Below are 56177 nucleotides of genomic sequence, written 5' to 3'. Positions count from 1 at the left end.
AACGCCAAGACGTTCGTCCCGACCCCGGGCGAGACCAACAACACCGACTTCGAAGGCCCCAAGGTCATGATCTCGCCGTTCGGCGAGGTGATGGTGCTGACCCACCGCTGCTGCGGCACGATCATGGGCCATTCCAACGGCGCCAACGTGCTCTACGTCTCCGACGACGGCGGCGAGACCTTCGACGCCGGCAACGCGATCGGCACGGTCCCGCCGGGCGAGCCGTCGGTGCCGACGCCCGCGGTCTTCGACGGCGCCGGGCGCCAGGTCCTCACGATGGCCGCGCCGACGCAGGGCCCGATCATCCAGGCGCAGCCGATCGCGCCCTTCGGCGGCGGCGCGACGCCGTTCACGCCCGACACGCAGAAGGCGCGGTTGGACACCGCCTACGGCTACGACCCGTCGATCGTCCAGATCGACGCCACGCACTTCGCCGCCGCGTGGTCGAACCTCGGCGGCACGAAGACGACGATCCGCACGCTCACCTGCCCGGCCAGCCCGTGCGCGGCGTCCTACATCAACACGGCCGCCAACTGGTCGGCGCCGTTGACGGTCCCCGACGCCGAGCTGCCGCGCCTGACGACCGGCCCGAGCGGCACCTACCTGCTCTACCGCTCGACCGCCGCCGGCGACTCGTACCGCAAGTACTTCATCCGCACCCTCGACGGCACCGCGCTGAGCGCGCCGCGCGTGGTCAGCGACGGCACGGCCGGCAACCTGCGCGACATCGTGCAGGACACCAACGGCGTCCTGCAGGCGTTGTTCACCGACTCGGTCAACGGCCTCGGGTTCCGCGCGTCGGCCGACGGCGGCACGACGTGGGGCGACCAGATCCAGCTCCTGGGCCAGGACTTCACGATCGCCCACCCGCGCGCGACCGCGCGCCAGCTCGCCGACGGCTTCGTCGGCAGCGCGCTGTGGGAGTCCCAGAACGGCGGCGAGCAGAACCCGCGGATCTTCCTGCAGGCCCTGCCGGACCCCAGCGTCTCGCTGCACGTCACGGTCCCGCCGATCCCCGGCGGCCCCACCCCGCCCGGCGGCGGGCAGACGCCGACGCCGCCGGTCCCGCCCGCGGCGTGCCGCCTGCTGACGTTCGCCGCCGTCGACGTGATCGCCGACGCGTGCCTGAAGAAGGAGGGCGACACGTACACCGCCACCGGCGGCGTGCGGATCAACGGCCTGCGGGTCGAGCTGGGCAGCGGCAAGCTCAAGTTCGACATCAAGAACCGGACGATCACCTCGTCGGGCGCGGCGGTGACCGTCAAGCTCGGCGACACGGTCCTGTTCAAGCGCGCGATCGACATCACGCTGCCGAAGGGGTCGACGGCGTCGATCGGGACGTTCGACGTCAGCGGCGGCGGCAACCTGCTCGGGTTCCCGCTGAAGGGCAGCGTGGACATCAAGTTCCGCGGCGGCGGCGTCGAGGTGCCGGTGCACCTCGCGCTGCCCGCGCTGTTCGGCGGCGTCACCGGCGACCTGACCGTGCGCGCCGACAACGTCGCGGGCGTCCACCTGCGCGAGCTGCACGTCAAGGTCGGCGACGCGCTGATCGGCCCGCTGGAGATCAAGGACCTGTTCTTCGACTACGACGCCGAGAAGGCGTCGTGGCAGGGCGGCGCGAACGTCATCCTGCCGCCCCAGCCGCCGGGCCCGTCGCTGAAGGCCGACGTCGGCTTCGTGCACGGCGACCTCGACCACCTCGGTGGCGAGCTGACGCTGCCCGAGCCAGGCGTGATCCTCGACCCGTTCGCGGTCACGCACCTCAAGAAGATCCGCTTCGCGCTGAGCACCCAGCCGTCGCTGCGGCTGACCGGCGGCGTGACGATCAACGCCGGGCCGACGATCGCGGGCGTCGCGGCGGTCGGCGTCGACGGCGACCTGACGTTCACGCTCGGCGACCCCGCGATCTTCCGCGTCGACGGCCGCGTCTCGCTGGTCAGCGTGCCGCTGGCCACCGCGTTCTTCGAGCTGCGCACCAACGGCTACGTCGGCTTCGGCGGCCACCTCGGCTACGAGGTCTCCGGCTTCAAGGCGGTCGCCGACCTCAACGGCTGGCTGTTCAAGTCCGCCTTCAACGTCGGCGCGAGCGCGAACATCTGCCTCGGCGACCTCGGCTGCGCGGGCGGCGACGTCGTCTTCAGCAGCGTCGGCTTCGCGGGCTGCGCGCATACGTTCATCGCGGACTTCGGCGCGGGCTACAAGTGGGGCGACGGCCTCGACCTGATGTTCTCCGGCTGCGACGTCGGGCCCTACAAGGCGACGGCCGCCGCGGCGCAGGCGGGCGCCGGCGCGCGCACGCTGTCGTTCGGCAAGGGCGTGCCCTCGGGCTTCGTCGCGGTCACCGGCCAGGGCGCGCCGCCGCACGTCGCGCTCGTCGGCCCGGGCGGCGCGCGGATCGAGGACACGCCGGGCACCAAGGCGCAGACCGCGACGTCGCTGGCCTTCCACAACCCGCAGACCAACACCACGTACTTCGTCGTCAAGGCGCCGGCGAGCGGGACCTGGACCGTCGAGCCGCAGGCCGACAGCGCGCCGATCGCGGGCGTCCAGGCCGCCGACGGCCTCCAGGACCCCAAGGTCACGGCCGGCGTCAAGCGCGCCGGGGCCGGCCGCACGCGGATCCTGTCCTACGACGTGGCCCCGCGCCCCGGCCAGAAGGTGACGTTCGCCGAGCAGGGCAAGGGCGCGGCCAGGCCGATCGGCGGCGTCGCGCGCGCGGGCCGTGGGACGATCCGCTTCGCCCCCGCCGACGGCCCGGGCGGCCCGCGCAAGATCATCGCCTTGGTCTCCTCCTACGGCAAGCCGCGCGCGCAGCTGACCGTCGCGTCCTACGTCGCCCCGCCGCCGCCCAAGCCCGCGACGCCCAAGCGCCTGAAGGCGCGACGCAGCGGGACCAAGCTGGCGGTGACGTGGTCCAAGGCCGCCAACGCCCGACGCTACGAGCTGCGCGCGACGCTCTCCGACGGCCGCCGCCTGCTCGCCCGCCAGACCGGCACGCGCTTCAGCATCCCGGCCGTGGCGAGCGCGACGCGCGCGACGATCACCGTGACCGGCCTCAAGGCCGACGGCACGCGCGGGAAGCGGGCCACCGTGAAGGTCGCGGCCAAGAAGCAGGCCAAGAGCAAGAAGAAGCGCAAGAGGTAACGGTGAACGCCGCCGTCTCCCGGGAGACGCGGATGTCCCGCGCCGGACGCCCTCCCCCGATCGGGCCATGAACCGGTACGTGCGAGGTCCGATCACCGGGACCTATGCACTCCCCCAAGGCGCGCCACGCAGCGCGTATCACCGCAGCTGCCGTCGGCGGCGTCCTGGCCGCGGCCCTGGCCCTCCCCACCGGCGCCTCGGCGACCCTCTACAAGGCCTACGACAACGGCGTCCTCGCCTTCTCGACCCAGGACGGCGCCGTCCACACGATCTACCCGGACGGCTCCAACGACCAGACCGTCTCGACGCTCACCGACCCGCTGGGCGTCAAGGGCGTCGCCGGCGAGTGGAGCGCGGACGGCAACCGCCTGCTCCTCGTCGACCAGGACAAGAACCTGCTCGACGTCAACCCGTGGGCCCAGAGGCAGGTCGCCAAGGTCGACCTGCCGTACGACATCTCCGGGCCCTCGATGTCCCCCGACGGGAGCGCCTACGCGTTCGCCACGCCCGCCGACGGCGTCAGGACCTACCGGATCGCCGACCAGAGCATCCACCTGGTCGTGGGCGCCACCACCGACACGACCGCGTGGTCCAACAGCGACAACCTGCTCTTCGGGTTCTCCGACGAGGGCGCCTACAACGTCCACCAGCCGCTGGCCTACGCGGACGGCAACGCCCCGGCCAACTGGGCCGAGTGGGCCCACCCGAACCCCCGGCACGTCACGGTCTCCCGCGACGGCCAGAAGATCGCCTACACCGCGCCCGGCAACGAGGGCGACGGCGAGGTCGCGTCCGACGACGTCTACGTCGCCAACGCCGACGGGACCTCCCCGTATCCGACCAACATCGAGAGCTCCACCGAGAGCTCCGACGAGCGCCTGCCCGCGATCTCGCCCGACGGCAAGAAGGTCGCGTTCATCTCCAACCGCGCCGGCGACGGCACCTGGTCGATCTACGTCCGCGACCTCACCGAGGACGAGACGGTCATGGTGCCGAACACCAAGCTCGCGCCCGGCGCCTCGTTCACCGGCCTCTCCTGGCAGCCGGCCCAGAAGCCGCACCTCGCCGAGAGCAAGATCATCATCTCGCCCGAGATCGGCAACACGCTGAAGCTCGACGACCAGTTCGACGACCCCACGCCGCCGTTCACCACGAAGTGGCAGTGGCAGCGTTGCACCGACGTCGTCAACGACTGGACGGGCACCTGCCAGGACATGCCCGGCGAGATCGACGCCGGCTACCGGCTCATCGCCGGCGACGTGGGCTACAGCTTCCGCGTGATCCGCACCGTGACCAACGCCGCGGGCACCGACACCAACACCTCGCTGATCACCGAGCCGGCCGAGGAGCCGGACACCACGCCGCCCGGCGTGCCGACGATCACGACCAAGCCCGCCGCCCGCTCCAACGCCGCCGCGCCGACGTTCGCGTGGACCGGCGCCGAGGCCGGCGGCACGTTCCAGTGCTCGATCGACAACGGCACGTTCGTCGCCTGCACCACGGGCTCGACGTTCCCCGTCTCCGGTGACGGCCCGCACAGCTTCCGCGTGCGGCAGACCGACTGGTCCAACAACGTCGGCGACCCCGCCGAGTACGCCTGGACGCTCGACACGAGCGCCCCGAACGCGCCGATCGTCACGTCGAAGCCCGACGCGGTGACCGCGTCCCAGAACGCGACGGTCGCCTTCGTGGGCGACGAGCCCGGCGGCCGCTTCGAGTGCCGCCTCGGCGCCGACGGCGCGACGTGGATCGCGTGCGCGTCGCCGGTCACCCTCGTCGGCCTGTCCGAGGGCGCCAAGCGCTTCTCGATCCGCCAGGTCGACGACGCCGGCAACGCCGGCGTGGAGAAGGTCCTCACGTGGAAGGTCGACCTGACCGCCCCGTTGGCGCCGTCGATCACGGAGGACAAGGACGTCGTCCACGCCTTCACGACGCAGTACGCGTTCACGGGCGAGGAGGACGCGACGTTCGAGTGCCGGCTCGACGACGCCGACTGGGCGACCTGCACCTCGCCGGTCACGCTCAGCGACTACGCGAGCGGCCCGCACACGTTCCGGGTCCGCCAGACCGACGCCGCCGGCCACGTGAGCCCGGAGGCCGAGGACGTGTTCACGGCGTTCCTCGACGGCCCGGCCCAGCCGGTGCTCGGCGACGGCGCCCCCGCGCCGCGCACCAACGACACCACCGCGACCTTCGCCTTCGGCGGCGAGGCCGCCCGCTACGAGTGCCGCCTGGACGACGGCACGTGGACGACCTGCTCGTCGCCCGCGACGTTCGAGAGCCTCGCCGACGGCGAGCACACCTTCCGGGTGCGCGGCGTCGACGACTACGACATCCCGGGCGCGGCGACCACCCGCACGTGGACGGTCGACACGAGCCGCCCGGCGCTGCCGACGTTCGCCAACGCCCCGGCCGCGCAGACCACCTCGCACGCGATCGACGTCCAGGTCGGCGGCCTCGAGGACGGCGCGACCGTCGAGTGCGACGTCGACGGCCAGGGCTGGACGGAGTGCGCCTCGCCGCTGAAGCTCGACGGCTTCGGGCTGGGCCGGCACACGCTGAAGGTCCGCCAGACCGACGCGGCCGGCAACGTCAGCGACGTCGCGGCCTTCGCGTGGACGGTCGTCGCCGAGACGGTCCCGACGACGCCGACCCCGGACACGACCACGACGACGCCGGCCACGCCCAGCACGCCGGGCACGCCGGACGCCGCCCCCACGCCCGCCCCGCGGACGCAGGACGGCACGCCGGCCACCACCAACACCAACACCAACAACGGCGCCGCGGGCGGCAAGCCGAAGCTGAGCGCCGTCCTCGGCACCGGCTCGGGCACGCGCTCCACCGCGACGATCACCGTCCGCAAGGACGGCGTGGGCGTCGGCTGCTCGATCACCGGCACGGTCCTGACGTCCTGCAAGGTCGACCTGTACGCCTTGGACACGACCGCCCACGGCACGGCGGCCGCGGCCGCGGCCAAGCGGGTCCTCGTCGGCACCGGCACCTACCACCAGGCCGACGGCTCCAAGCGGATGCGGGTCGACGTGGCCCTCAACGCCACCGGCCGCGCGCTGATGCGCAAGTCGCCGCACGGCCTGAAGGTCTCGGTCAAGATCACCGGCACGCCGGTCAAGGGCGAGAAGCTCCAGGCCGCGGGCGTCGCGACGCTGGTCCGCCGGCACGAGCGCGTCACGGTCGGCGGCTTCGCCGTCAACAGCGCGAAGCTGACGCCCGCCGCCCAGCGGCAGCTCGGCCGGCTGGCCGAGCGGGTCAAGGGCAACGCCGTCGCGATCCGCGTCGTCGGCCACACCGACGCCTCGTCGGACGACGCCCGGTACCTGGACGACCTCGGCCTGCGCCGCGCCAAGGCGGTCGCCGCCTACCTGCACGCCCACGGCGTCAAGGCCCAGGCGACGCTGGTCACGCGCGGCTCGCGTCAGCCGAAGGCGACCAACGCCACCGAGTCCGGCCGCGCGCAGAACCGCCGCGTCGAGCTGCGGATCGACCGCTAGGTCGTCCGCCCCCGGTCAGCCGATGAGGGCGGCCACCGCGAGCGTGCCGGCGTGCACGGTCTCGCGGTGGTCGCGCTCCGGCTCGGCCAGGATCCGCAGCGCGAGGCCGTCGCCGAGGCCGAAGAGGATCTCGGCGATCGCCTCGGGATCCGCGCGCAGCTCCAGGACGCCCTCGTCCTGCTTGGCGGCCAGCACGCCCGCGACGTGCTCGCGCGTGCGGCGGACCAGCTCGGAGAACTCCGCGGCGATGTCCGGGTTGCGGCGCGACAGCGTGAAGGCCTCGAACGACAGCGTCAGGAACTCGGTGTCCTCGCGCAGCATCTGGTCGAGCGTCCGGCGCAGCATCTCGATGAAGTCGGCCGCCGAGGACGCGGTGGCCAGCTGCTCGTCCAGGGCCGCCATCCGCAGGTCGGTGTCCCGCTTGACGACCTCGGCCAGCAGGCGCTCCTTGGAGCCGAAGTAGTAGTGCAACAACCCGCGCGAGACGCCGGCCTCGCGCGCGACGTGGTCGAACGTCGACCCGGCGACCCCGCGCAGCGCGACCGACGCCCGCATCGCGTCGACGATGCGCTGCGCCTTCTCCCCGCTGAGGGAGCGCTGGGTCGCGGCCTCCATGACCGACGATCCTAGCTGGCCGGCCGGCCCGCCGTGGCCGCGGCGCCCGACGAGCGGTCCGAGAAGCGCGAAGGGCGCCCCGGTCGGAGCGCCCTTCGCGGCAGACCCGATGTCCCGGCGCGGGCTAGGCGCCCGGCGCCGACGACGGCGCGGTCGTCGAGGTGTAGTCGAACTCCTCCTCGGCGCCGAACAGCGCGTCGAGCACCTTGGAGCGCAGGTCCGCGCTGAGCGCGAGCGCCAGGCCGGCGCCGACGCCCAGAAGCAGGAGCTTGCGGCCGAGGCCGCCCTTGCGCTTCTTCTTCTGAGGCTTGCTCAGCGAAGCCCCGGCGTCCTTGAGCGCCTCGGCCGCCGTGTGAAGGTCCTTGTGGAACTTCTTGTCGTCGGTCAGCGTCTTGGACACCGTCTTGCCGTTGGCAAGCCGGTCGTAGGCGTCCCGCGCGGCCTCGAAGGCGACGCGCACGTTGTCGCGGATCTCATCGTCCTCGACGACGCGCTGGACATAGGGGTTGGAGCGGGCCGCCGTGACGGCTCCGGCGGCAGCGGCCGCCTTCTTCTTCTTGGCCATGAAGGTCCCTCTTGTGGGTCGGGGTCGAAGCTCTTCGGCGAGCATACCCGGCCCCACCCGGATGTCACGCAGGCGATTGCAGGGCGGTGTCGAGCACGTCGCCGATCTGGTCGACCCACACGAACGTCAGCCGCTTGCGCAGATGCTCGGGGATGTCCTCGGCGTCGGCCTCGTTGAGCGCGGGCGCGACGACGGTCTTGACGTCGTTGCGCTGGGCGGCCAGGGCCTTCTCCTTGAGGCCGCCGATCGGCAGGACCTGCCCGGTCAGCGTCATCTCCCCCGTCATCGCGACGTCCTCGCGCACGCAGCGCCGCGAGATCAGCGACGCCAGCGCGGTGGCCATCGTGATGCCGGCGCTCGGGCCGTCCTTCGGCGTCGCGCCCGCGGGCACGTGGACGTGCACGTCGTGCTCGGCGAACCAGGCGTCCTCGAGCTCGGGCGCGACCCGGTGCGCGTTGGCCTTGACCCAGGTCAGCGCGGCCTGGGCGGACTCCTTCATGACGTCGCCGAGCTGGCCGGTGAGCAGCAGCTTGCCGCTGCCGGGCGTCGCCGAGGCCTCGATGAACAGCACGTCGCCGCCGACCGGCGTCCAGGCCAGGCCGGTCGCCACGCCCGGCGCGGCCGTGCGTCGCTGGGTCTCGTTGTGGACGCGCGGGCGGCCGAGCAGGTCGCGGACGTCCTCGGGCGCGATCGAGCGCTTCTTCGGCTTGGCGGGTGGATCCGTCTCCTCCGCCACCTCGCGCGCGACCTTGCGGCAGATCGTCCCGATCTCGCGCTCCAGCCCGCGCACGCCCGCCTCGCGGGTGTAGTCGGCGACGACGCGCCGCAGCGCCTTGTCGCCGAACGCGATCCACGACTTCTTGAGGCCGTTGCGCTCGATCTGACGCGGGACGAGGTAGCGCTTGGCGATCTGGAGCTTCTCGTCCTCGGTGTAGCCGGCGAGCTGGATGATCTCCATGCGGTCGCGCAGCGGACCCGGGACCCGGTCCAGGTCGTTGGCCGTGCAGATGAACATGACCTTGGACAGGTCGAACGGCACGTCGAGGTAATGGTCTCGGAACGTCGCGTTCTGCTCGGGGTCCAAGACCTCCAACATCGCGCTCGACGGGTCGCCGCGGAAGTCCGCGCCCATCTTGTCGATCTCGTCGATCATGAACAACGGGTTGTCGGACCCGGCGTCGCGCAGCGCGCGGATGATCGTGCCAGGCATCGCGCCGATGTAGGTGCGCCGGTGGCCGCGGATCTCGGCCTCGTCGCGCACGCCGCCGACGCTGATGCGCTCGAAGGTGCGGCCCAGCGCGCGGGCGACCGACCGGCCCAGCGAGGTCTTGCCGACGCCGGGCGGGCCGGCGAAGCAGAGGATCGACCCGCGCGCGTCCGGCTTCAGCTTCCGGACGGCCAGGAACTCCAAGATCCTGTCCTTGACCTGCTCGATGTCGTAGTGGTCGGCGTCGAGCACCTCGCGCGCGTGGGCGAGGTCGAGGTCGTCCTCGGTGCTCTTGCCCCACGGCAGCGACGCGATCCACTCCAGGTAGTTGCGGATGACGCCGTGCTCGGCGGCCTGGGTCGGCAGCTGCTCCAGGCGGTGCAGCTCGCGGTCGACCTGCTTGCGGACGTCGTCGGGCAAGGCGATGTCCTCGAGCTGCTCGCGGAGGTCGCGCGCCTCCTCCAAGGACTCGTCGAACTCGCCCAGCTCCTCCTGGATCGCCTTGAGCTGCTGGCGCAGGACGTACTCGCGCTGGCCCTTGTCGATCTCGGACTGGACCTGGTTCTGGATCTCCGAGCCGATCGAGATGACGTTCAGCTCGCGGGCGAGGACCTCGGCCAGGCGGCGCAGGCGGCGGGCGACGTCGACCTCCTCCAGCAGCTCCTGGCGCTCCTGCGTCGGCAGGCGCAGCGAGCCCGCGATGAGGTGGCTGAGCGTCGACGGGTCGTCGATGTTGGCGACCGCCAGCTGCAGCTCCTCGGGCAGGTAGGGCACGTGCTCGACGATCCGCGTGAACGTCTCCTGGACGTTGCGCGTCAGCGCGGTCAGCTCGGGCGTCTCGTCGACGACGTCGGGCAGCTCCTCGATCGACGCGACGAGGTAGGGCGCCTCGCGGTCCCAGTTGGTGATCCGCACGCGCTGCGCGCCCTGGACGAGGATGCGCAGCGTCCCGTCGGGGACCTTCATCATGCGCGCGACCGCGCCGACGACGCCGACGTCGTAGAGGTCCGGCGGCCCGGGCGCCTCCAGCTCGGGGTTCCGGGCGGCGACCATCACGAGCAGGCGGTCGCCGGCCAGCACGTCGTTGACCAGCTCGATCGAGCGCTCCTGGCCGATCGCCAGCGGCGTCAGCGTGTCCGGCAGCGGGACGGTGTCGCGCAGCGGCAGGACCGGGAGCGTGGCGGGCACGCGGCCGCGCTGCCCCACCTCGACCGGGCGGCCCCCACCCTCGGCGCTGATCTCGATCACGGCGTCCCCCGCCCGTCGCTAGCTCTCGTCGACGACGTCGATCGGCACGCGCCGCGTGCGCGGCTCGGGCGTCAGCAGCGGCAGCTCGACGCGCAGGATCCCGTCGCGGTAGGTCGCGCGGGCCTCGTCGGCGGCGACGTCGGCGCCGAGCGGGATGACGCGGCGGAACGGACCGAAGTCGATCTCGAGCTGCTGGTAGACGCGGCCCTCGGAGTCCGCGGGACGACGGTGGCCGGCGATCACCAGCTCGCGGCCCTCGATCTCCAGGCCGATCTCGTCGGGGTCGATCCCCGCCAGCTCGGCGTGGACCACCGCCCGCGGCGGCTCGCCCTCGTAGAAGACGTCGACCGCTGGGGAGAACCCACCGCGATGCCGCGGGCCCAGGACGCCCCCGCCGAAGACGTCGCCGAACAGCTCGTCCATCTCGCGGCGCATGCGCTCGAAGTTGGCGAAGAGGTCGCGCTCGGGAGGCACGCGACGAATGTACCGCTTGGGCGCCTCGCGCTCAGACCACGTAGACCGCGCCCTCGCGGGCGACCGAGACCGGGCCCTCGAACGCGCGCTCGGCCTCGCGGCGGGCCCACAGCTCGTCCATCTCGTCGGAGAAGTGCGTGATGACCAGGCGGCCGACCTTCGCGCGGCTGCCGTGGTCGCCCGCCTCGCCGGGCGTGAGGTGGCCGCGGACGCCGTCGCGCTCGGGGCGCGGCAGCGTGGCCTCGATCATCAGCAGGTCGGTGCCGGCCGCGAACTTCACGAGCTCCTCGGTGGGCGCGGTGTCGGCGCCGTAGGTGAAGCGGCCGGCGCCGTCGGTGCCCGAGCGGACGTCGACCGCGCAGGTCGGCAGCCAGTGCGGGACCTCGTGGAAGGCGAGCCGCAGCGGCCCGACGTCGATCCGCTCGCCGGGCGCGTACTCATAGATGTCGAACGCGTTGTCGATGAGGTCCTCGGCGCCCCAGGCGCCGACGATCCGGCGGAACGTCTGGCGCGCGCCGCGCGGGGCGTACAACTTGGGCTTGGCGGGCGTCTCGGTGCCCGGCCAGCGGTCGACGGCCACCGGCTGCTGGCGCGGCGCGTAGGTCAAGGCGTAGGCGTACGGGACGAGGTCGAGGAAGTGGTCGGCGTGCAGGTGCGAGATCACGACCGCGTCGACCGCGACGTAGTCGCGATACCGCCGCAGCTTGCTGAAGACCCCGTTGCCGCAGTCGAGCAGCAGGAACGTCCCGGCCTCCTCGACCAGGTACCCGCTGCATGCCCCGCCCGCGTCCTGCCAGGAGGGCGATTTGCCCAGCACGGTGATGCGCACCCTCGTGACCCCTCTCTCCTGTGCGCGGAAGCGTAACCCCGCGCGGGATGTCGCGCGTTCGTGAAGCGATCGCGCGGGTTCGGCGGCAATGGACCGGATCCGCCGGCGCGGGAGCCATCGGACGCTGAGGGCACCGGGTCGACCACCGGGTACCTCGCCGAGCGTGAGACCGCGGAGCGCGCCACGGTGGGGCGACGACGACCGCTGCCGCGTCCGCGTCCGCGGCGGCGAAGGCCTAGGCCACCGCGGTCAACGCCCGGCCGGTCGGCAGCGCGCGGCCCGCGGCGCGCAGCGCCTCGATGACGTGGTCGACGGTCGGCGAGGTCTCGCCGACGCGGACCGCAGCGCCGATGCGGCGCGCGGGCGGCTGGCCGCGCAGCGGGATGACCGCCACGTCGGAGCGGAGGTTGGCGGTCGCCAGCGAGGGGATCAGCGCGACGCCGACGCCGGCGGCGGCCATGCCCTGCAGGGCCGGGTAGTCGTCGAAGGCCAGGCGCACGTCGGGCTCGAAGCCGGCCTCGCGGCAGGCGCGCAGGATGATGTTGGAGTCGGCGCACGTGCCGCCGACGTCGGGCATCAGCCAGCCCTCCTCGGCCAGCTCCTCCAGCCCGATCGAGGCGCGGCCCGCCATCGGGTGGTCGTTGCCCATGACCACGAACAACGGGTCGTCGCAGAGGTGGAGGTGCTCGACGCCGGGCCGGACGGCCATCGGCTGCAGCTCGGAGTCGATGATCGTCGCGATGTCGAGCCGGTCGGTCAGCAGCTGGTCGATCGCGTCGTCGGGCTCGAGCACCTTGACCTCCAGCCGCAGCTCGGGCCGGCGCGCGCGCAGGTCCCGCGTCGCGCCCGGCAGCAGGCCGCCCGCCAGCGTCGCGAACGCCCCGATCCGCACGCACGGCCGCCCGGCGCCGGCCGCCTCGCGCACGTCGTCCTCCGCGCGCCGCGCCGCGTCCAGCAGCGCCGCCGCGCGCGTGAGCAGCAGCTCGCCGGCGGGCGTCGCGTGGACCCCGCGCGCGTCGCGCACCAGCAACCGCACGCCCAGCGCCGACTCCAGCCGCGACACGTGCTGGGAGACCGCCGGCTGCGTGTAGCCGAGGACGGTCGCCGCCTCGCTGAACGACCGGCGCAGCGCCACCTCGCGGAACGTCGTCAACAGCTTCAGATCGAGCATCACAGAACATGATGCCAGCTACGTCAAGTCATCATTGGACATGATGGCGGGCGTCGCGCACCATGTTCTGGCATGACCCCCGACATCTCCCCCATCACCATCCGCCGCGCGACCGAGGACGACGACAAGGCCCTCGACCGCCTCGCCCGGCTCGACAGCCGGCGCCTGCCCGCCGGCCCGCACCTGCTCGCGCTCGCCGACGACGTGCCGGTCGCCGCGATCTCGCTCAGCTCCGGCCTGACCGTCGCCAACCCGTTCGCGACGACGGACTCCGTCGTCGCCCTCCTGCACGAGCGCGCCGAGCACCTCCTCGGCCGGCCCCCGGCCGCGCCGCCGGCGCGCCACCGCGGCCTGCGCCCGCTCCAGGCGATGCGCGGCCTGTTCCCGGTGGCGCCGCGCGCCCGGCCCTCGCGCTCGTCCTAGCCCTACCCCTAGTCCTAGAAGGACGTGATGACGGTCCGCACGCCTTCGTGGCGATCCATCGCCGCGAAGGCGTCGTTGACCTCGTCCAAGGCAATGCGGTTGGTCACGAAGGACTCCAGGTCGAGGTCGCCCTTCAGGTACAGCTCGACCAGCTCGGGCACGCGGTCGCGCCCCTTGGCGCCGCCGAACGACGCGCCCGCGATCCGCCGGCCGGTGATGAGGAAGCGCGGCACGACCTCCAGGACCTCGCCCTTGCCGGCCACGCCCGCGACCGTCGCCAGGCCCCAGCCCATGCGCGCGGACTCGACCGCCTGGCGCATGACCTTCACGTTGCCGGTCGCCTCGAAGGTGTAGTCGGCACCGAAGCCGCCGGTCATCTCCAGGATCCGCGCGACGCTGTCGTCGCCGCCGATGAACGTGTCGGTCGCGCCGTGGGCCCGGGCGGAGGCCAGGCGGCCCTCGTCCAGGTCGACGCAGATGATCCGCTCGGCGCCGGCCAGCCGCGCGCCGGCCACGGCGCCCAGGCCGACCAGGCCCGCGCCGAAGACCGCGACCGTCGAGCCCGGCTCGACCTTGGCGACGTACAACGCCGCGCCGATCCCGGTCGTCGCGCCGCACGCGAGCGACGCGACGACGTCCAGCGGCGCCTCCGGGTTGACCTTGGCCAACGCGATCGACGGCATGACCGTCGCCTCGGCGAACGTCGAGGTCCCCATGAAATGGCGGACGCGCTCCTCGCCGCGGTGCAGGCGCGTGGTGCCGTCGGGCAGGTAGCCGAGGTTCTGCTGCTCGCGGATCGCCAGGCAGAGGTTCGTCTTGTCGCTGCGGCAGTGCAGGCACTCGCGGCACTGCGGGGAGAAGAGCGTGACGACGTGATCGCCGACGGCGAGGTCGGTCACGCCCTCGCCCAGCGCCTCGACGACGCCCGCGCCCTCGTGGCCGAGCACCGTCGGCGCGTACCCGGACGGGTCCGCGCCCGAGGCGGTGTACATGTCGGTGTGGCAGACGCCGCAGGCGTGGAGGCGGACCAGCACCTCACCCGGTCCGGGACCGTCCAGGTCGACCTCCTGGACGACGAGCGGCTTCGCGAACTCCTCGAGGACGGCGGCGCGGATCTTCATGCGATCGACCCTAACGCGGGCGGTTCGCTCAGGCGTGCAGAGCGGCCTGCTCGCGGGCGTCCGGGAACGCCCACGCGGTCGTCGTGCGCCCCGGCTGGCGGAAGTGGAAGCGCAGCTGGCGCGGCGGGCGCAGGCCCTCCGGCGAGTCGGGCCGGAACGTCGCGCACGGCTCGTCGAGCTCCAGCGCGCAGAGCAAGTTGCAGCGGAAGTAGCACCCCTCGCAGCTCGGCTTCTTGCTCCTTGCGCGCGCCTTCGACATCCGGGGTGCGATCTCCTTCTTCTCGACCAGCTCGTTCACGACGGCGGCCATCGAAGCACGTCCGAGCCGAGCGCCGCAACGCCGGAACCCGCAAATCGCATACATCGGGCTCCGGACGGAATCGGGCCATTCCGCAAATGCCGACAAATCGCCCGAAATACCTGCACAGAGCGGGAATCGAGCGCCGTTTCGCGGTGTTTGCGGGGAGGTTGGCGGGAACGCCGTCGTGCCCCGCTCCGACCTGATAGGGCAACACCTACATGTCGGTCTTCGGCGCGGATCGGGCACGATCCGCGAACCCGATGGCGCGCATCCTCGTCACCGGCGCCAGCGGCTACGTCGGCGCCGCCCTCATCCCCCGCCTGGTCTCCGACGGCCACGCCGTCCGCGCCTTCGCGCGGTCGCCGCGGCGCCTGGCCGCCGCCGGCGTGGACGTCGCCGACGTCGCGCTCGGCGACGCGGTCACCGGCGCCGGCCTGGACGCGGCGCTGGACGGCATCGACGTCGCCTACTTCCTGATCCACTCGATGGAGACCCCGGCCGGCGCGGGCGCCGGCGACGACTTCGCCGGCCGCGACCGCCGCGCCGCCGAGCGCTTCGCGCGGGCCGCCGCGCGCGCCGGCGTCCGGCGCATCATCTACCTCGGCGGCCTCGTGCCGCCCGGGCGCGCCGCCTCGCCGCACCTGGCCAGCCGCCTGGAGGTCGAGCGCACGCTGCTGGACGGCGCGCCCGAGGGGCTCGCGCTGCGCGCCTCGATCGTCGTCGGCGCCCGTTCGCGCTCGTTCCGGTTCCTGGTGCGGTTGGTCGAGCGCGTCCCGGTGATGCCGCTGCCGTCCTGGCGCGACCACCGCACGCGCCCGATCGACGGCCGCGACGTCCTGGCCTACCTCGTCCGCGGCGCGACGGCGGAGGCCGTCGACGGCCCGGTGTCGCTCGACATCGCCGGCCCGGACGAGGTCAGCTACGGCGAGCTGATCGAGCGGATCCGCGACGCGCTGCTCGTGCGCCGCCCCGCGATCCGGCTGGGCTTCAGCCTCACGCCGGTCGCCGGCCGCGTCGCCGCCGCGATCGCCGGCGAGGACCACGCGCTCATCGGCCCGCTGATGGAGGGCCTGGACGGCGACCTGCTGCCGCGCGACGACCGCGCGCCCGAGCTGCTCGGCGTGCGCCTGCACCGCCTCGACGCGGCGATCGAGCGCGCGCTGCGCGAATGGGAGTCGACCGAGCAGCTGCGCGCCCGATGAGCCCCCGATCGCGCGAAGTTCGCATCAACCATCTAGGGTCTGCGCGACGGTGAGCGAGGTGGCCACGAGCATCGAGATCGACGCGCCGGTCGAAGAGGTCTGGCGCACGGTCATGGACGCGACGCGCCTGCAGGAGTGGGTGACGATCCACCGCAAGCTCGTCTCCCACTCCGACGACGAGATGGAGCAGGTGCTGCACCTGCGCGGGGCCAACTTCAAGGTGAAGTGGCATCTCGCCCAGTCCAAGCCGCCGCATCACGCGATGTGGCGGGGCCGCGGGCCCGCGCGCTCGCACGCCGAGACCGAGTACCGCCTGACCGACAACGGCCGCGGCGGCACGCGCTTCGACTACCGCAACGACTTCAAGGCGCCGCTGGGACCCTTGGGCCAGTTCGCCAGCCACGCGCTGGTCGGCGGGCTGCCGGCCAAGGAGGCCGACGCGTCGCTGCGGCGGCTGAAGGCGCTGGTCGAGAACGCGCGCGCCTGAGCGCGCGTTCTCCACCGACCCCTACAAGATCGCCTGGATCCCGCCCGCGCCGATGCGCGCGTCGCGGACCACCACGTCGGCGGCGCCGTCGTCCTCGGCGAGGACCTGCACCGCGGCGACGATCGTGCGCCGGCGGTCGCGCAGGATCGCGTCGGCGATCTCGGTCGCCCGCGCGGCGGCGGTGATCGGCCCGGCGCCGTCGACGGCCGCGCCGACGATCCGCGCGCGCGGCAGGCGCGTCTCGGCCAGCAGGCGGTCGACGTCGGCCACCGGCGTCGGCGTCGCCACCACGACGACGGCGCCCGCGCAGCGTGCGGCGATCTCGGCGCCGGCGTCGTCGTCGACGGCGTCCAACACCACCAGGTCGCTGCCCGCGGCGTCGGCCCATGTCCCGCCGCGGACGCGCGGCTCGTAGCCCTGCGCGGGCGCCGCGCCGGCGACGTCGTCGGCCAGCCCCTCGGGTCCGTTCAGGAGCACCAGAGCGGTGAGGTCGAGCTGGGCGATGAGCAACGCCGCGACCTGTCCCGTGCGGGTGGCCGCCGTGCAGGTCACCTTGCGGCGCATTGACGCGGACCTCGTGTGCTATGAAACTTCACTGTCAGTAACAGTAATGCGGAAGAGGGTGTTGTCATCGATGGCTGACTTCCTAGACGAAAAACGGCGTGAGCTCAAGCAACGCCTAGACGAGCTGCGACCGCTGGTGGAGGAGTATCACCGGTTGGAGGCCGCGGTCGCGGCGCTGGACGGGGTGAACGCCGGCGGGGCCCCCGCGCGGCGGCGCGGTGGCGGCGGCTCGGGCGGCGCCAACGGCAACGGCGGCGAGGGCTCGGGGCGGCGCGGGCGCCCGCGCGGATCGGGCACGCGCGGCAAGCAGGCGCTGGAGCTCGTGCGCGCCACGCCCGGCATCACGATCCCGGAGATCGCCGAGCAGATGGGCATCCAGCAGAACTACCTGTACCGGGTGCTGCCGGGCCTGCAGAAGGAGGGGCTCATCCGCAAGGAGGGCCGGGGCTGGCACGCGATGGACGCGGCCTAGGAAGCGCACGGGTTCGGCCTCGTTTCCCGTTCGAGGCCGAACCCGACACGCCTTCGCGTCTGGCGCGCCTTCTAGATCAGGCCCAGCTCACGCACCGCGTCGCGCTCGCCCTTGAGCTCGTTGACGGTGATGTCGATCTTGGACTGGGCGAACTCGCCGACCTCCAGGCCCTCGACGACCTTGTAGGACCCGTCGCCGGAGACCTCGACCGGGAACGAGGAGATGATGCCCTCCTCGACGCCGTACTGGCCCTGCGACGGCACGGCCATCGACACGCGGCCAGGCGCGCCGAGCACCCAGTCGTGGACGTGGTCGATCGCCGCGTTGGCCGCCGACGCCGCCGAGGACGCCCCGCGCGCCTCGATGATCGCCGCGCCGCGCTTGCCGACGTTGGGCAGGTACTCGTTCTCGTACCAGGCCATGTCGTCGACGACCTCGACGGCGGGCTTGCCGTTGACGGTGGCGTTGAAGAGGTCGGGGAACATCGTCGGCGAGTGGTTGCCCCACACGACGAGGTTCTCGATCTCGGTGATCGCGATCCCGAGCTTGGAGGCCAGCTGCGCGTAGGCGCGGTTCTGGTCCAGACGGGTCATCGCGGTGAAGCGGTCGTTCGGGACGTCCGGCGCGTTGGACATCGCGATCAAGGCGTTGGTGTTGGCCGGGTTGCCGACGACGAGGACCTTGATGTCGTCCGCGGCGTGGTTGTTGATGGCCTGGCCCTGCGGCTTGAAGATCGCGCCGTTGGCCTCCAGGAGGTCCGCGCGCTCCATGCCGGCGGTGCGCGGGCGGGCGCCGATCAGCAGGCCGACGCTGGTGCCGTCGAACGCCTCGTTGGGGTCGGAGGTGATGTCGATGGACTCCAGCAGCGGGAAGGCGCAGTCGACCAGCTCCATGGCGGTGCCCTCGGCAGCCTTCAGGGCGGGCTCGATCTCCAGGAGGCGCAGGCGCACCTTCTCGTCCGGACCCAGCAGCTGGCCGGAGGCGATGCGGAACAGGATGGCGTATCCGATGGCGCCGGCCGCGCCGGTCACCGTGACTGTCTTGGGCATGGCCCGAAAGCTATCGGTGCCGAACGGTCGGCGCGGCGCGGCGGGACGGCCGGAGCCGCCCCGCCGGGGCCGACCGGCCTAGGACGCGACCGAGGTCAGCGTCGCGAGCGCGTCGTTGAGCGTGGCGCTCGGGCGCATCGCGTCGGACGCGCGGGCCGCGTCCGGGTGGAAGTAGCCGCCGACGTCGACCGGCTCGCCCTGGACGCCGTTCAGCTCGGCGACGATCGCCTCCTCGTCGCCGGCCAGACGCTCGGCCAGCGGCGCGAAGACCGCGGCCAGCTCGGCGTCGTCGGACTGCGACGCCAGCTCCTGGGCCCAGTAGAGCGCCAGGTAGAAGTGCGAGCCGCGGTTGTCCAGCTCGCCCGCCTTGCGCGACGGCGACTTGCGCTCCTCCAGCACCCTGCCGGTCGCCCGGTCCAGCGTGTCGGCCAGCAGCTGGGCGCGCGCGTTGCCGGTCTTCTCGGCCAGCATCTCCAGCGAGACCGCCAAGGCCAGGAACTCGCCCAGCGAGTCCCAGCGCAGGTGGTTCTCCTTCAGGAACTGCTGGACGTGCTTGGGCGCCGAGCCGCCGGCGCCGGTCTCGAACAGCCCGCCGCCGTTCATGAGCGGGACGATCGAGAGCATCTTCGCGCTGGTGCCCAGCTCGAGGATCGGGAACAGGTCGGTCAGGTAGTCGCGCAGGACGTTGCCGGTGACCGAGATGGTGTCCTCGTTGCGGCGCGCCCGCTCCAGCGTGAAGCGCGCGGCCTCGGCGACCGGCAGGATCTCGATCTGGAGGCCGTCGGTGTCGAGCTGCTCCAGCGCCGGGCGGACCTTCTTGAGGATCTCGGCGTCGTGGGCGCGGGTCTCGTCCAGCCAGAACACCGCGGGCGCGCCGGTGGCGCGGGCGCGGCGGACGGCCAGCTCGATCCAGTCCTGGATCGGCGCGGCCTTGGTCTGGCACGCGCGCCAGATGTCGCCGGCCTGCACGTCGTGCTCCAAGAGCACGTTGTCGTCCTTGTCGACCACCCGCACCGCGCCGGGCGCGGCGATCTCGAACGTCTTGTCGTGCGACCCGTACTCCTCGGCCTTCTGCGCCATCAGGCCGACGTTCGGCGTCGTGCCCATGGTGGTGGGGTCGAACGCGCCGTGGCGCTTGCAGTGCTCGATCGTCTCGGCGTAGAGCGCCGCGTAGGACGAGTCCGGGATCACGCACTTGGCGTCGCGCTGCTCGCCCTTGGCGTCCCAGCCCTGGCCGGAGGAGCGGATCAGCGCGGGCATCGACGCGTCGATGATGACGTCGGACGGCACGTGCAGGTTGGTGACGCCGCGGTCGGAGTCCACCATGTACAGGTCGGGTCCGGCGGCCAGCGCGGCGTCGACCGAGTCCTTCACCTCGGGGTGCGCGGACAGCAGCGAGCCGAGGCCGTCGTTGGGGCTGACGTCGTCGAGCGTCGAGTACACCTCGTCGCCGACGAACGCGCGGACGGCGTGGCCGAAGATGATGGGGTCGCTGACCTTCATCATGGTGGCCTTGAGGTGCACGGAGAACAGGACGCCCTGGGCCTCGGCCTCGGCGATCTGCTCCTTGAAGAACCGATCCAGCGCGGCGCGGCGCATGACGGCGGCGTCGAGGACCTCGCCGGCCTGGAGGCCGAAGGCGCCCTTCAGCTCGGTGACCGTGCCGTTCTCGCCGACGTGCTCGATGCGCACCGTCGTGGCCTCGGCGACGGTGGTGGACTTCTCGGTGGAGCGGAAGTCGCCCTCGCCCATCGTCGAGACGTGGGTCTTGGAGTCGCCCGACCACGCGCCCATCGAGTGCGGGTGCTTGCGCGCGTACTCCTTGACCGACTGCGGCGCGCGGCGGTCGGAGTTGCCCTCGCGCAGGACGGGGTTGACCGCGCTGCCCTTGACCGCGTCGTAGCGGGCGCGGATCTCGCGCTCCTCGTCGGTGGACGGCTCCTCGGGGTAGTCCGGGACCGCGAAGCCCTGGTCCTGAAGCTCGGAGATCGCCGCCTTCAGCTGCGGGACCGAGGCCGAGATGTTCGGCAGCTTGATGATGTTGGCCTCGGGCGTCTTGGCCAGCTCGCCGAGCTCGGCGAGCGCGTCCGCGATCCGCTGATCGTCGTTCAGGCGGTCCGGGAACTGGGCGAGGATGCGGCCGGAGAGGGAGATGTCGCGCAGCTCCAGCTCGACGCCGGCGGTCCCGGCGAACGCCTCGACGATCGGCAGCAGCGACTTGGTCGCCAGCGCGGGCGCCTCGTCGGTGTGGGTGTAGATGATCTTCATGAGGAGGCGGCGAACGGTATCGCCCGCGCCTTCGCCGCCGTTGTCACGCCAGGGCGCGGATGTCCGCCCCGGCCGCCGCCTGGGACACCAGCCGCGCGATCGTCGTGCCGCGCAGGCGGTCCTCGACGGCGCGGGCCGCGTCGCGGTCGATCGCGGCGAGCAGGCCCTGGATCGACTGGCCGACCGGGCAGTCCGGGTGCGCCGAGCGCAGGCCGAGGACGTCGCCCTCGCCGTGGACGATCCGCCAGACGTCGGCCAGCGTGATCGCGTCCGGCGCGACCGCCAGCCGCCAGCCGCCGCCGACGCCGGGACGCGAGGCGACCAGGCCCGCCTCGCGGAAGAGCGCGAGCACACGACGGACGTGGACGGGGTTGGAGTTCGCCGAGCCCGCCATCTCGTCGGAGGAGAGCGTCGCGGGCGCGCTGCCCGCCAGCAGCGTGAGCATGTGCACGCCGAGGGCGAACTGGGTGTTGGTCGGGCCGGCCATCGCGGTTCTCCGCGCAGTCTATCCCGGAATTCGTAACTGCTCTTGCTACGGTTAGCGACATGAGCCTGATCATCACCGGCGCCTCGGGTCACCTCGGGCGCCGCACCGCCGAGCTGCTGCTGGACACCGAGGGCGTCGACGCCGCCGACGTCGTCCTGATCACCCGCGACCCGTCCAAGCTCGACGACCTCGCCGCGCGCGGCGCGCGGGTCCGCCGTGGCGACTTCTCCGAGCCGTCGTCGCTGGGCGCCGCGTTCGCGGGCGCGACGCGCGTGCTGATCGTCAGCACCGACGTCGTCGGCGCGCGGATGGCCGGCCACCAGGCCGCGATCGACGCGGCGACGGCGGCGGGCGCGCGGCTGATCGCCTACACCTCGCTCCCCAACCCCGTGGCCGAGAACCCCGCGGGCGCGGCCGCCGACCACCGCGCGACCGAGGAGGCGCTGGTCGCGTCGGGCGTGGCCCACACCTTCCTGCGCAACGCGCTCTACAACGAGTTCCGGATCCCGGAGGCCCAGGCCGCCGCGGCGTCCGGCACGTTCCACCACAACATGGGCGACGGCGTGACCGCGTACGTCAGCCGCGAGGACTGCGCGGCCGCCGCGGCCGCCGTCCTGGCCGGCGGCGACGAGCACGCAGGCAAGGCCTATGACATCACCGGGCCGGAGCTGCTGAGCGGCGCGGACCTGGCGAAGCTGTACGGCGCGCGGGAGTCCCGCGTGGACGACGACGCCTTCGCGGCCGGGCTGGTCGCCGCCGGGCTGCCGGAAGCGGTCGCGCCGCTGCTGGTCTCCTTCGGCCGGGCGATCCGCGAGGGGTACCTCGACCAGGTCAGCGGCGACGTCGAGGCGCTGACCGGCCGCGCGCCGCGCTCGGTCGCCGAGGTGCTGGCCGCCGCGGGCGTGGGCGCCGGCGCCGCGTAGCTCCCGGACGCGGGTCGCCTCGTGCGCGCACGGCGTGCGCGAGGCGACCCGGATCGCGGCGGGGCGTCGCGCCGTAGGATCCCGCGCCATGTCGCAACGCCCCGCTCCCAGCGCGCTCGTCGTCTCCGGCCTGGCCGAGGTCGCGCTCGGCGCGCTGGCCGGCTGGCCGTACACGCTCATCCGCCAGGACCCCGAGGCGGCGCGGCGGCTGCTCGGGCTGAAGTCCGCCGCTCGGGTCCGCCAATGGCACCTCGACCTCGCGATGCTCGGCGGGCTGACCGTCGCGATCGGGACGGCGGTCCCGGACGCGCCGAAGTGGGCGTCGATTCCGCTCGGCGTGGGCGCGTGGACCAACGCCATGGCCTTCCTGCCGCTGGCCTTCAACCCGGAGGCCGACAGGTCCCCGGTCTACAAGGCGGCCGCGGGCGCGTCGTTCGTCGCAACCTCGGCGGGCTTCGTCGGGATGGCGATCGAGGGCGCCCGGCGGCGCCGTCGCGCGCGGCGCGCGGCTTAGGCGGCGGCGCGCGTCAGCGCTGCCACCAGCGCAGCGCGGACACCAGCGAGCCCGCCCGCTGCGTCAGGCTCGGCCCGACGTCCCAGCGCGTCGGGTCCAGGTCGGCACCGCAGATCGCGCAGCCGGCCGCGAACGGCGTCACGCGCTCCCGGCACTTCGGACAGCGGCTGGGATCCGGCTTGGGCGTCAGCGTCGGCATGCGACCGCGCAGGAAACCAGAGTGAGCCGAGGCGCGCCACTGGACGATCGTCCGGAGGCACGCCGCGGGCCGCCGTGGTGCGCCGCGCCGGGCCGCGCCGGGCCGGGCCGCGCCGCGCCGCGATGCGGGTCACTGCGGACGTCACCCTGACGTTCGCAGTGACCCGGATCGCCCCGGTGGGCCGCCGCCGCTTGCCTCAAGCTGTGAACCGTGGTTCACTTCTTGGTGACCGTGGCCTACCGCCCGACCGAGAAGACCGAGGCACGCCGCACGCGGACGCGGGCGACGATCGTGCGCGCCGCGACCGAGCTGGTGGCGCACGGCGGCTACCGCGAGGCGCAGGTGGCGGCGGTCGCCAGGCGCGCGGGCGTCGCGACCGGCACGGTCTACCGGCACTTCCCGTCCAAGGCCGAGCTGCTGACCGAGGTCTTCCGGGTCGCGTCGCAGCGCGAGGTCGACGCGGTCGCCGAGGCGGTCGCCGACGCGGCGGCGGCGCGGGCGCCCGAGCGGCTGGTCGCGGCGGTCGAGACGTTCGCGCGGCGCGCGCTGCGGGGCCGCAGGCTGGCCTGGGCGCTGCTGGCCGAGCCCGTGGACCCGGCGGTCGAGGCCGAGCGGCTCCAGTTCCGCCGCGCCTACGCCCAGGTCTTCGAGCGCGCGATCGCCGACGGCGTGGCCGCCGGCGAGCTGCCCGACCAGGACGCCGCGTTCACCGCGACGGCGCTGGTGGGCGCGATCGGCGAGGCGCTCGTCGGCCCCCTCTCCCCCGGCGCGCATCCCGATCCGGACGCGCTCGTCGGCGCCCTCATCACCTTCTGCCTCCGTTCCACCACCGACCAGGAGCTGTCCCTCCATGTCCACCGTCGCACGGCCTGACGCCACGTCGCAGTACGCCACCCACGAGGTCCGCAACCAGGTCCCGCCGTTGGAGGGACGCAACCTGTTCCTGGACAACACGCCGCTGGTCGAGGGCCTTGCGCGCGAGGGCGGCGGCTGGGCCCACGACCGCGCGGTCGAGGTCGGCGCGTTCTGGGCCGGCGACCCGATGACCTGGGGCTTCGAGGCCAACGAGAACCCGCCGGTCCTGCACACGCACGACCGCTACGGCAACCGCAGCGACAGCGTCGCCTTCCACCCCGCGTGGCACGCGCTGATGGCGCGCGGCGTCCACGACGAGATGCACGCGCTGCCGTGGAACGACCCGCGGCCCGGCGCCCACGTCGCGCGTGCCGCGCTCTACATCTCCGGCACGCAGGCCGAGGCCGGCTTCGGCTGCCCGATCACCATGACCTTCGCGGCGGTCCCCGCGCTGCGCACCACGCCGGAGCTGGCCGACGAGTGGATCCCGCGCCTGACCGCGCGCGGCTACGACGGCGCGCTGAAGCCCGCCACCGAGAAGCCGGGCGCGATCTGCGGCATGGCGATGACCGAGAAGCAGGGCGGCTCCGACGTGCGCGCCAACAGCACGGTCGCGATCCCGGTCAACGGCGGCGGCGAGGGCGCCGAGTACACGCTCGTCGGCCACAAGTGGTTCTGCAGCGCGCCGATGAGCGACGTCTTCCTCGTGCTCGCCCAGACCGACGAGGGCCTCTCGTGCTTCGTCGTCCCGCGCTTCCTGCCCGACGGCACCAAGAACGCCGGCTTCCAGCTGCAGCGCTTGAAGGACAAGTTGGGCAACAAGTCCAACGCCTCCTCGGAGATCGAGCTCAAGGGCGCGTGGGGCCGCATGCTCGGGCAGCCCGGCCGCGGCGTCCCGACGATCATCGAGATGGTCGGCCACACGCGGCTGGACTGCGTGATGGGCGGCGCCGGCGGCATGCGCGCCGCGGTCGCGCTGGCGTCCTGGCACGTCGCGCACCGCGCGGCGTTCGGCAAGACGCTGATCGATCAGCCCTTGATGCGCAACGTGATCGCCGACCTGGCGGTCGAGTCCGAGGCCGCCACCGCGCTGACGCTGCGCCTCTGCCGCGCCTACGACGAGGCGATGGCGGGCGACGAGCGCGCCGACCACTTCAAGCGCCTCGCCACCGCGGTGGCCAAGTATCACGTCTGCAAGCGCCTCCCCAACCACGCCTTCGAGGCGCTGGAGTGCTTCGGCGGCAACGGCTACGTCGAGGCGTCCGGCATGCCGCGCCTCTACCGCGAGGCGCCGTTGTGCTCGATCTGGGAGGGCTCGGGCAACGTGATGGCCTTGGACGTCCTGCGCGCGCTGGCGCGCACGCCCGAGGCGCTCGACGTGTTCTTGGAGGAGTTGGACGCGGCGTCGGGCGCCGACACGCGCTACGACGCCTACATCCAGACCGTGCGCTCCGAGTTCGCCAGGCCCGCCGAGCTGGAGCACCGCGCGCGGCTGGTCGTCGAGCGGATGGCGCTGGCCCTGCAGGCCTCGCAGCTGCTGCGCCACGCGCCGGCCGAGGTGGCCGACGCGTTCGTGGCCACGCGGTTGAGCGGCGACGGCGGCGTGCACTACGGGACGCTGCCGGCCGGGACGGACGTCGGCAAGATCATCGAGCGGCACATGCCGCAGGTCGCGGCGTAGGCGCGTAGGGTGCCCGCCATGAGCGCCCCTCAGCACTTCCGCGCGGCCGTCGAGGCCCAGGACATGGACGCCGCGCTGGCCACGCTGTCGCCGGACGTCGTCTTCCACTCGCCCGCGGTCTTCCACGAGTACCGCGGGATCGAGGCGGTCGGCGGCCTGCTGCGGATCGTCGCGCAGACCTTCGAGGACTTCCGCTACACCGACGCGCTGTCGGGCGACGGCGACGCGCCCGTCCACGCGCTGATCTTCCGCGCGCGGGTGGGCGACCGCGAGCTGGAGGGCATGGACCTCGTCCGCGTCGGCCGCGACGGGCTGATCGACGACTTCACCGTGATGATCCGTCCGGCGTCGGGCCTGATGGCGCTGGCTCAGGCGCTCGGGCCGAAGGTGGAAGCGGCCGGGATCCATCACGCGGGCTGACCGCGACCATCGACGACAACAACGCCAGGGCGCGGGCCGAGGCCGTGTCCGGCTGGGCGTGGTAGACGATCAGCATCTGGCCGTCGGCGCCGTTGACGGTGAACGACTCGTAGTCCAACTCCAGCTCGCCGACGATCGGGTGCACCAGGTGCTTGGTCCCGTGCGTCTTGGCGTGGACGTCGTGGCGGGCCCAGAGCTTCCTGAACAACTCGCTCTTCAGCGACAGCTCGCCGACCAGCTCGTGCAGCAGCGGATCGTCGAGGTCGGGACCGACCTGCGCGCGCAGTGACGCGACGGTCCCGGCCGCGGCCCGCTCGAAGTTGGGGTGGACGGCCTGGAACTCGGGGTCCAGGAACATCGACCGCACCACGTTGGTCCCGACGCGCTGCGCCGGGTTGAGGACCAAGGCCATGGGGTTGGCCGCCAGCACGTCCATGCGGCAGCCCAGGACGTGCGCGGGCGACTGCGCCCATGCGTCCATCAGGCGCTGCAGGCTCGGGCGGACGCGCTCGACGCGCGCGGGCGCGCGGTGGCGCCGCCGGGGCGCGGGACGCGCCAGCTCGTGGAGGTGGGCGGTCGCGTCGTCGTCCAGGCGCAGCGCGCCGGCCAGCGCGTCCAGCACCTGCTCGGACGGATGGTGGTCGCGTCCCTGCTCCAGGCGGACGTAGTAGTCGGCGCTGACGCCCGCGAGCATCGCCAGCTCCTCGCGGCGCAGGCCGGGGACGCGGCGGCGCCCGAGGTCGGCGATCCCCACCTCCTCCGGCCGGACCAGCTCGCGGCGGGCCCGCAGGAAGCGGCCGATGCGGTTCTCGGCGTCGTCCATGGCCCACAGGATAGGCGGAGGCCACCTCCGGAAGGTGGCCCTGCGACTCCCAGGGATGGCGCGGCTCTGGCTAACCCTTCCCGCGCGGCGCAGGATGTCGTCCATGACCCTGCTCGACTCCCTCCCCATGACCCGGACCATCGAGCGTCCCCCCGCCGGGCGCGTCGCGGTCGTCACCGGCGCGACCGCGGGCCTCGGCGCCGCGACCGCGGTGCGGCTCGTCGACGACGGCGCCGCGGTCGCGCTCGTCGGCCGCGACGTCGAGATGCTCGACGAGCTGTCGGTGCTCCTCGACGACGACGGCGTCGTGCCGATCGCCGCCGACGTCTCCGAGCCGGCCGACATGGCGCACGTCCTCGAGGTCGTGCGCGCGAAGCTCGGCCGGATCGACCTCGTCGTCGCCGCGCCCGAGGGCCGCCTGGCGGTGTCGCGCGCGTTCGCCGGCGACCTGGCCGCCTCGGCCGCCGACGGCCTGCCCGCCGACCTCGTCCACGTCGGCGCGATCGCCGTGCACGCCACCGGCGCGCTGCGCGCCGAGCTCGCGCCGCTGGGCGTGCGCGTCAAGGCGATCGAGGCGGTCGGCGCGTCCGCCGACGACGTCGCCGACGCGCTGGCCTACGCGGTCGCGGCGCCGCCGGCGGTCAACGTGGCGGCGATGACGATCGTGCCGACGGCGTCGGCGCTGTAGCGCCGACGCCGGCGGCCGAGCCGCTCGAGGGTGGCCCGCGAGCCCGGCGAAACGCGGCGTGCGCGGCGGCCGCGGCTCAGCCGAGCTGCTCGAGGCCAGCCCGCGAGCCCGGCGAAACGCGGCGTGCGCGGCGGCCGCGGCTCAGCCGAGCTGCTCGAGGTCGGCCCGCGAGCCCGGCGAACCGCGGCGATCGCGGCTCAGCCGAGCTGTTCCAGATCGCCCCGGAAGGCGACCAGCTCGCGCTCGACGGCGACGTCGTCGCCGCGCATCTGGCGCAGCTTGGCGACCGTCTCGGCCAGCGCGCGTGCGCGGGACTCGATGGCGCGCAGCGCGGCCGGGTCGTCGAGGTCGGACGGTCGGACGGCGGCGAGCGCGCGCAGGTGGTCGTCGAGCCAGAGCTCGCGCTCCAGCTCGCGGCGCTGCGTCCACGTGAGGCGGTGGCCGGTGTCGTCCATTGCCCTTACAAGGATAGGGCCTCGCGGAGGCGCCGTTCGTAGTCCTCGCGCGGGATCTGGACGGCGCCGAGCCGCAGCGTGTGCGGCGTCGCGGTCTGGATGTCGCACAGCTCGACGCCGTTGGCGGCCAGCGCGTCGAGCGTCCGCGACACCAGGACGTTGCCCGCGTGCGGGACGCGATGCCACATCGACTCCAGCATCGCGGCGCGGCCCACGGACACGGCGACCAGGCCTGCGGCCAGGCCGTCCTCCTGCGTCCAGATCTCGAACGTGTGCGCATGCCCGGCCGCGGACAGGACGCGGTAGAGGCGGTGCATGCGCGGCGTCAGCCAGACCCCGTCCTCCGGCGTGCGCGGCCGCGCGCAGTGGGCGATGACCTCGTCGAAGGCGTTGGAGATCCGCAGCTGCCAGTCGTCGCGCGCCCTGAGCGAGCGGCGCACGCGGCGCCGGACGGCCGCCCGCGACGCGTCGTCCAGCTCGAAGACCGTGCGCGGGTCGGCGACCCACCACGGCAGCTCGCGCGGCAGGTCGCCGTCGGCGCCCGGGTCGTCCATCGGGAAGAGGCCTTGGGCGTAGAGCCCGAGGATGGTGCTGACGTCCACGGGCCACAGGGTGCCGCAGCGCGGCATGCCGTGCCGTACGCGTCACAATGTGGGTGAATGTTCGGCGCAGGAGGCTCCAAGCAACTCGCCCGCGTGCTCGGGATCCGGATCGGCGCCAGCCCCGGCTGGTTCCTGTTCCTGTTCCTGATGATCTGGTACCTGTCGGTGCAGTTCCGCGATTCGCTGCCCGACGCGAGCGACGCCACCACCTACGCGGTCGCGGTCGCGGGCGCCGCGCTGTTCTTCCTGTCGATCGCGCTGCACGAGCTGGGACACGCCGTGGTCGCCCGGCGCAACGGCGTCGAGGTGCTGGGGATCGACCTCTGGGTGTTCGGCGGGCTGGCGAAGCTGTCGCGCGACTCGCAGTCGCCGGGCGAGGAGTTCCGGATCGCGGCGGCCGGGCCGGCGGTGACGCTCGCGCTGGCGGTGCTGGCCGGGGTCGGCGTGGCGCTGCTGTCGCATCCGGACTGGCACGTCGGCGTGTTCTCCGACGGCAACGACACGTCGCCGCTGCTGGCGCTGCTGGCGTGGATGGCGCTGGTCAACGCGGGGCTGCTGGTCTTCAACCTCGTGCCGGCCTTCCCGCTGGACGGCGGGCGGATCGCGCGGGCCATCGCCTGGAAGGTCACCGGCGACCGGCATCGCGCGACGCGCGTGGCGGGTCGGATGGGCCAGGCGTTCTCCTACGTGTTGATCGGCTTCGGCCTGTTCCTGGCCGCCGACGGCGACTTCGCCGACGGCCTCTGGCTGATGATCCTCGGCTGGTTCCTCTCGCAGGGCGCGCGCAGCGCGGTCGTCTCCTCGCAGTTCGCCGAGCGGATCGAGGGCGTGACCGCGGGCGACCTGATGGACAACGAGCCGGTCTGGATCCCGCGCGGCGTGACGACGCTGACCGCGCACGACGAGTTCTTCCTGCGCTACCAGCTGCCGTGGATCCCGGTCGTCGACGAGCACGACGGGGCCTGGGTGGGCGTGCTGCGCGCCGAGATGGTCGACGCCGCGCTGGCCGACGGCCGCCCGACGCTGACCATCGACGAGCTGATCAAGACCGACGACGACGCCGCTTCGATCGCGCGCGACACGCCGCTGGAGCTGCTGCTGGGGTCGGAGCCGCTGCGACGCTTCGGGGCGCTGGCGGTCATCGACGGCGACGGCCGCCTGTGCGGCGTGGTGACGATCGACCGCGTGCGGCGGGCGTTGGCGGCGAACGTCTAGTGTCGTGATTCATTGATTCGGTCGCAGCATTCCGGGATGCTCGGCCCCGTCAGGCGGTCGTCGATGACCGCAGGCGACCCCTTGGGTCGTTGAGGATCAGCGACGAGCGCATGGCGGCGGCGAGCGCCCGGAGGCGGCCAGCGAATCAATGAATCACGACACTAGCCGCCCCACGCCGCCAGCGACGGCGACGGCGTGATCCCCTCGCGCAGGCGCGCGTCGGGCTGGGGCGTGCCGGGTGCGAGCGTGAGCGGGACGACGCCGGCCCAGACGTCCAAGTTGTAGTCCTCGTCATCGTCGACCGGATCGCCGGTGCGCAGCTTGGCGGAGGACTCGGTCAGCGGCAGCGCGAGGACGCGCGTGCCCTTCAGCTCCTGGCGGGTGGGCGGGCGGACCTCGTCCCAGCGACCGGGGAGGAGCTTCTCGGTGAAGGCCTCCAACGCGCGCTCGCGCGCCTCGGGGCCCTCGACGAAGCGCGCCGTGCCGAGGACGACGACCGACCGGTAGTTCATGGAGTGGTGGAACGCGGAGCGGGCGAGGACGAGCCCGTCGATCAGCGTCACGGTCAGGCACGCGGGGACGCCGGCGCCCAGCAGCGTGACCATCCGCGACGCCGCCGAGCCGTGGATCAGGACCTCGTCGCCGACGCGCGCGTGGAGTGTCGGGATGACGTAGGGCTGCCCGTCGGCGACGAAGCCCAGGTGCGCGACGAGCGCCTCGTCGAGGATCGCGTCGATCGTCTCGCGGTCGTAGTCGGCGCGCTTGGGCGCCCGGCGGACACGGCTGCGCTCGGAGGGTGCGGTGGCCATGGCGTCGAACCGTACGAGCAACTTGGCCCGCGTTCCAGGACCAGTTCACCATCAGATTTCAGGGCCAACCATCGGTCGCCGGGACGCGGGAAGCGCCCCGGCGCAGGTGGACTACCCGTGGACGGTCAACGTCTTGGTGATGGTCTTGGCCTTCTTGGAGCCCTTGGCCGAGAACGACACCTTGGCCCGGACCCGCACGTCGCGATGGCGGGCGAGCGCCGCCTTGGCCTTGGCCGTGAAGGGCACGGAGACCGTCGCGACCGTGGCGGTGACGATCGTCCGGCGGGTGGTCCTCAACCCGGTGCCGGAGACCGTGACCTTGCCCGCGCCGAGGCCACCGACCTTCAGCTTCAGCGAGGCGGCCGTGTGGCTCGAGGACGCGATCCGCAGGCTGCACGGCGTGGCCATGCCGACGACGATGTCCGACTCCTTGTTGTTCTGCCCGGTCAGCTCCACGTCGGCTTCCTGGTTGCCTTTGCAGATGTCGGTGCCCGACACGGCCAGGATCCCGTGCCTGCCGCCGTCGATCGTGAGGTCGAACGAGCGCAGCGGAGCGTCCGGCAGGTTGTCGAACGTGGTCACGAGACGGTCGTCCACGACCTCCGAGCTCGCGTTGAGGTCGATCCTCACGCCCTCGCCGGCGAGCGGGATGTACAGCTTGGGCAGCGTCGCGACCTGCCGCTTGGACTTGGGGTCGATCCGGAACCCGTGGACGAAGTAGACCGGCGCCGACAGCGGCACGTGGAGGATCGAGGTGGCCTTCGCCGTGCCGACGATCGACTTCGCCGGGCACTTGTCCACGGCCGCCTCGGCGGGCTCGCAGAGCCCGTTGGCGTTCAGCGGGTCGAGCGCGAGCGCGAGCGGCAGCTTGGCCGTGACCTTGCGGCTGTTGGCGTCGTTGGCGCGCGGGGCGAGATGGGCGGTCAGCGCCGGGTGCTTGCCGTCCGTCGTCTGCCCCCTGCCCGAGAGCGCCATCGTGAGGCCCGGCTTGTAGCCGAGCGACGCGCAGTTGGCGGCCTGGAAGCGCGAGGCGACCGCCACCGTGGCGCCGCTCGTCGAGCCGATCGTCCCCGTGACCCGCGACGGCGCGCAGTTGGTGGGGTTGAACATGAACCCGGGCCGGTCGATCGTCACGTTGACGTCGCGCAGCCGCAGCGGGATGCCCTGCAGGATCGTCGGCAGCGGATCCGCGACCACCGTGATCGCCGCGGTGCTCGGATCGACCGACAGCGCGGCACGCACGACCACGGTGCCGAGGTCGAACGGCCCGGCGAGCGCCGGCACCACGATCGACAGGCCGAACGGCGCGCCCTTGTACGGGCCCGTCAGGTACACGCCGCCGCCCAGGTGGAACGGGTTGACGCCCGGACCGGAGCCGACGGTCGTCGTCCCGATCCGGCTCTCCGTGCCACAGGTGCCGGCGTTCGCCGCGCCGTCGGCGCAGAGCGTGACGTCCTTCAGGTTGCCGAGCAGCCCGGGCGGCATGGTCATGGCCACCGTGCTCAGCTCGTCGTCGGCGTCGGTACGAGCCAAGTTCATCGTGAAGCTCGTCGTCGCGCCGCCGGCGGGGTTGACCGTGCCCGCGTCGAACGACGGCGCGAACCCGTGTGCGCAGCTCGAGTCGATGGTGAAGGAGTCGGTCGACGTGACCGTCGGACCATCGCCCCACGGCGTCAGCTCGGCGGTCGTCGTGTAGGTCCCGCACGTCTCGGGGTTGGCGAGCGCGGCGCGCGGGCCGTTGCTGAACGTGAGGGTGAAGTCGCTGAACGGCAGCTGCGGGTTGTTGTCGAACGTGGCCTTCAGCTGTCCCGTGACCGGGTCCGGCTCGACATGGCCGGCGAGCTTGACCACGACGCCGTCGCCGCTGGCCACCAGGTAGATCGCGAGCAGGCTGTTGAAGGGGTTGCTGCCCTGCTGGGCCAGGTAGATCGATCCGGACAGAGGATCGTTCAGCAACGGCGTGTCGATGTCGACCGTCCCGATCTTCGAGCTGTCGGGGCAGTCGGGCAGCGTGCCGTCGTTCAGGCGGATCTGCGCGGGCGAGCAGGCACCGAGGCCGTCCGCGGACGACGGCGAGACCGAGACGCCGGCGGGAAGCGTGACGACGGCCTTCTTCAGCGTCGCCTCGGCGAGCCCGTCGGGGTTGTCGGTCTGGGGGACGTGGAGGCCGACGGCGAAGCCGGCGGGGCTGCCGGCCGCGTAGCCGGTGGGATGGGCGGTGAGCGTCGGCTTGAAGGGCAGACGCTCACAGCCGATGATGCCGACCGGGCCCGCGGCGTCATGGTTGACGGCCTGCGCGGTGTCGAAGACACCGGTAGCCTGCCACGAATCCGCATGCCCAACCGCATTGGCGACCGGCGAGCAGGCGGAAGGATTGGTCAGAAACGGAGCGCGCGGGGCCTGACTCGGGCAGTCGCCGCCTTGGTAGAGACACAGCCCGCGAGAGCTGTTATGGCTCGAATCGGCTGGTACGCCCCAGATCGTCACGACGCTACCGGTCCAGGGAAGGGTTTGCGGAAGATCCTTGACCGTGATGTTGACGCCGTAGTCACCCCCCGTTCGCACCGACGCCTGAAGGTGGACCGCAACGGCAGCCGCGGCCAGGAATCCGAACTCGGCGGGCATGCCGGGTGGAGGCTTCATGTTGTAGAGCTGGAACGGGATGGTGATACCAGACGTGATCAGGCCGACGACCCCGATCTGAGAGTTCACCGGACAGGTTCCCGTCTCTAGTTGCGGCTCGGAACAGGTAGGGACAGAGGTCGGATCTCCGACAAAGCCAGCCGGGAGCTCGACTGTGAGATTGCGCGGGCTCTCATCCGGCAGGATCCGGTTACGCCCGTCTCGATGAGAGGGGAACTGGAACATGGTCGCGACTTGGTATGGATGTGCTCCGGCCTGAACGGACGGCGTGCCATCCGCATTCGTCGAGGCGAAGTCAAAGGCGTCGATATGGACCGCCGCCCGCGCGGGGGCCGGCCCAGCAACAAGCGTCGCCATAGGGGCCGTCAGCGCGACCGCCAGACACGCCTTGACCAGAGTCCCGCGCATTGTCATGTTGAGGCTCTTGCTCGTTCGCCTGGTCATCGCCGGAGCTCCAGCGTCATGGTCTTTGCGCTGCGCACGTGGGAGAAGCTCACCCGTACGGACAACCTCACCTTCGCCTTGTGCGCCAACGCGCTCCTCACTGACATCGCGAGATGCACACGCACGCGGACGGTCCCAGCGCGCGGCGCGTTCACGTTGGCGGTTCCGACCGTCGTGGCCCGACCGCGCACGGTCCGCGAGACCCGGGCCTTGACGGTCCCGCCCTCCGAGACGCGGACCGCGAGCGTCACGTAGCCCGTGCGAGCAGCCTGACGTTGTGCGGACTTCGACGGCACGGTGACACGGAAGCTCGGCGTCGAGGGCGTACGCGCCGACGCGTTGCCATCGCCAGCGACGACCCGGCTGGCTGGCGACGGGTCCGCTGGCGCGAGCGCCGGCGGACCCTGGCAGGCATCACCCGAGCACGGCTGAGCGCGCGCCGGTTGGGGGAATCCGCCATCAACCCGCGCATCGTACATGTCAAGGTTGTCATCCACGTCGGCCGGAACGAGCTGCTCACTGGTCATGAAGAAGACGTCGTCTCCGTTCGCGCTGGCGCTCGCGAAGTAGGAGTCTCCCTCGCTCGAGCCGGTAGAGATCAGGTGAACCGCGCCGTCCTCGTACTCGTAGACATCGATCTTCCCGTTGACGTCGGCCGGGACGAGATCATCACCACTCTCAAAGAAGACACGCCGCCCGTCGTCCGTCACGCCGCGCTGCAGGTTGCCCTGCGGCCGGACCGGTGGCTCGGGCAACGTCGACGGTCCGACCGGCCTCCTGCCGCGGGGGTTGCAAGAGACACAGGTCAACTTGTTCGAGGAGGCGTCGTAGAGGAACACCTCATTGTCCGGCTGCCCCGTCACGGCATCCGTGTTGTCATAGCCCGTAAGCGACCGCGAGGACATATAGAGCAGGTGCTGGCCGTCAGGCGTGAGCCGCGCCGTCTTATGTGCGGCCTCAAACACGCTCAAGATGTTGGTCGCATCGTCGGTCAGCACCAAAGAGATCGCGCCCTCATGCCACCGGTATAGGTTCCACTCACCAAACGACCCCTTGCCAGGCAGGTACTGTCGGGTACTCTGGAAGTACACGTCGGACCCGTTCTTGGAAAGCCCCAGCACCCCCACCACGCCCCCTCCCGGAGGCGCGCTCGGGTCTGCCTCGACGGTCAGGTTGGAGAGGGTCCCGAGTTCGACGTTGTAGCGGTACAGGCTTGTGACGCCGAGTGTCGCATCGTCGGTTAGAGCCTCGGTGCTCGTGAAGTAGATGTCCGAGCCGTCCGCCGACGCGCCCCAGAAGCGAGGCGGCTGGTGCCCCCCCGGGTCGGATGTGGCACGGCGAGAGCCCGAGACCAGGACGGTCAGGCTCCCATTCTCGCGCAGGTAGATCTGACCACCGTCCTGCGGGTTGCCATCCGGCGTTCCAAAGATGACACGCGATCCATCTTCGGAGATCGCCGTGGGCGTTGGCGCGCCGGTCCCCCCCCCTGGAAGCCCACCCGTCGACGACGGGGTCCCGTCCGGAAGGATCGTCACGAGTCGCAACTGGCCGCCGACCCACTCATACAGGTTGGTGAGCCCATTGGCCGGTGGAGGAGGGGGAACGGGCGCGTCCGGCGTGAGCGCATCGTCAGACGTAAACAGCACATGCCTCATGTCAGCGCTAGCCCCGGCAAACGTGTACACGATCTGATCTGGAACCCGGGTTACTGGTGGATGCACGCTCAGCGTCGTATACGTCCCGTGATCGTTGTCGCGCAGATACAAGTTGTTTGCGTCTGCGGTGTCGTTGTCCGCCAGATGAGCGTTGACCGGTGTACGAACGACCGCCTTGTCAAGGTTTGGGGTGAAAAACATGAACGAGGCAAAGCTCGGGAAGGGCACCGGCAACTGCGCAGGCGCCAACACCTGCGTCTGCCAACCGGTCGCGCCGCGGCGACTCAGGGTTGCATTGGTGAGCAGAGCAGAATTTGCCCCGGGGAAGACTCCTTGGGTCTCGTAGACGACGCCACCTCCATCTGCCGCCGCAACATAGGTCTGGATCATCTTGTCACCGCCCTGCCGAAGTCCGACGTCATTGCCATTCTTGTCAGGCGGCGAGACCTGCTCGTAGGCCCGACAGTCGGGAAGTTGACGCGCGACGTCGCCACGCACCGCCGCGTTTGGGCACCCGGACGCCGACGCCTCGGCGGCCCACGGCCCGGCAACGAGCGACACCAACACCGCGATCACGGCGCCCGACGACCCAGCCACGTTCTTCATCCTCGCACGCCTTTCATAAATCACGACCCAGCAGCCGCGGCCGCGGCCGCAGCCACGAACCCAGGCGGGTTACCGTAAACAGAAGCGGCTATAGCTGTCAAAGGCCAGCCCACCCTAGGCCCCAATTTCACACATCAGGGGTCGCTCCGAACCATTGTCGAAGCGACCCCTGTCTGAGTGTCAGCTAGGTCGATGCCCCCGGCTCCCCGAGGACATCGACCTCCAACCTAAGTGATGCTCGCACTCGGAACCGTGACCGAGCCGGACATCACGCCAGACGTGTCGCCCGGGCACAGAGACCCGGACTCCGAGATCGTGAAGGACGTCGAGCTCGGCGTGATCGTGGCGCTCGAGTTGTTCCACGTGGCGGGGATCGCGACGTTCGCGGCCGTGATGGTGCACACGGTGAGACCGAACGCAGTCATCGTGATCACGGCGTTGCCGTTCGTCACGTCGAGGGCCGTAGTGCTAGTAGCAGTGATGTTCCACGCGCTGGAGGAGTTGACGTCAACAGCGCTAACGCCCGGGACGCTCGTCGAGCAGGAGGAGAACGTCGGCCCCGCGGCCACGCCCGCCGCGTTCGTCGTCTGGGCGAGATCGTTGCCCGTCGACCGCACGCTCGAGTGATAAGTGCACGACACGGTCGAACCGCCATTCGCGGTCAGCGTCAGGTTCCCGTGTGCAGTCAACGTGGTGTTAGCCGGATCCCAGTTCGCCGCCGACGCCGATCCTGCGCCAACCAACGCCATCGCCGCCGAGGCGGCCACAACGACCGACCCGAGCTTCTTCATGCTTCGCATGTTGCTCTCCTTTGTGCCGGTGATCTGCACCGACATTGGTGAATGAGTAGATGGTCCTAGCAGTAGGACGTGCCGTGTTAAATCGGCATGCCCCACCAGGCCGTGGACGCATAGGGAAGTCGACCCGCTGCGCACGAGCCCAGGTACACCGGCCCTAGCCACTAAGGACTTTCAACCGGCTGCGTGACCGTCGCACGCCATCGGGCAAACTGTCCAGAGCCAAATGGCGAGATGGACATTTGAGTCAGCAATCCACATCGCTGTCCATCACCTGTCGGCGGCCGAGGTTGATAGGACCGCGCAACGAGTGATGACGCCCCTCTGCTACTCGGAGGCCCAGCCGTAACCACGTCGATCGAATTGCGCATGCACCGACCAAGCGCAGCCTTTCGGCGCCGGCTCGGCTCTTTCAGGTATTGCCTGTAACTGAACAACTGCTGAGACGGTGAGCCCAACAACGCGCCGCTTCGGCAGATCACGCCGGGTTGGTCCGCCTTCCAAGGCCACGTGACTCTGTAACGATGAGGCCAAGTGGACCTGCACCCTCGACCTCGACGCCTCCGCCGGCCGCACGCTGCGCGAGGCGGTGCGCTCGGGTCGGCTTCCCCGGAGATGTCCCGCTCCCGCGGAAGCTGAGAGGTGCGAGACAGGTCCCCTCCAAGGAGACCGGACACAAGACAGACCGTAGGTGTCGGTTCGGGCTGGCGGCAAGGATCGAGATGGTCCGGCGTCGTCAGGCCGGTGAGTCGTTGCGTTCGATGGTGTTACTCGCCGACGACGGCGCAGACGGCGGGGTGCCGCTGGCTTGAGGCCGATGATCAAGGATCTTGAGATCGGGCTGCGCCGCAACAGGCACGAGAAACCTCACGCGCTTGTCGTGATCGCCGTTCCGCCGTCCAGGAGGGCCACATCCGGCTGGTCTCCGCCAAGCTGCATAGCGCGGAGAACGCGGCCAACGTCTCGACGACGCTCATGCGCGCCGCGGCCTGGATGCACGAGCAGGGCTGCGGGCCGATCGAGGCGGTGACGAGCGACAACGCCATGTGCTAGACCGGCCATCGGTTCGCCGCCACGTTGACCGAGCTCGGCGCTCGCCGCTTTCGCATCCCCCTTACATGCCGCGCTGAACGGCAAGCTCGAGCGCTTCTTCGGCATCGTCGAAGGCGAATGGGATCACGGTCGCGGGTGGCCCACCTCGGCTACCGCGACCGCAAGCTGTCACGTTCCTGCGCTGCTACAACCGCTTTGGCCCCACAGCGCCGCAGGCGGCCGAGGCCACGCATCACCCGCATCCAGGAAGCCCGAAGGCAGGACAACCAGCCGCGGCCCGCGTCGCCGGCGCGTTACTGCTCGTCGCTCACCGGCGGGATCTCCCGCCGGAGCCGCTCGCGGGCGGCGTCGAGCTTCGAGGCGAAGGGGTTGGGCTCCGGCGGGTCGGCCGGGAGCCAGGAGGGGCGCGAGTCGTCCTCGATCAGCGGGAGGATGGTGCGCGGGCCGTCGGGGCGTGGCGCGCGCCGGCGGCGGCGGGGCGGTTGGGCCCCGTCCGCCGCCGAGGGCGCGTCGCGCTTGGCGCGGAAGAGCTTCACCAGCCGCTGCCGCCGTCGCCGGCGCCCACGCCCGCGACGACCGACGTCGTCCAGTCGATGACCGACGTCGGCTTGACGACGTGCTTGCTCAGGCCCAGGTCCTTCGGCTCCAGGCCGAGGGCGAGGCCGACGAGCTGCGGGAGGTGCAGCACCGGCATGTCCAGCTGACGGCCCGCGAGGCGCTCGGCCAGCGGCTGCTGGAGATCCAGGTTGAGGTGGCACAGCGGGCACGGCGTCACCAGGCAGTCGGCGTCCGCGTCCTTCGCGTCGCCCAGGTGGCGTCCGGCCTGCTTGAGCGACGCCTCCTTGTTCATGGTGATGATCGGGAACCCGCAGCACTTGTGCGAGCCGGCGTAGTCGATGACCGTGCCGCCGAGCGCCTCGATGACCAGCCCGAGGTACGTGTCGCGCGGGTTGGCGTCGTCGATGCCCAGGCGGTCGGTCGGGCGGACGATGTAGCACCCGTAGAAGGGGCCGACCTTCAGGTCGGTCAGCGGCCGCTTGACGCGCTCGCGCAGGTTGTCGAGCCCGAGCTCCTCCACCAGCACCCAGAGGAAGTTCTTGTTGGGCAGCTGCTGGCGGTACTCGAGGTTGTACTTCGAGAGCGTCCCGTTGATGTGCGAGCGGTACTCGCGCGACGCGTCCAGGCGCTCCTGCGACTCGCCCTGCGCGCCCTGGCAGGTCGAGCAGATGTTCATCATCAGGTCGGCACCCTCGACCTGCTCGGCCAGGGCGAACGTGCGCGCGTTGAGCGTGTCCGCCAGCTCCTGGTTGTGCTCGGCGATGACGCCCGCGCCGGTGCAGCACGCGCGGTCGAGCTCGACCAGCTCGATGTCCAGCAGCGGAGCCACCTTGGCCATCGAGCCGTGCAGCTCAGGCGTGAAGCCGCGGCTCACGCAGCCCGGCCAGTACGCAACCTTCATCAGGCCTTCTCCTCCGCCGTACCCTCGTTGGCCTCGTCGGTGCCCGAGATGTACAGGTTGAACTCGAGGCGCTGGTCGCGCTCCTCGATCGTCTTGTAGATGTCCTGGACCTGCTTGAGGGACTCGCTCGGGATCTTGTGGGCCTTGAGCGCGCCCATCGGCGTCACCTTGCGCCGCAGGACGGCCTTGGTGATCACCGGCAGCGAGGACAGCAGCTCCTTGCCGGCCTCCGGATGGAACTTGCCGAACCAGCTCGGGCCGCCATAGGACTGCGGCAGCAGCTCGGCCTCCCAGAGCAGGCCGTGGTTCCTGATCAACTTGACGAACGACGCCTCGTGGCGCTCGCCGTTGTTGCGGTCCACGATGTGGTGGTCGCCGCCGGCGCGACGGCGCAGGCGCATGATCTGGTTCATCGGGGCGACGCCCTTCGGGCAGGCCTCGATGCACTTGAAGCAGTGCGTGCAGTCGTAGATGCCGTGCGGGTCCTCGGCGAGGTCCTTCAGGCGCTCGTACTGCTGGGCGTCGCGCGGGTCGCCGACGAAGCGGTAGGACTTGGCCAGCGCGGCCGGGCCGACGAACAGCGGGTCGACCTCCATCGCCAGGCAGTCCGAGACGCAGGCGCCGCACTGGATGCAGGCCATCGTCTGCGTGATGTCCACCATCGACTCGCGGTCGACGATGTACTCGCGCTCGGGGATCGGCTCCTTGTTGATGAGCCACGGCGTGACGCGCTGGACCTTCTTCCAGTGGACGGCGTCCATGTCCACGATCAGGTCCTTGATGACGGGCATGTTGCCCATCGGCTCGATCTCGATGACGCCGTCCTTGGAGGACTGCTTGGCGCGGTCGAGGTGCGTGTGGCACGCGAGGCCGGGCTGGCCGTTGATCCGCACGCCGCACGAGCCGCAGATCGCGGCCTTGCACGAACAACGGATGCCGATCGAGCCGTCGAAGCGGCCCTTGGCCTGCAGGATGCCCTCGAGCACCGAGCGATGCGGCTCCAGCTCGATCGTGTGCTCGACCCAGTACGGCGCCTCGCCGGACTCCGGGTCGTAGCGGCGGATGCGGAGCGTGAAGCTCTCCGACGTGTCGCCCTGCGGGTTGGCGATGACGTCTTCGGTCGTGTCGGCGGCCATGGCTAGTACTTCCTCTCTTCCGGCTGCCACTGGGTGATGGTGACGGGGGCGTACTCGATCTGCGGCTGATCGCTCCCGTTGCGCGACAAGGTGATGTGCTTCTGCCACTCCTCGTCGTTGCGCTCGGGGTAGTCGACGCGGAACTGCGCGCCGCGCGACTCCTTGCGCTCGATCGCGCCGACGACGGTGCACTCCGCGCAGTCGAGCATGTAGCCCAGCTCGAGGGCGCCGAGGACGTCCTGGTTGAAGACCGTGCCCTTGTCGTCGACGTAGGCGGTCTTGGCCTCCTCCTTGAGCCGGCGGACGACGTCGAGCGCGTGCTCGAGGCCGGCCTGCTCGCGGAAGACGGCGACGTTCTTGTTCATCTCGGTCCCGAGCTCGTCCTTGATCTCGGAGATCCGGCGGCCGGTCTTGGGACGGGCGATGATCGCGTCGAGCATCGCCTGCTCGTCGTTTAGGCGCGACTGCGGAGCGGCCTCGGGCATCGACATGCCCGCGGCGCGGCGCGCGGCGTGCTCGCCGGCGCGACGGCCGAAGATCAGCGTGTCGAGCAGCGAGTTGGCCCCGAGGCGGTTGCCGCCGTGGACCGAGACGCAGGCGACCTCGCCCGCGGCGTAGAGGCCGTCGATCGAGGTGGCGCCGTCGACGTCGGTCTTGACGCCGCCCATGATGTAGTGCTGGCCCGGGCGGATCAGGATCGGCTCGCGCGTGATGTCGACGCCGGCGAAGTCCTTGCCGATGTTGACGATCTCGCGCAGCGCCTCCAGCGTGCGCTTGCGCGGCACGACGGTGACGTCGAGGTAGATGCCGACCCCGCCGGGGCCGACGCCGCGGCCTTCGTTGATCTCGGTCTGCTCGGCGCGGGAGACGACGTCGCGCGACGCCAGCTCCATCTTGTTGGGCGCGTACTTCTCCATGAAGCGCTCGCCCTTGCTGTTGAGCAGGTGCGCGCCCTCGCCGCGGGCGCCCTCGGTGATGAGGAAGCCGTTCTCCACCAGGCAGGTCGGGTGGTACTGGACCATCTCCATGTCCATCAGCGGCGCGCCGAGGCGGTAGGCCTGGGCGATGCCGTCGCCGGTGCAGATGAGGCCGTTGGTCGTCGGCTTGAAGGCCTGGCCGACGCCGCCGGTGGCGAGGATGACGTTCTTGGCGGTGAACGTCTCCAGCACGCCGGTGCGGATGTCGCGGGCGATGCAGCCCGAGACGGCGCCGTTCTCGTCCTGGAGCAGGTGGGTGGTGAACCACTCCTCGTAGCGATCCACGCGCTCGTGGTACTTCATGAGCTGCTCGTAGAGCACGTGCAGGATCGCCTGGCCGGTGATGTCCGCGACGTAGGCGGTGCGCTTCATCGAAGCGCCGCCGAACGCCCGGAGGTCCATCTGGCCGGTCTCGTTGCGGTGGAAGGTGACGCCGATGTGCTCGAGGTGCATGACCTCGTGCGGCGCCTCGCGGCACATCACCTCGATCGCGTCCTGGTCACCGATGAAGTCGGAGCCCTTGACGGTGTCGTAGGCGTGCGAGCGCCAGTCGTCGGCGGGGTTGATGGCGGCGTTGATGCCGCCCGCGGCCGCGACGGAATGAGACCGGACCGGATGGACCTTGCTCATGATCGCGACCGACGCTCCGGCATCCGCGGCAGCCAGTGCGGCCCGCTGGCCGGCGAGGCCAGCGCCGAGGATGAGGACGTCGTGTGCAGGCATATTTTTGCGACTCTTGGTCTCGTAGTTCGGGGGGACGGACTCTATAGGTCGAACCCTGTTCGGCAGCCCTACGTGGGGACGTCGGTCGTGGGCCGAACCACTTGAGCGACGGCCTGCCGCAGCGCTTTGACGGCCGCGGGGGCGCCGGCCTCGGGCAGGTTCGCGTAGCCGGCGACCAGGCCGGAGCGTCCGGCGGCGCGCAGGGGCTCCAGCGCGACGCCCCGCGAGGCGGCCTGCGCGACGACCGCCTCCTCGTCGGCGTCGGGCGGCAGCAGCAGCACGGCGAAGAGCCCGGCGGCGGCCCCGCGCACCTCGACCTGGGGCAGGTGCTCGGCGATCGCGTCCAGCAGCGCGTCGCGGCGCTTGCGGTAGCGGATGCGCTGGCGGCGGAGATGGCGGTCGACCTCGCCGCGGTCGAAGAGGTCCGCGAGCGCGAGCTGGTCGATCGTCGGCGGGGTGCCCGCGGGCGAGGACGCATCGTCGGCGTGCAATTCCGCGACCAGGCTGGACGGAAGGACGAGCCAGCCGAGCCGCAGCGCGGGCGCCAGCGTCTTGGAGCACGAGCCGCCGTAGACGACGAGGTCGGGCGCGAGGCCCTGCAGCGAGCCGATCGGCTGGCGGTCGTAGCGGAACTCCGCGTCGTAGTCGTCCTCGAGGATGATCGCGCCGCGGCGTCGCGCCCACGCGACCAGCGCGGCCCGGCGGGTGGGCGAGAGCACCGCGCCGGTCGGGAACTGGTGGGCCGGGGTGACCGCGACCGCGTCGAGCTTGAGGCTCGCGAGCTTGGACGGGTCGAGGCCCTCGTCGTCGGTCGGGATCGGCACCGGCGTCAGCCCGGCCTCGGCGACCGAGCTGGAGATCCGCCACCAGCCCGGCTCCTCGACGCCGACGCGCTTGGCGCCGCGGGCCTTCAGCAGCCGCCACAGCAGCGGGAGCGAGTCGCGCAGGCCGCCGGTGACGATCACCTCCTCCGGCGTCGTCCGTACCCCGCGCGTGCGCGCGAGGGAGCCGGCCAGCGCCGCGCGCAGCTCGGGCTCGCCGTTGCGGTCGCCGTAGCCCAGGCGCTGGTCGGGGATCGTCCGCAGGATGCGGGTGATCGCGCCCAGCCAGGCCTGGCGCGGGAAGCCGTCGACGGCGGGCAGCGAAGGACGGAGGTCGTGGCGCGGGGCCGAGCCGTCGTCGTCGTCCGGGGCCGCGTCGCTCGGCGCGGCCTCGGCGGGCGCCGCCGCCGGGACCGGATGGTCGGCCACGCGCGTCCCGCCGCCGCGCCGCGTGTCCAGGTAGCCCTCGGCGGCCAGCTGCGCGTACGCCTCGACGACCACGCCGCGCGACACCCCGAGCTGCTGGGCCAGCGCGCGCGTGGCCGGCAGCCGCGAGCCCGGGGGCAGCCGACCCGAGCGCACCGCCTCGCGCAGCGCGTGCTCGGCGCGGGCGCGCAGCGTGCGGCCGGCGGAGGCGTCGAGGTCGAGGTGCAGGTCCATTCCGGCCCTCGCGACCCGCGGCGCGGCGCGAGCGCGCCGCGGCTAGGCCGCGGCGCGCGAGGGAGGCTCGGGGGCAGGCGAGCGGGACAGGATCCCGCGGGTGTGGAGCAGCTCGGCGATCTGCACGGTGTTCAGCGCGGCGCCCTTGAGCAGGTTGTCGCCGACGACGAACAGGTTCAGGGACTTGGGGTCGCCCAGGTCGGCGCGCACGCGGCCGACCGCGACCGGGTCCTTGCCGGCCCACTCCAGCGGCGTCGGGACGTCGTCCAGCTCGACGCCGTCGTGGGCGCCCATGACCTCGAGGGCGCGCTCCACGGAGGGCTCGCGCTCGAAGGTCGCCTTGACCTCGATCGCGTGGCCGACCATCACCGGGACGCGGACGCACGTCGGCGAGACGGCCAGGCCCGGGATGTCCAGGATCTTGCGCGACTCGTTCTGGAGCTTCATCTCCTCGTCGGTGTAGCCGTTGCCGGTGTCCTTGCCCAGCAGCGGCACGACGTTGAAGGCCAGCGGCTTGCCGAAGACCGGGGTCTCCCCCACCGTCGCGGCGGCCTCGGCGCCGCGGTCGGCCAGCGCCTCGGGATCGCCGAGCAGGCCCGGGAGCTGGTCCAGCAGCTCGTCCATGCCCTTCTGGCCGGCGCCGCCGGCGGCCTGGAACGAGGTGGCGACCATCGACGTCAACCCCCACTCCTCGTGGAGCGCGTGCAACGGCGGCATGATCGCCATCGTCGTGCAGTTCGGGTTGGCGACGATGCCCTTGCCGATGTGGTCCAGGGCCTCCGGGTTGACCTCGCTGACCACCAGCGGGACCTCGGGGTCCATGCGCCAGGCCGACGAGTTGTCCACCACGATCGCGCCGCGCGCGGCGAACTTCGGCGCCCACTCCTTCGAGGGGCCGCCCCCGGCGGAGAAGATGACGACGTCGAAGCCGTCCAGGCGCTCGTCGTCGGCCAGGCCGACGACGGTCAGGCCGTCCTCCAGCGTCTTGCCGGCGCTGCGCTCGGACGCGAACGGGACGATCTCGGCGAACGGGAACGCGCGCTCGCGCAGCAGGTTGCGCATGCGGGTCCCGACGGCGCCGGTGGCGCCGACGACGGCGACGCGGTACTCGCTCATGAGGCGAACTCCCCGAACGGCTGCTCGGGGCGGATCGTGTCCGCGCCCTGCAGGTCGAAGGCCGTGTGGAGGGCCTTGACGGCCGGCTCGACCTCGTCGGCCGGGATCACGCAGGAGATGCGGATCGGCGACGTCGAGATCATCTCGATGTTGATGTCGTTGGCCCCGAGCACGGAGAAGACCTTGGCCGCGACGCCCGGGTGCGACTTCATCCCCGCGCCGACGATCGACACCTTGCCCATCGAGTCGTTGGTCTCGACCTGGATCCCCAGCTCGTCGGCCAGCGGCCGCAGGGCGGCGTCCGCGGTCGCGACGTCCTCCTTGGGGATCGTGAACGACAGCTCGGCCTGCCCGCCCTCGGAGCGGGGGTCGTTCTGGATGATCATGTCGATGTTGACGTTGGCGTCGGCGAGCGCCGTCGTCACGCGGCCGGCGATGCCGGGCGAGTCGGGAAGGCCGATGAGCGTCACGCGCGCCTCGCCACGCGAGTGGGTGACGGCGGTGATGAGGGGGTTCTCCATGTCCTTGTCCTTGGCCTCGTCCTCGGAGACGACGAAGGTTCCATCTGAGTCGTCGAAGCTGGAGCGGCAGTGGATGCGCACGCCGTGGTTGCGCGCGTACTCGACGCTGCGCAGCTGCAGGACGCCGGCGCCGCTGGCCGCCATCTCGAGCATCTCGTCGAACGTGACGACGTCGAGCTTGCGGGCGTCGGCGACGATCCGCGGATCGGCGCTGAAGACGCCCGGCACGTCGGTGTAGATCTCGCACTCGTCGGCGCCGATCGCGGCGGCCAGCGCCACCGCGGTCGTGTCGGAGCCGCCGCGGCCGAGCGTCGTGACATCCTTCGACGTACTGACGCCCTGGAAGCCGGCGACCAACACGATGTTGTCCTGGTCGAGCGCTTCGCGGATGCGGTCGGCGCGCACCTCGAGGATGCGGGCCTTGGTGTGGCTCGTATCTGTGACGATGCCCGCCTGGGATCCGGTCAGCGAGATGGCCCGATGACCGAGATCGTTGATGGCCATGGCACACAGCGCACACGAGACCCGCTCGCCCGTCGACAGGAGCATGTCCATCTCGCGGGGATCGGGCGTCGTGGAGACCTCGAAGGCGTCGGCGATCAGCCGGTCGGTCTCCTTGCCGCGGGCGCTGAGCACGGCGACCACGCGTGTGCCCTGCTCGCGCTTGGCGACGATGCGCTGCGCGGCGCGCTTGAGGCGCTGCGCGTCGGCGACGGAGGTGCCTCCGAACTTCATGACGACGGTGCCCGGCATTGGACCGGTCATGCTAGAGGGTGAATGGGCTTGAACATGACCCGGCGACGGTGGATTGGCCTGGCCGGGTCCTTGACGGTCGTCATGGTCGCGACGATCGTCGCGATCGCCGGCGGCGGTTCGAACCAACCGGGAGCCACCGCGAAGCCGACGGCGGCCGCCGGGACGTCCGCGGCGCCCCCGACCACGAGCGCGGTCGCGTCGACCGCGGCGCCCGCCTCCACGTCGGCCCCCGCGCCCACGACGACCGCGCCGCGGACGCCGGCCGCGGCGCCGACCCGCCTGCCCGACGGGATCGACGCGGCGCGCGCCGCCGCGCGGCTGTTCCTGATCGGCTTCGGCGGGACGCGGGCGCGCGGGGAGCTGCTGCACCGCTTCGCCGAGCGCGAGTGGGGCGGCGTCGTGCTGGAGCCCGGCAACGGCGAGTCGCCCCAGCAGGTCGCCGACCTGCTCGGCGCCATCCGCCGCGCGGCGGTCGGCGCCGGGCACGAGGTGCCGCTGTTCGCCGCCTCGGAGATCGGCGGCGAGCTGGACGCCGTCCCGGTCGGCGCGCCCCCGCAGTCCCAGCTGCGCGACGCGCCGACCGCGCGCGCGACCGCGCTGGCCGTCGCCAAGGCGCTGCACCCGCTCGGGGTCCGGATGATCCTCGGCCCCGACGCCGACGTCGGCTTCGCGGGCGGGCCGTGGGACGGGATCGCCTACTCCGACGACCCGACGGCGGTCGCGTCGATGAGCGCGGCGGCGGTCGCGGGCTACAAGGACGGCGAGGTCGCCGCGGCGCCCGGGCACTTCCCGGGCGAGGGCGCGGCGTCCGGCGACCCGGCGGTCGAGGCGGCGACGGTCGGCGTCGCGCTGTCGGACCTGCGCGCCCGCGACTGGCAGCCGTTCCGCGCGCTGGTCGACCACGCGCCGGCGATCCAGCTGTCGTCGGCGACCTACGTGGCCTTCGACGGCGTCACGCCCGCGACGCTGCTGCCCGAGACCGTCGCGCTCCTGCGCGGCGAGCTGCGGTTCGGCGGCGTCATCGTCTCCGGCGACCTCGCCGCCGCCTCGCTGACCGGCGGCGAGCCGGTCTCCCGGCTGGCCGTCGACGCGCTGAAGGCCGGCGCGGACCTGCTCTGGGTGCCGGGCGGCGCCGACGACCAGGTCGCCGCCTGGCGGGCGGTCGCGCGCGCGATCAAGCGCGGCGACGTGCCCAAGGCGCGCGTCGCCGAGGCCCTGGCCCGGGTCGACGCGCTGCGCGCGAAGTACGGAGTGCGCTGAGCACCGAACGGTGACAATGGTCGGGTGACCGCCGTCGTTCTCGAGGCCCGCGGGCTCGTGAAGGTCCACGGGTCCGGCCGCGGTGAGCGCCGGATCCTCGACGGCGCGCGGCTGACGGTCTCCGGCGGCGAGCTGGTGGCGATCGTCGGGCGGTCGGGGAGCGGGAAGTCGACGCTGCTGCAGCTGCTCGGCGGGCTGGACCGACCGGACGCGGGCGAGGTGACGGTCGCGGGACGCCCGGTGACCGGCGCGTCGGAGCGGGCGCTGAGCGCGCTGCGCCGCGACGAGATCGGGTTCGTCTTCCAGTTCTTCCACCTGCTGCCCGAGCTGGACGGCGAGGCCAACGTGCTGCTGCCCGCGACGCTGCCGGGCGCGGCGCGCGGCGGCGTCGCGCGCGGGCGAGCGCTGATCGAGCGGCTCGGGCTGCGCGACGTCGCGGGGCTCCGCCCGCACCAGCTGTCGGGCGGCGAGCAGCAGCGCTTCGCGCTGGCGCGGGCGCTGGTCGGCGACCCGTCGCTCGTGCTCGCCGACGAGCCGATCGGCAACCTCGACGCGGCGGCCGGCGACGTCGTGCTGGACCTCCTGCGCGCGATCGCCGACGAGGGGCGCGCGGTCGTGATGGTCACCCACCAGCCCGAGGCGTCCGCACGGGCCGACCGGGTGCTGGAGCTGCGCGACGGGCAGCTGGTCGAGGTGCCCGAGGGGCGGCTGGTCGAGACGTGACCGGCGCGCGCTTCGCCCTCCGAACCGCGTGGACGTCGTTGCGCGGACGACCGGGGCGCAGCGTGCTGACCGCGACCGGCGTGCTGGCCGCGGCGCTCGTGCTCGGCGTCGCGGTGACCGTCGCCTACGCGCTGTCGACCGGCTTCGACCGCGCGGCGCGGACGGCGGACCTGCCGACGGTCGTGGCGCGGTTCGACGCCGAGGACGCGGCGAAGGTCGACGCGACCGTGCGACGGCTGCCCAACCTCGCGGCGGCGTCCTACCGCTACGAGCAGACCGACGTGCCGCTCAGCGCGCGCGGGCACGCGACGCCGGAGGGCGTCGTCGAGGTCGTGCGCGGCGGGCGGCGCGGCTACGCGATCGTGGCGGGACGCGACGCGCGGCCGGGGCTGCGCGAGGCGGTGGTCGAGCGCGGGCTGGCGACCGAGTGGGGCCTGCGCGTGGGCGGGTCGATCCGGGTCGGACGCCTGGGGTCGGTGCGGATCGTCGGCGTGTCGGTGTCGCCCGACAACGTCGCCTACCCGCTGGCCAAGGCCGCGCACGTGACGCTGGCGTCCGACGACCGGCGCTTCCCGGTCGACACCGCGCTGCTGTGGGCGAAGGACCCGTCGCGGTCCGACGTGCTGGTCTCGGCCGCGCGGCAGTCCTCCTACGGGCTGCGGGACCTGCGCTTCCTCACGCGGGCGGGCGTCCAGGCGCTGATCGGCCAGGCGGCCGGGATCGTCGTCGCGTTGTTGGCGTCCTTCGCCGCGGTGGCCGCCGGGCTGTCCGGCGTGCTGCTGGGCGCGCGGGCGCAGTCGGAGGTCGCGCGGACGCTCGACGAGCTGGGCGTGCAGCGCGCGCTCGGCCTCGCGCCCGGGACCGTCGTCGCCGTGCACGCCGCGCACGGCGCGCTGGTGACCGCGCCGGCGGCGGCGCTCGGGCTGGCGGCGGGCGCGCTGGCCAGCCGCACGGCGACCGCGCGCGTGCTGGAGTCGCTGAACGAGCTGGCGCCGTCCTGGGGGACGACCGCGGGGTTGTTGGTGGTGTTGTGGGCGGCGACGGTCGCGCTGGTGGCGCTGACGTCGGCGTGGCCCGCGTGGTGGGCGGCGCGGCGGCCGCCGGCGGCGCTGCTGCGCGGCGGGGACGTGACGAGCGCGCGACCCGCGCGCCGCGGCACGGCGTTCCGCGGCGGCCTCGCCGCGCTCGGCGCCCGGCTCGTCGCCGCGCGGCGCGTGCGCTTCGCCTCGGTCGTCGCGGTGCTGGGCGCGGCGGCGAGCGTCGTCCTGCTGCTGCTCGCGCTCTCGTCGCTGCTGCAGCGGTTGCGCGACGACCCCGCGACGCTCGGCAAGCGCTACCAGCTGACCACGCGGCTGCCGGCCTCCGACCGCGCGGCGGTCGAGGCGATCCCGGGCGTGCGGGCGGCTGCGGTGCGCTACTCGGCCGACGCGGTCGGCGCCTCCGCGCTGGGGACGCCACTCAAGGTGATTGCCTACTCCAGCGGCGACCACACCGAGTTCGAGGCGCCGCCGCTGGCGTCCGGGCGGCGGGCGCGCGGCCCGGGCGAGGCCGAGGTCGGGCAGGGGCTGGCCGACGCGCTCGGCCTGCGGCCCGGCTCGACGCTGGCGATCCAGCCGTTGGCGCCCCGCGAGGTCCGCTTCCGGGTCGTCGGCGTCGTGCGCGCGCTGCAGGACGAGGGCCGCGTCGCGTTCGTCGCGCCGCAGCGGCTGCGGGCGGCGGGCGTCGCGCTGGACGGGCCGATGGTCCTGCGCCTGGCGCCCGGCGCCGACCGGGCGCGGATCGCGCGCGGGCTGGCCGCCCTGGGCGCGCACGCCGACGCGGTCCGCGGCGCCACCGGCGACAGCGGCGCGTTCCTGGACGTCCTCGCGAGCCTGCTGCGCGTCGTGGCGATCAGCGTCGCGCTCGTCTGCCTGCACGCGCTGGTCAGCGCGCTGGCGCTCACGGCCCGCGAGCGCCGCGGCGCGGTCGCCACGCTGCGCGCCGCCGGGGCCGACGGCCGCGCGCTGCGCCGGCTGCTGCGCGGCGCCGCGCTGGCGGTCGCGCTGCCCGCCGCGCTCGTGGCCGTCGCGCTGGAGGCGTTCCTCCTGGCGCCGCTGGTCGCGCGCGGCACGGCGGGCTACGCGGACCTGCCGCTGGGCGCGGGGCCCGGCCAGATCGCCGCGGTCGCCGGCGGACTGGTCGTGCTCGCGTGGCTCGCCGCGGCGCTGACCGGCCGGCGCCTGGCGCGCGAGCCCGTGGTCGCCGGCCTGCGGGAGGAGGCGTGACGCCCGAGCGCCGCACCCGCACCACGCGCCGCGAGCTGCTGCTCGCCGCGGCGGCCGCCGCCGCGCTGGCGGCCGGCTGCGGGTCCCAGGACCCGCCCGGGTCGACGCTGCGGCGCACGCTCGTCGACCCGGACGGCGACGGGCTCCTCTCCCCCGGCCCCGGCCTGCCGCTGCGCGACCGCACCGAGCTCGCGCCGCGCGCGGCCACCGGCGCCACGCTGGCGACGATCGCCCAGATGAGCGACCTGCACGTCCGCGACGCCCAGTCGCCCGGGCGCGTCGCGTTCCTGGACCGCCTCGGCCCGCGGCTGGGCTCGGTCTTCCGCTGGCACGAGACGCTGACCGCGCACGTCGTCGCCGCGACGGTCGAGGCCGTCAACGACGCCGGGGCCGACGCGGTCCTGGTCACCGGCGACCTCGCCGACTCGGCCCAGCGCAACGAGCTGGCGTGGTCGATCGCGCTGCTGGACGGCGCGGTCGTGCGGCCGGACTCGGGCGCGCCCGGCTACCGCGGCGTCCAGGAGGCGACGATCCCCGACCCGTTCTACTACCGGCCCGACGTCGACGCCCCGCGCCACCCGGGGCTGCTGGCGCGGGCGGTCGCGCCGCTGCGCAGCCCGGGCCTGAAGGCGCCGTGGCACGCCGTGCTGGGCAACCACGACATCTTGGTCGCCGGCGAGGTCGCGCCGACCGCCGCGACCCGCGCCGCCGCCACCGGCGACCGCCTGCTGGTGACGCCGTCCGACGCGCTGCTGCGGTCGCTGGTCGACGCGGCGCCCACGCGCGAGCAGATCGACGCGCTCCTGGCCGCCGGGCCCGCCGGCGCCGCGATCACGGTCCCGCGCGACCCCGACCGCACGCAGCTCGGCGCCGCCGACGTCCTCGCGCGCCTCGGCGGCGGCAACGGCGCGTCCGGACGGCTGGACCGGACCGTCGCGGTCGGCGACCGCGTGCTCGTCGTCGTCCTCGACGTCGTGCGCCGCGACGCGGGCGCGGGCGGCCTCGCCGTGCCCGAGACGCTCGACTTCCTGCGCCGCGCGCTGGCCGCCGCGGGCGACCGCGCGGTGCTCGTCGCCGTCCACCAGCCGCTCGACCAGACCGCGGGCGGCGCGTCGATCCGCGACGTCCTGGACGCCGACCCGCGCGTGCTCGCCGTCCTGGCCGGCCACACGCACCGCAACGCGATCGCCCCGCGCCGCACGCGCGCGGGCGGGTACTGGGAGATCACGACCTGCTCGGTCGTCGACTGGCCGCAGCAGTGGCGGACGCTGCACGTGGCCGAGACCCGCGGCGGCGGCCTGGTCGTCGAGACCTGGATGAACGACCACACCGGCCGGCCCAACGACGAGGGCTCGCTGGCGGGCGTCGCGCGCGACCTCGCGTTCCTGGACCCGCAGGGCGGCCGCCCGGTCCACGCCGCCGGCCCGCCGGCCGCGCGCAACGTCCGCCTGCTGCTCGGGCGACGCCGCCTCGCGCCGCCGCGCACGCCGGGGATCCCGCGCGCGCTGCCGCCGGCCACGGCGCCCGGCCGCCTGGGCGCGGGCGACACGCCCGGCTAGCGTGCCTCGTCCGGCGCCGAGGCCGCGATCGCGTCCAGGATCGGCGGCAGCTGCGCCCATCCCGAATGACGGGTCCCGTATACCTTCTGGATCGTCTGACCGCTCGGTCCCGGTTCGGCACTCCGAAGCTCCGCGAGGCCGCCCCGCGCGAGCGCGCGGACCGCCCAGCTGACCTTGTCATAGGGCATGTCCAGGTCGCGTGCCAGCTCCGCGGCCGATCGCGGCCGCCGTTCCAACTGCATCAGGATCGTCAGGCGGACCGGGTCCTTGAGCACCGACAGCAGGTGTGTCGAGCGCGGTGACAGGATCATCGAGTAGGGCTCCCTAGCGTTGAACTCCCAGCAATAGGGACGCGAGCTGAAGCACTGTTTCACTCCAGGCGGTTGTGAGAGGATCGCCACGGGGATGGGACGTGGCCTCTTCGTCCAGGCGCGCAAGGACCCGTCGCGCTTCGACGACGTGTACATCGCCTACCACCGCACGGTCGTCCGGTATCTGGCGCATCGGACGCACGACGTGGAGGCCGCCTGCGACCTGGCCGCCGAGACGTTCGTCCAGATGTACATGAGCCTCGACGGCTTCCGCGGCAGCACTGAGGACGAGGGCCGCGCGTGGATGTGGACGATCGCCCGCCACCAGCTCTACCGCTGGCGCGAGCGCCGCCTCGCCGAGGCCCAGCACCTCGCGCGGCTGGTGCTCGTCGCCGCCGACCTCGGCGAGGCGGAGTACGAGCGCGTCGAGCAGCTCACCGACGTCGAGCGCTTCCGCCCCGTCCTCGACCGCGCGCTGACCCAGCTGCCCGACGAGACGCGGCGCATCCTCGTGATGCGCGTCGTCGAGCATCGACCCTATGTCGACATCGGCCAGCTCTACGGGACGACCGCGGGCGCGATCCGCATCCGCGTGTCGCGCGCGCTGCGCGACCTCGCGCGCGTGCTGGAGCGGCCGGGCGCGCCCTAGACCGGCAGGTCGGAGGGCAGCGGGACCTCCTGCGGCGCGCGGCCCTCGCCGTCCTCGTCCCACGCCTCCCACGCGCGGCCGTCGCGGCCGACGTGGTCGCCCTCGGCGCCGAGCGCGAGCAGGATCAGCGTCGACGACCCGCGGTTGACGAGCTGACGGCGCACCGACGGCGCGACGCGCACCGCGCCGTGCTTGGCGACCGCGTGCTCCTCGCCCTCGATGGCGATCGTCAGCTCGCCCTCCAGGACGACGAACACCTCCTCCTGGCGCTCGTGCGCGTGGATCCGCCCGCGCTGGCGCGGCGCGAGCGTGATGACGTTCATCCCGAAGCTGGAGACGCCCAGCTCGCGGCGCAGCGATTGGAAGCGCTCGCTGTTGCGCGTGTCGATCGTGGTGAACGCGACGTCGAGGTCGGCAGCCATGTGCGGACCCTAGTTCGCGAACGACCGCTCAGGCGATCTCACGGCGGCCGGCGAACGCCCGGCCGAGCGTGACCTCGTCGGCGTACTCCAGGTCGCCGCCGACCGGGAGGCCGGAGGCCAGGCGCGTGACGGCGACGTCGGGCGCGCGCTCGCGCAGCGCCGCGGCGATGTGGTGCGCGGTCGCCTCGCCGGTCGTCGTCGGGTTGGTGGCGATGACGACCTCGCGGACCTCGCCGCCGGTGACCCGCGCGTAGAGCTGCGGGATCTTGAGATCCTCGGGGTCGACGCCGTCGATCGGGCTCAGCGCGCCGCCGAGCACGTGGTAGCGGCCGCGGAACTCGTGTGTGCGCTCGATCGGGATGACGTCGCTGGGCTCCTCGACGACGCAGATGATCCCGCCGTCGCGCCGCTCGTCCTGGCAGATCCGGCAGGTCTCCTCGTCGGCCAGGTTGAAGCAGATCGCGCAGGGGCGGATCTTCTCCTTGACCTCGCGGATCGCCGCCGCCAGCGCGTTGGCGTCCTCCGGATCCACGCGCAGGATGTGGAACGCCAGCCGCTGCGCCGTGCGCTGCCCGATGCCGGGCAGCTTGCCCAGCTCGGTGACCAGGCGCTGGACGGGCGGTGCGAACACCTACCGGTTCTTCTTCTGCGCCGCGCGGCGGGCCGCGCGGTTCATGCCCGGCGCGGCGCCGCCCGGGCCACCGCCCGCGCCGCCCATGCCGAGCCCGCCGAGCGCGTCGCCGAGGCCGAGGCCCTCCAAGGCCGACATCGGGTCGAAGCCGCCCGCGCCGGAGGCGGACTGCATCGCCTTCTCCTGCAGGTCGACGGCCTGGCGCAGCGCCTCGTTGGTCGCGGCCAGCACGAGGTCCTGGAGCATCTCGACGTCCTCGGGATCGACCGCGTCGGGGTCGATCGCCAGCGACTCGAGCTTGAGGTCGCCGGTGACGACGACCTTGACCATGCCGCCGCCCGCCGAGGCCTCGACGCGCTGCTCCTTGAGCGCCTCCTGGGCCTCCTGCTGCGCGGCCATGACCTCCTGGGCCTGCTTGAGCATGTTCTGGATGTTGGGCTGCGGCATCAGGCCTGCTCCTGCTCGGGTTCGTCTGGGACGTGGTCGACGGCGTCGAATTCTGCCCGCAACCGGGCGACGAAGTCGTCCTCGCCGAGGATCTCGGGCTCGGCGCCGAGCTCGTCGGCCTCGCGCGTCTCCATGATGAGCCGCGGGGCGACGCCTGTCAGCTCCTTGATGGCGCCCGAGAGCAGCTGGCGCGCGGGCGCGTCCTCGGCCTTGCGCTTCTGGAAGGACGCGTCGGGCGGGAACGCGAGCGTGACGTCGCGCTCCTCGACGGTGACCGGCCGCGCCTCGGCCAGGCAGCCGGCCAGCAGCTGGTTGGTCTCGGCGACGTTCTGCAGCACCGCGGGCCACAGCTCCTGGACCATCCCGAGGTCCAGCGAGCCGATCCCGGCCATGGGCGCGGGCTGCTCGGCGACCGCGACGGGCGCGGGGGCGGCGGGCACGGGCTCGGGCTCCGGCGCGGCGGCGGGCGCGGGCGGCGGCGCCGGGGGCGCGGCGGCCTCGCTCGGCGCGGGCGTGGGCGCGGGCTGGACGGGCGCGGGCGGCTCCGCGACGGCCGGCGCGGGCGCGGACGTCGGCGCGGGCGGCGCCGCGGCCACCGGCGCCGGCGCCGCCGGCGCGGCCGCCGGGACGGGCGCGGGCGCGGGCGCCGCCACCGCGCCGCCGCGCAGCGCCTGCTCCATGCGCTCCAGCCGCGCCAGCAGCGCGCGCGTCGACGGGTCGACCTCCGGCGCGGCCGCCTTCACCAGCGCGACCTCCAGCTGCGTCTGCGCGTCGGCGCCGTCCTTGGCCAGCCGCATGCCCGCGGCCAGCAGGTCCAGCAACCGGACGGAGTCCGCGCCGGTCAGCCGGGCGGCCTGGTCGGCCAGCCGCGCGTCGCGCTCGGAGGTCATCCGCAGCTGCGGCGGGATCTCGCCGAGCGTCTGGACGACGAGCACGTCGCGCGTGTGCGCTTCCAAGTCCTTCAGGAACTGCGCGGCGTCGCGGCCGGACTCGGCCAGCCGCGCGGTCACGCCCCACGCGGCGCGGGCGTCCCGCGCGCCGATCGCGTCCAGCGCGCCGAACAGCAGGTCGTCGTCGGCGACGCCGAGCACCGCCAGCACGTCCTCGGTGGCGATCGACGAGCCGCTGTAGGTGACCAGCTGCTCCAGCGTGCCCAGCGCGTCGCGGTAGGAGCCGGTCGCGTTGCGGGCCACGAGCGCCACGGCCTCGGGCGCGATCCCGATCGACTCCTTCTGGGCCACGCGCTGCACGACCGTCGCGAGCTGCTCGACCGTCGGCCGGCGGAAGTCGAAGCGGTGGCAGCGGTCGACGACCGTCGGCATGACCTTGTTGGCCTCGGTCGTCGCCAGCACGAAGACCGTGGACGGCGGCGGCTCCTCCAGCGTCTTGAGGAACGCGTTCCACGCGGCCGAGGACAGCATGTGCGCCTCGTCCAGGATGTAGACCTTGTAGCGGCCGGTGACCGGCGCGTACTGGACGGAGTCGCGCAGCTCGCGGATGTCGTCGACCGAGTTGTTGGACGCGGCGTCCATCTCGATGACGTCCATCGACGTCGCGGCGGCGATCGCCACGCACGACTCGCACTGCCCGCACGGCTCGATCGTCGGGCCGTTGACGCAGTTCAGGCACGCGGCGAGCATCTTGGCCATCGACGTCTTGCCCGTTCCGCGCGAGCCGACGAACAGGTAGGCGTGATGGACCTGCCCGCGCTCGATGGCGTTGCGGAGCGTGCGCACGACGTGCTCCTGGCCGATGACGTCGGCGAACGTCCGCGGGCGATGGCGGCGGTAGAGCGAAGGTCCGGCAGACACGGGTCGACCAGTGTAGACCGGTTGGCAGCGGCCACCCCCTAGGGTGCAATCCATGGCCGACACCCTCCGCGACGAGCTGTTCGAATGGCTGCGCATCCCCAGCATCTCCACCGGCGGCGGCGACCCCGCCGACCTCGAGCGCGCGGCCGAGTGGGCGGTCGCCAAGATCCGGCGCGCGGGCGGCACCGCGGAGCTGGCGACGCCGATCGCGGGCGGCAACCCGTTGGTCGTCGGCGAGCTGCGCGCGTCGTCGCGCGAGGACGCGCCGACCATCCTGATCTACGGCCACTACGACGTCCAGGGCGCCGAGCCGCTCGACCTCTGGGACACGCCGCCGTTCGAGCCGACCGTCCGCGACGGGCGCATCTACGCGCGCGGCGCCGCCGACGACAAGGGCAACTTCCTGCCGCTGC

Annotated in this window: 52 protein-coding genes (1 of these 52 running past the window's edge); 21 read left to right on the top strand and 31 right to left on the bottom strand. The window is 72.7% G+C overall.

The annotated features are described in order from the left end of the window. Together VFG42_RS00550 and VFG42_RS00545 are read left to right on the top strand one after the other, a co-directional pair. Window positions 1–3144 carry the 3' portion of a hypothetical protein gene (locus tag VFG42_RS00550; RefSeq protein ID WP_324904108.1) on the top strand. 213 nt of this gene lie to the left of the window's left edge, so only the last 3144 of its 3357 coding nucleotides appear in the window; the start codon falls outside the window, past its left edge; it ends in the stop codon at window positions 3142–3144. A 104-nt stretch (window positions 3145–3248) separates the two neighbouring features. Then, window positions 3249–6653 carry an OmpA family protein gene (locus tag VFG42_RS00545; protein ID WP_324904106.1) on the top strand — a complete coding sequence of 1135 codons (3405 nt, stop codon included), beginning with the start codon at window positions 3249–3251 and terminating at the stop codon, window positions 6651–6653. A gap of 15 nt (window positions 6654–6668) precedes the next feature. Here VFG42_RS00545 and VFG42_RS00540 read toward each other — a convergent pair whose 3' ends face one another. From VFG42_RS00540 to VFG42_RS00515, 6 genes are all read right to left on the bottom strand, one after another. After that, a complete protein-coding gene (locus VFG42_RS00540; protein WP_324904104.1) occupies window positions 6669–7268 on the bottom strand; it encodes a TetR/AcrR family transcriptional regulator in 600 nt (199 codons plus the stop codon). A 124-nt stretch (window positions 7269–7392) separates the two neighbouring features. Further along, window positions 7393–7833: a hypothetical protein gene (locus VFG42_RS00535; protein WP_324904102.1), complete on the bottom strand. Its 441-nt coding sequence runs from the start codon at window positions 7831–7833 to the stop codon at window positions 7393–7395. Between the two features lie 64 nt (window positions 7834–7897). After that, on the bottom strand, window positions 7898–10288 hold the full coding sequence (lon, locus tag VFG42_RS00530; RefSeq protein ID WP_324904100.1) for an endopeptidase La: 2391 nt from the start codon (window positions 10286–10288) through the stop codon (window positions 7898–7900). 18 nt (window positions 10289–10306) lie between these two features. Continuing rightward, the gene (locus tag VFG42_RS00525; protein ID WP_324904098.1) at window positions 10307–10762 is read right to left on the bottom strand and encodes an Hsp20/alpha crystallin family protein; all 456 of its coding nucleotides are present in this window, start codon (window positions 10760–10762) and stop codon (window positions 10307–10309) included. 31 nt (window positions 10763–10793) lie between these two features. Beyond that, on the bottom strand, window positions 10794–11591 hold the full coding sequence (locus tag VFG42_RS00520) for an MBL fold metallo-hydrolase (protein WP_324904096.1): 798 nt from the start codon (window positions 11589–11591) through the stop codon (window positions 10794–10796). 235 nt (window positions 11592–11826) lie between these two features. Then, entirely contained in the window at window positions 11827–12762 is a 936-nt protein-coding gene (locus VFG42_RS00515) for a LysR family transcriptional regulator (protein WP_324904094.1), read from the bottom strand. A 72-nt stretch (window positions 12763–12834) separates the two neighbouring features. Between VFG42_RS00515 and VFG42_RS00510 the strand changes: the two genes are divergently transcribed. Beyond that, on the top strand, window positions 12835–13185 hold the full coding sequence (locus VFG42_RS00510; protein WP_324904092.1) for a hypothetical protein: 351 nt from the start codon (window positions 12835–12837) through the stop codon (window positions 13183–13185). A gap of 14 nt (window positions 13186–13199) precedes the next feature. On the opposite strand, the gene VFG42_RS00505 is transcribed toward VFG42_RS00510, so the two are convergent. After that, window positions 13200–14306, bottom strand: coding sequence for an alcohol dehydrogenase catalytic domain-containing protein (locus VFG42_RS00505; protein WP_324904090.1), 1107 nt, complete (start codon window positions 14304–14306; stop codon window positions 13200–13202). A 28-nt stretch (window positions 14307–14334) separates the two neighbouring features. Further along, complete coding sequence (locus tag VFG42_RS00500) at window positions 14335–14616, bottom strand: hypothetical protein (RefSeq protein WP_324904088.1); 282 nt, start codon at window positions 14614–14616, stop codon at window positions 14335–14337. Between the two features lie 251 nt (window positions 14617–14867). Between VFG42_RS00500 and VFG42_RS00495 the strand changes: the two genes are divergently transcribed. Beyond that, window positions 14868–15809 (top strand): NAD(P)H-binding protein, encoded by a 942-nt coding sequence (locus tag VFG42_RS00495; RefSeq protein WP_324904086.1) that lies wholly within the window; start codon window positions 14868–14870, stop codon window positions 15807–15809. Window positions 15810–15858: 49 nt separating this feature from the next. Next, complete coding sequence (locus VFG42_RS00490) at window positions 15859–16296, top strand: SRPBCC family protein (protein WP_324904084.1); 438 nt, start codon at window positions 15859–15861, stop codon at window positions 16294–16296. A 21-nt stretch (window positions 16297–16317) separates the two neighbouring features. Here the strand turns inward: VFG42_RS00490 and VFG42_RS00485 are convergent, their stop codons facing one another. After that, window positions 16318–16860 carry a hypothetical protein gene (locus tag VFG42_RS00485; RefSeq protein WP_324904082.1) on the bottom strand — a complete coding sequence of 181 codons (543 nt, stop codon included), beginning with the start codon at window positions 16858–16860 and terminating at the stop codon, window positions 16318–16320. Window positions 16861–16996: 136 nt separating this feature from the next. Here VFG42_RS00485 and VFG42_RS00480 point away from each other — a divergent pair, with 136 nt between their 5' ends. Further along, window positions 16997–17332, top strand: a complete 336-nt coding sequence (locus VFG42_RS00480) for a hypothetical protein (RefSeq protein ID WP_324904081.1) — start codon at window positions 16997–16999, stop codon at window positions 17330–17332. Window positions 17333–17403: 71 nt separating this feature from the next. On the opposite strand, the gene VFG42_RS00475 is transcribed toward VFG42_RS00480, so the two are convergent. The 3 genes from VFG42_RS00475 to VFG42_RS00465 form a co-directional block, all read right to left on the bottom strand. After that, on the bottom strand, window positions 17404–18381 hold the full coding sequence (locus VFG42_RS00475) for a malate dehydrogenase (RefSeq protein WP_324904079.1): 978 nt from the start codon (window positions 18379–18381) through the stop codon (window positions 17404–17406). 78 nt (window positions 18382–18459) lie between these two features. Further along, window positions 18460–20649, bottom strand: a complete 2190-nt coding sequence (locus tag VFG42_RS00470; protein WP_324904077.1) for an NADP-dependent isocitrate dehydrogenase — start codon at window positions 20647–20649, stop codon at window positions 18460–18462. Window positions 20650–20692: 43 nt separating this feature from the next. Then, on the bottom strand, window positions 20693–21136 hold the full coding sequence (locus tag VFG42_RS00465) for an Rrf2 family transcriptional regulator (protein WP_324904075.1): 444 nt from the start codon (window positions 21134–21136) through the stop codon (window positions 20693–20695). A 59-nt stretch (window positions 21137–21195) separates the two neighbouring features. On the opposite strand from VFG42_RS00465, the gene VFG42_RS00460 reads away from it, so the two are divergent. Both VFG42_RS00460 and VFG42_RS00455 read left to right on the top strand, forming a co-directional pair. Continuing rightward, window positions 21196–22059 carry an NAD(P)H-binding protein gene (locus VFG42_RS00460; protein ID WP_324904073.1) on the top strand — a complete coding sequence of 288 codons (864 nt, stop codon included), beginning with the start codon at window positions 21196–21198 and terminating at the stop codon, window positions 22057–22059. Between the two features lie 88 nt (window positions 22060–22147). Then, entirely contained in the window at window positions 22148–22573 is a 426-nt protein-coding gene (locus VFG42_RS00455; protein WP_324904071.1) for a hypothetical protein, read from the top strand. A gap of 13 nt (window positions 22574–22586) precedes the next feature. Here VFG42_RS00455 and VFG42_RS00450 read toward each other — a convergent pair whose 3' ends face one another. Further along, window positions 22587–22772: a hypothetical protein gene (locus tag VFG42_RS00450; protein ID WP_324904069.1), complete on the bottom strand. Its 186-nt coding sequence runs from the start codon at window positions 22770–22772 to the stop codon at window positions 22587–22589. A gap of 210 nt (window positions 22773–22982) precedes the next feature. On the opposite strand from VFG42_RS00450, the gene VFG42_RS00445 reads away from it, so the two are divergent. From VFG42_RS00445 to VFG42_RS00435, 3 genes are read left to right on the top strand one after another with little or no spacing between them, the layout of a single operon-like run. Continuing rightward, window positions 22983–23645: a TetR/AcrR family transcriptional regulator gene (locus tag VFG42_RS00445; RefSeq protein WP_324904067.1), complete on the top strand. Its 663-nt coding sequence runs from the start codon at window positions 22983–22985 to the stop codon at window positions 23643–23645. Beyond that, on the top strand, window positions 23623–25308 hold the full coding sequence (locus tag VFG42_RS00440; protein WP_324904065.1) for an acyl-CoA dehydrogenase family protein: 1686 nt from the start codon (window positions 23623–23625) through the stop codon (window positions 25306–25308). Before VFG42_RS00445 ends, VFG42_RS00440 begins: the two co-directional genes overlap by 23 nt. Window positions 25309–25326: 18 nt before the next feature. Beyond that, a complete protein-coding gene (locus tag VFG42_RS00435; protein WP_324904063.1) occupies window positions 25327–25728 on the top strand; it encodes a nuclear transport factor 2 family protein in 402 nt (133 codons plus the stop codon). Here VFG42_RS00435 and VFG42_RS00430 read toward each other — a convergent pair. After that, window positions 25634–26551, bottom strand: coding sequence for a helix-turn-helix transcriptional regulator (locus tag VFG42_RS00430; protein ID WP_324904061.1), 918 nt, complete (start codon window positions 26549–26551; stop codon window positions 25634–25636). The two genes, VFG42_RS00435 and VFG42_RS00430, sit on opposite strands and share 95 nt — an antisense overlap. 127 nt (window positions 26552–26678) lie before the next feature. On the opposite strand from VFG42_RS00430, the gene VFG42_RS00425 reads away from it, so the two are divergent. Next, complete coding sequence (locus VFG42_RS00425; protein ID WP_324904059.1) at window positions 26679–27239, top strand: SDR family NAD(P)-dependent oxidoreductase; 561 nt, start codon at window positions 26679–26681, stop codon at window positions 27237–27239. A 197-nt stretch (window positions 27240–27436) separates the two neighbouring features. Here the strand turns inward: VFG42_RS00425 and VFG42_RS00420 are convergent, their stop codons facing one another. Together VFG42_RS00420 and VFG42_RS00415 are read right to left on the bottom strand one after the other, a co-directional pair. After that, window positions 27437–27694 (bottom strand): hypothetical protein, encoded by a 258-nt coding sequence (locus tag VFG42_RS00420; protein ID WP_324904057.1) that lies wholly within the window; start codon window positions 27692–27694, stop codon window positions 27437–27439. Window positions 27695–27699: 5 nt separating this feature from the next. Further along, window positions 27700–28296 carry a leucyl/phenylalanyl-tRNA--protein transferase gene (locus tag VFG42_RS00415; RefSeq protein WP_324904055.1) on the bottom strand — a complete coding sequence of 199 codons (597 nt, stop codon included), beginning with the start codon at window positions 28294–28296 and terminating at the stop codon, window positions 27700–27702. A 57-nt stretch (window positions 28297–28353) separates the two neighbouring features. Between VFG42_RS00415 and VFG42_RS00410 the strand changes: the two genes are divergently transcribed. Next, window positions 28354–29511 carry a site-2 protease family protein gene (locus tag VFG42_RS00410; RefSeq protein ID WP_324904054.1) on the top strand — a complete coding sequence of 386 codons (1158 nt, stop codon included), beginning with the start codon at window positions 28354–28356 and terminating at the stop codon, window positions 29509–29511. A 161-nt stretch (window positions 29512–29672) separates the two neighbouring features. Here VFG42_RS00410 and VFG42_RS00405 read toward each other — a convergent pair whose 3' ends face one another. From VFG42_RS00405 to VFG42_RS00395, 3 genes are all read right to left on the bottom strand, one after another. Further along, window positions 29673–30320 (bottom strand): pyridoxamine 5'-phosphate oxidase family protein, encoded by a 648-nt coding sequence (locus tag VFG42_RS00405; protein ID WP_324904052.1) that lies wholly within the window; start codon window positions 30318–30320, stop codon window positions 29673–29675. A gap of 111 nt (window positions 30321–30431) precedes the next feature. Continuing rightward, complete coding sequence (locus tag VFG42_RS00400) at window positions 30432–33407, bottom strand: hypothetical protein (protein WP_324904050.1); 2976 nt, start codon at window positions 33405–33407, stop codon at window positions 30432–30434. Beyond that, the gene (locus VFG42_RS00395) at window positions 33404–35668 is read right to left on the bottom strand and encodes a hypothetical protein (RefSeq protein ID WP_324904048.1); all 2265 of its coding nucleotides are present in this window, start codon (window positions 35666–35668) and stop codon (window positions 33404–33406) included. Before VFG42_RS00395 ends, VFG42_RS00400 begins: the two co-directional genes overlap by 4 nt. Window positions 35669–35920: 252 nt before the next feature. Between VFG42_RS00395 and VFG42_RS00390 the strand changes: the two genes are divergently transcribed. Both VFG42_RS00390 and VFG42_RS00385 read left to right on the top strand, forming a co-directional pair. Beyond that, window positions 35921–36295: a hypothetical protein gene (locus VFG42_RS00390; RefSeq protein ID WP_324904045.1), complete on the top strand. Its 375-nt coding sequence runs from the start codon at window positions 35921–35923 to the stop codon at window positions 36293–36295. 3 nt (window positions 36296–36298) lie between these two features. Next, window positions 36299–36514 (top strand): hypothetical protein, encoded by a 216-nt coding sequence (locus VFG42_RS00385; protein WP_324904043.1) that lies wholly within the window; start codon window positions 36299–36301, stop codon window positions 36512–36514. Between the two features lie 1297 nt (window positions 36515–37811). Here the strand turns inward: VFG42_RS00385 and VFG42_RS00380 are convergent. From VFG42_RS00380 to VFG42_RS00350, 7 genes are all read right to left on the bottom strand, one after another. Further along, window positions 37812–38054 (bottom strand): hypothetical protein, encoded by a 243-nt coding sequence (locus VFG42_RS00380; RefSeq protein ID WP_324904041.1) that lies wholly within the window; start codon window positions 38052–38054, stop codon window positions 37812–37814. Continuing rightward, the gene (locus VFG42_RS00375; RefSeq protein ID WP_324904039.1) at window positions 38051–38977 is read right to left on the bottom strand and encodes a CoB--CoM heterodisulfide reductase iron-sulfur subunit B family protein; all 927 of its coding nucleotides are present in this window, start codon (window positions 38975–38977) and stop codon (window positions 38051–38053) included. Before VFG42_RS00375 ends, VFG42_RS00380 begins: the two co-directional genes overlap by 4 nt. Then, window positions 38977–40113: a succinate dehydrogenase/fumarate reductase iron-sulfur subunit gene (locus VFG42_RS00370; protein ID WP_324904037.1), complete on the bottom strand. Its 1137-nt coding sequence runs from the start codon at window positions 40111–40113 to the stop codon at window positions 38977–38979. Before VFG42_RS00370 ends, VFG42_RS00375 begins: the two co-directional genes overlap by 1 nt. 2 nt (window positions 40114–40115) lie before the next feature. After that, window positions 40116–41813: an FAD-binding protein gene (locus VFG42_RS00365; RefSeq protein WP_324904035.1), complete on the bottom strand. Its 1698-nt coding sequence runs from the start codon at window positions 41811–41813 to the stop codon at window positions 40116–40118. Window positions 41814–41881: 68 nt separating this feature from the next. Beyond that, window positions 41882–43294, bottom strand: coding sequence for a PLP-dependent aminotransferase family protein (locus VFG42_RS00360; RefSeq protein WP_324904033.1), 1413 nt, complete (start codon window positions 43292–43294; stop codon window positions 41882–41884). A gap of 42 nt (window positions 43295–43336) precedes the next feature. After that, a complete protein-coding gene (locus tag VFG42_RS00355; RefSeq protein ID WP_324904031.1) occupies window positions 43337–44410 on the bottom strand; it encodes an aspartate-semialdehyde dehydrogenase in 1074 nt (357 codons plus the stop codon). Further along, window positions 44407–45684, bottom strand: coding sequence for an aspartate kinase (locus VFG42_RS00350; protein WP_324904029.1), 1278 nt, complete (start codon window positions 45682–45684; stop codon window positions 44407–44409). The genes VFG42_RS00355 and VFG42_RS00350 overlap by 4 nt, the downstream gene beginning before the upstream one ends. Window positions 45685–45720: 36 nt before the next feature. Between VFG42_RS00350 and VFG42_RS00345 the strand changes: the two genes are divergently transcribed. The 4 genes from VFG42_RS00345 (at window position 45721) to VFG42_RS00330 (ending at window position 51493) form a co-directional block, all read left to right on the top strand. Continuing rightward, window positions 45721–46947 carry a glycoside hydrolase family 3 N-terminal domain-containing protein gene (locus tag VFG42_RS00345; RefSeq protein WP_324904027.1) on the top strand — a complete coding sequence of 409 codons (1227 nt, stop codon included), beginning with the start codon at window positions 45721–45723 and terminating at the stop codon, window positions 46945–46947. 24 nt (window positions 46948–46971) lie between these two features. Further along, entirely contained in the window at window positions 46972–47670 is a 699-nt protein-coding gene (locus tag VFG42_RS00340) for an ABC transporter ATP-binding protein (protein WP_324904025.1), read from the top strand. A 62-nt stretch (window positions 47671–47732) separates the two neighbouring features. Next, window positions 47733–49934: an FtsX-like permease family protein gene (locus VFG42_RS00335; protein WP_324904023.1), complete on the top strand. Its 2202-nt coding sequence runs from the start codon at window positions 47733–47735 to the stop codon at window positions 49932–49934. Continuing rightward, complete coding sequence (locus tag VFG42_RS00330; RefSeq protein ID WP_324904021.1) at window positions 49931–51493, top strand: hypothetical protein; 1563 nt, start codon at window positions 49931–49933, stop codon at window positions 51491–51493. The genes VFG42_RS00335 and VFG42_RS00330 overlap by 4 nt, the downstream gene beginning before the upstream one ends. Here VFG42_RS00330 and VFG42_RS00325 read toward each other — a convergent pair. Continuing rightward, window positions 51490–51804 carry a winged helix-turn-helix domain-containing protein gene (locus VFG42_RS00325; protein ID WP_324904019.1) on the bottom strand — a complete coding sequence of 105 codons (315 nt, stop codon included), beginning with the start codon at window positions 51802–51804 and terminating at the stop codon, window positions 51490–51492. The genes VFG42_RS00330 and VFG42_RS00325 overlap by 4 nt on opposite strands. A gap of 94 nt (window positions 51805–51898) precedes the next feature. On the opposite strand from VFG42_RS00325, the gene VFG42_RS00320 reads away from it, so the two are divergent. Then, entirely contained in the window at window positions 51899–52453 is a 555-nt protein-coding gene (locus tag VFG42_RS00320; protein WP_324904017.1) for an RNA polymerase sigma factor, read from the top strand. On the opposite strand, the gene VFG42_RS00315 is transcribed toward VFG42_RS00320, so the two are convergent. The 4 genes from VFG42_RS00315 to dnaX are packed head-to-tail and all read right to left on the bottom strand — an operon-like array spanning window position 52450 to window position 55764. Beyond that, window positions 52450–52875, bottom strand: a complete 426-nt coding sequence (locus tag VFG42_RS00315; protein WP_324904015.1) for a cupin domain-containing protein — start codon at window positions 52873–52875, stop codon at window positions 52450–52452. The two genes, VFG42_RS00320 and VFG42_RS00315, sit on opposite strands and share 4 nt — an antisense overlap. A 28-nt stretch (window positions 52876–52903) precedes the next feature. Further along, complete coding sequence (gene recR / locus VFG42_RS00310) at window positions 52904–53506, bottom strand: recombination mediator RecR (RefSeq protein WP_324904013.1); 603 nt, start codon at window positions 53504–53506, stop codon at window positions 52904–52906. Further along, the gene (locus VFG42_RS00305) at window positions 53507–53953 is read right to left on the bottom strand and encodes a YbaB/EbfC family nucleoid-associated protein (protein ID WP_349260363.1); all 447 of its coding nucleotides are present in this window, start codon (window positions 53951–53953) and stop codon (window positions 53507–53509) included. After that, window positions 53953–55764 (bottom strand): DNA polymerase III subunit gamma/tau, encoded by a 1812-nt coding sequence (dnaX, locus tag VFG42_RS00300; RefSeq protein ID WP_324904011.1) that lies wholly within the window; start codon window positions 55762–55764, stop codon window positions 53953–53955. Before dnaX ends, VFG42_RS00305 begins: the two co-directional genes overlap by 1 nt. A 52-nt stretch (window positions 55765–55816) precedes the next feature. Here dnaX and VFG42_RS00295 point away from each other — a divergent pair. Next, window positions 55817–56177: M20/M25/M40 family metallo-hydrolase (locus tag VFG42_RS00295; RefSeq protein WP_324904009.1), on the top strand; the 361-nt coding region annotated here is incomplete at its 3' end.

The sequence above is a fragment of the Baekduia sp. genome (assembly GCF_035685985.1).
GTDB lineage: Bacteria > Actinomycetota > Thermoleophilia > Solirubrobacterales > Solirubrobacteraceae > Baekduia.
Note: the sequence above shows the minus strand (reverse complement) of the source record. Positions and strands in the feature narration are given on the sequence as shown.

Excerpts from the sequence above, each read along its gene's own strand:
- VFG42_RS00545 (WP_324904106.1), top strand. The coding sequence starts at position 3,249 with ATGCACTCCCCCAAGGCGCGCCACGCAGCGCGTATCACCGCAGCTGCC.
- VFG42_RS00540 (WP_324904104.1), bottom strand. The coding sequence starts at position 7,268 with ATGGAGGCCGCGACCCAGCGCTCCCTCAGCGGGGAGAAGGCGCAGCGC.
- VFG42_RS00535 (WP_324904102.1), bottom strand. The coding sequence starts at position 7,833 with ATGGCCAAGAAGAAGAAGGCGGCCGCTGCCGCCGGAGCCGTCACGGCG.
- VFG42_RS00515 (WP_324904094.1), bottom strand. The coding sequence starts at position 12,762 with ATGCTCGATCTGAAGCTGTTGACGACGTTCCGCGAGGTGGCGCTGCGC.
- VFG42_RS00510 (WP_324904092.1), top strand. The coding sequence starts at position 12,835 with ATGACCCCCGACATCTCCCCCATCACCATCCGCCGCGCGACCGAGGAC.
- VFG42_RS00505 (WP_324904090.1), bottom strand. The coding sequence starts at position 14,306 with ATGAAGATCCGCGCCGCCGTCCTCGAGGAGTTCGCGAAGCCGCTCGTC.
- VFG42_RS00500 (WP_324904088.1), bottom strand. The coding sequence starts at position 14,616 with ATGGCCGCCGTCGTGAACGAGCTGGTCGAGAAGAAGGAGATCGCACCC.
- VFG42_RS00495 (WP_324904086.1), top strand. The coding sequence starts at position 14,868 with ATGGCGCGCATCCTCGTCACCGGCGCCAGCGGCTACGTCGGCGCCGCC.
- VFG42_RS00485 (WP_324904082.1), bottom strand. The coding sequence starts at position 16,860 with ATGCGCCGCAAGGTGACCTGCACGGCGGCCACCCGCACGGGACAGGTC.
- VFG42_RS00475 (WP_324904079.1), bottom strand. The coding sequence starts at position 18,381 with ATGCCCAAGACAGTCACGGTGACCGGCGCGGCCGGCGCCATCGGATAC.
- VFG42_RS00470 (WP_324904077.1), bottom strand. The coding sequence starts at position 20,649 with ATGAAGATCATCTACACCCACACCGACGAGGCGCCCGCGCTGGCGACC.
- VFG42_RS00465 (WP_324904075.1), bottom strand. The coding sequence starts at position 21,136 with ATGGCCGGCCCGACCAACACCCAGTTCGCCCTCGGCGTGCACATGCTC.
- VFG42_RS00460 (WP_324904073.1), top strand. The coding sequence starts at position 21,196 with ATGAGCCTGATCATCACCGGCGCCTCGGGTCACCTCGGGCGCCGCACC.
- VFG42_RS00455 (WP_324904071.1), top strand. The coding sequence starts at position 22,148 with ATGTCGCAACGCCCCGCTCCCAGCGCGCTCGTCGTCTCCGGCCTGGCC.
- VFG42_RS00450 (WP_324904069.1), bottom strand. The coding sequence starts at position 22,772 with ATGCCGACGCTGACGCCCAAGCCGGATCCCAGCCGCTGTCCGAAGTGC.
- VFG42_RS00440 (WP_324904065.1), top strand. The coding sequence starts at position 23,623 with ATGTCCACCGTCGCACGGCCTGACGCCACGTCGCAGTACGCCACCCAC.
- VFG42_RS00435 (WP_324904063.1), top strand. The coding sequence starts at position 25,327 with ATGAGCGCCCCTCAGCACTTCCGCGCGGCCGTCGAGGCCCAGGACATG.
- VFG42_RS00430 (WP_324904061.1), bottom strand. The coding sequence starts at position 26,551 with ATGGACGACGCCGAGAACCGCATCGGCCGCTTCCTGCGGGCCCGCCGC.
- VFG42_RS00425 (WP_324904059.1), top strand. The coding sequence starts at position 26,679 with ATGACCCGGACCATCGAGCGTCCCCCCGCCGGGCGCGTCGCGGTCGTC.
- VFG42_RS00420 (WP_324904057.1), bottom strand. The coding sequence starts at position 27,694 with ATGGACGACACCGGCCACCGCCTCACGTGGACGCAGCGCCGCGAGCTG.
- VFG42_RS00410 (WP_324904054.1), top strand. The coding sequence starts at position 28,354 with ATGTTCGGCGCAGGAGGCTCCAAGCAACTCGCCCGCGTGCTCGGGATC.
- VFG42_RS00405 (WP_324904052.1), bottom strand. The coding sequence starts at position 30,320 with ATGGCCACCGCACCCTCCGAGCGCAGCCGTGTCCGCCGGGCGCCCAAG.
- VFG42_RS00400 (WP_324904050.1), bottom strand. The coding sequence starts at position 33,407 with ATGACCAGGCGAACGAGCAAGAGCCTCAACATGACAATGCGCGGGACT.
- VFG42_RS00395 (WP_324904048.1), bottom strand. The coding sequence starts at position 35,668 with ATGAAGAACGTGGCTGGGTCGTCGGGCGCCGTGATCGCGGTGTTGGTG.
- VFG42_RS00375 (WP_324904039.1), bottom strand. The coding sequence starts at position 38,977 with ATGAAGGTTGCGTACTGGCCGGGCTGCGTGAGCCGCGGCTTCACGCCT.
- VFG42_RS00370 (WP_324904037.1), bottom strand. The coding sequence starts at position 40,113 with ATGGCCGCCGACACGACCGAAGACGTCATCGCCAACCCGCAGGGCGAC.
- VFG42_RS00365 (WP_324904035.1), bottom strand. The coding sequence starts at position 41,813 with ATGCCTGCACACGACGTCCTCATCCTCGGCGCTGGCCTCGCCGGCCAG.
- VFG42_RS00360 (WP_324904033.1), bottom strand. The coding sequence starts at position 43,294 with ATGGACCTGCACCTCGACCTCGACGCCTCCGCCGGCCGCACGCTGCGC.
- VFG42_RS00355 (WP_324904031.1), bottom strand. The coding sequence starts at position 44,410 with ATGAGCGAGTACCGCGTCGCCGTCGTCGGCGCCACCGGCGCCGTCGGG.
- VFG42_RS00350 (WP_324904029.1), bottom strand. The coding sequence starts at position 45,684 with ATGCCGGGCACCGTCGTCATGAAGTTCGGAGGCACCTCCGTCGCCGAC.
- VFG42_RS00345 (WP_324904027.1), top strand. The coding sequence starts at position 45,721 with ATGACCCGGCGACGGTGGATTGGCCTGGCCGGGTCCTTGACGGTCGTC.
- VFG42_RS00325 (WP_324904019.1), bottom strand. The coding sequence starts at position 51,804 with ATGATCCTGTCACCGCGCTCGACACACCTGCTGTCGGTGCTCAAGGAC.
- VFG42_RS00320 (WP_324904017.1), top strand. The coding sequence starts at position 51,899 with ATGGGACGTGGCCTCTTCGTCCAGGCGCGCAAGGACCCGTCGCGCTTC.
- VFG42_RS00315 (WP_324904015.1), bottom strand. The coding sequence starts at position 52,875 with ATGGCTGCCGACCTCGACGTCGCGTTCACCACGATCGACACGCGCAAC.
- VFG42_RS00305 (WP_349260363.1), bottom strand. The coding sequence starts at position 53,953 with ATGCCGCAGCCCAACATCCAGAACATGCTCAAGCAGGCCCAGGAGGTC.